A 57,671-nucleotide genomic window follows, 5' to 3' on the forward strand; every position below is an offset into this window, starting at 1 on the left:
CTCTTCCGGCCCAACGACCAGCAAATCGATTTTTTGGTCCTGGAGAGCCTGTACAATGGCTTCCGTATCGTTAAAGGAAATCGGCAGATTCGTTGCAATCAGGGCAGTTCCGGCGTTACCGGGGGCAACAAACAGCTTGTGACATAGCGGACTCTGTGCTATTTTCCAGGCAAATGCATGTTCCCTTCCGCCCGAACCAAGAATTAGTATGTTCATTATGAGTTAAGAATCAAGAGTTAAGAGTTAACAAGTAAGAGTCATTTCGTCAGCAACCCTTACTTTTTGACTCTCAACTCTTCACTTAATTAGCTACTTCTGATAAAAACTTAATCCGCATTAACCGCACTTCTTCTTCTGAGAAATCTTCGCCCGCAAACTCCCGCATGGCAACGCCGATGTTGTCGGTTTCGGCCCGCATGAAGTAATCGTAAATGTCCGCCTGCCGATCGCTGTCCATGATCTGGTTGATGTAATAATCGAGGTTCAGGCGCGTGCCGGAATAACAGATGTGCTCAATTTCCTCGATTAGATCTTCCATCGTCAACCCTTTTGCCTCCGAAATTTCCTCCAGATCCACCTTCCGGTCAATTTGCTGGATGATGAAAATCTTGACCTTCGATTTGTTGACCATCGATTTCACCACCACGTCTTTGGCGGTCTCGATGTCGTTTTCTTCGACGTATTTGGCGATAAGGTCGATAAACGGTTTGCCAAACTTAACGACTTTTCCCATACCAACCCCGTTGATCTGGGCCATTTCTTCCCGGGTTGTCGGGTAGGTGGTGGCCATTTCTTCGATGGACGGGTCCTGGAAAATAACGTACGGAGGCAGGTTTTTCTCCTTGGCAATCTTTTTACGCAGGGCTTTCAGCAGACCCAACAGGGCTTCGTCATAAGCGCCCCCGGATGAGGTCGTGGTTTCTTTGTCCTCGTCTTCGGCTTTTTCCTCGTCAACCTCGTAGTTGTGATCTTTCGACAAGGTAACCGGATACGGATCTTCGATGTAGTTCTGCCCCTTCTGCGAGAGTTTCAGAACGCCGTAATTATCGACGTCCTTATCCAGAAAACCGTAGATTGTGATCTGCCGGATCAGTGAGCACCAGAAATCAACGCTTTCGTTAAACTCTTTTCCTTTCCCGTAAACCGGCAAGTTGTGGTGCTCGTAACTGGTGACGTACTGATTTTCGGTTGCCGTCAGAACATCCGACAGGTGGGCGGTGTCGAACCGCTGATCGGTTTGCAGCACGGCCTGAAGCGCCAGCACAATTTCATCCTGCGCCTTGAACTTGTCCGTTGACTTCGTGCAATTGTCGCAGAATCCGCAGTCTTTTTCCTGATACTCACCAAAGTAGCTCAGCAGTTGCCGCCGGCGGCAAACGCCCAGGTTGGCATACGACACCATTTCCATCAGCAGATGTTTGGCGTTGTCGCGCTCGGTAACGGATTTGTCCTTGTTGAATTTTTCCAGCTTGACAATATCGTCGTAGCTGTAAAACATCAGGCAGTTTCCTTCCAGCCCGTCGCGGCCCGCCCGGCCGGTTTCCTGGTAATAACCTTCCAGTGATTTGGGGGCGTCGTAGTGAATCACAAACCGCACGTCCGGCTTATCGATCCCCATCCCAAAGGCGATGGTTGCTACGACCACATCCACGTCTTCGTTCAAAAACGCGTCCTGATTAGCCATGCGTGTCTGCGCATCCAGTCCGGCGTGGTACGGCAACGCCTTGATATCGTTAACATTCAGTAACTCCGAGATTTCTTCAACCGTCTTGCGGCTTAGGCAATAGATGATTCCCGACTTTCCCTTGTTGTTTTTGACGTACCGAATCAGCTGCTTTTTAGCATCCGTCTTCGGGCGGATTTCGTAGTATAAGTTCTTTCGATTGAATGACGTTTTGTAGATGTGAGCATCCTCCATTTGCAGGTTTTTCTGGATGTCCTGCTGTACTTTAGGAGTGGCGGTGGCCGTTAAGGCAATAACCGGCAGATTACCGATGTTGTCAATAATACCCCGGATTTTGCGGTATTCAGGGCGGAAATCGTGCCCCCATTCCGAAATACAGTGCGCTTCGTCGATGGCGACAAACGAAATATTGGCTTTCTTGAGAAAATCCAGGTTTTCTTCCTTCGTCAGCGATTCGGGGGCAATGTAAAGCAGTTTGAGTGTACCGTTCAGGGTATCTTTTTTGACCTTGTTCATCTCCGCCTTGCTCAGCGTCGAGTTCAGAAACTGGGCATTGATACCAAAAGCGTTCATCTGATCGACCTGGTTTTTCATCAGGGCAATCAGGGGCGAAATAACAATGGCCGTTCCTTCCGAAGCAATGGCCGGAAGTTGGTAACACAGGGACTTGCCAGCTCCCGTGGGCATAATTACAAATGAATTAATACCCGCCAGAATATTGTGGATAATGGCTTCCTGGTCGCCCCGGAATTGACTGAATCCAAATATCTCTTTGAGTTTTTCTTTTAGAGATACCTGTACTGATGGGTCTAGCTGCGTCGTCATCTCAAAACTGCGGAAGGTTACTGTACACGTTATTTGATTGTATCTTTGCCTTTATAAAATTAGTTAAAAACCGATTGACAAAAGCACATTGAAATTAGTAAAAAAAAATATTCAGTCTACGGCTCGGGCAGTTTTGCTTGCAGAATCGGAAGCGATCCGGCAAACCATTGACTGTATCGATGAACAATTTGAACAAATTGTCGACACCATTCTGCAAACCACCGGACGGGTCATTGTTACCGGTATTGGAAAGAGTGCAATAATCGGGCAGAAAATTGTCGCCACCCTCAATTCAACTGGCACTCCCGCCATTTTTATGCATGCCGCCGACGCCATTCACGGTGATCTGGGCATGATTCAGGTCAGCGACGTGGTCGTCTGCATTTCAAAAAGCGGGAATACACCCGAAATTAAAGTGCTCGTGCCCCTCCTGAAGCGTACCGGCGTCAAACTCATTGCAATGGCTTCCCAAACCAACTCGTACCTGTGCCAGCAGGCCGATTTTGTTTTGAAAGCGTATGCCGCCACCGAAGCCGACCCGCTCAACCTGGTTCCTACTACCAGCACTACCGTTGCCCTGGCCCTCGGCGATGCGCTGGCGGTTAGCCTGCTCAACGCCCGGGGATTTACCAGTCAGGATTTTGCCCGATTTCACCCCGGTGGTTCACTGGGTAAGAAGTTGTACCTAAAAGTTAGTGATATTTATCCACATCACGAAATTCCAACGGTTTCTCCTCAGGCCACCATGCGCGAAGTCATTCTGGAAATGACGTCCAAACGGCTGGGCGCTACGGCGGTTGCCGATGAAAATGGCCAGCTCACGGGCATTATTACGGACGGCGATTTACGGCGGATGCTCAACCGGTTTGACACCCTGCAACTCGAACGGCTCTGTGCGTCGGACATCATGACCCCCTCGCCCCTGTGCATTCATCCCGATGACTATGCCACTCACGCCCTCGAAATCATGCAGAACCGTAGCATCACCCAACTAATCGTTGCGGTCGAGAACCAGATCAAAGGTTTTATTCACCTGCACGATCTGCTGAAAGAAGGATTGGTGTAGGGTGATGAATTATGAATGAAGGATTAAGAATTGGAAAGAAAGCGTCAGCCAACTTTTAACTCTTCACTTTTAACTCTTTAGCGCAGGCGGTTCGATTCCTGAACCAGTTTCTCGTCCCGGCGGATGAAGCGGTTGGCCAGCATATTGCAAATCAGGGCGGCAACGATGGCATAAAAACCAATTCCAAAGTTGCCCTGATCGTCCGGATTGAAAAAATCTTTGCCTTTGTAGAGCGTCAGATATAGGACAAAACCCATGATAGCCGTTAGGAGAATGGCATTAATGGCGCACAGGCCCATTTGCAACAGCCGGTTTCGGTACTTGAAAATGGTGAACAATGCGATGATTGCCACGGCGACCGCCATAATTGCGAGGTAATAAACCGGCGTAATTTGCGAGGAGATTCCTTTGGTATAAACCAGTTGCAAAGCCGTCAGACGAGCCGTTTCGGCGGAACTCAGGCCGGTTTTATCCCAGATCGGGAAACCGAGCAACACGCCCATGGACACGGCAATCAGGAACAGGAATATGGTTTGAATGCGTTGAAGCATAATATGAAATTTTTGAGTTTGCGAAGATACAATGGGGAATATTGAAAAGAAAACAGAATCACGCGTGGTTTTGACCGCCGACGGTTCTAGTTCGGTTTATAATTCTGAATTTGACCAGCATTATCACTCCATTTTTGGCGCTTTGCAGGAATCGCAACGGGTTTTTATCCAGTTGGGCCTGGAAGCCGCTCTGGAGCGTTTCACCGAAATCAGCGTTTTTGAGATGGGTTTTGGTACGGGCCTGAATGCCTTGCTGACGATGCTGGAAGCCGTAAAAAGTGAGCGAGCGGTTAAATATACAGCCGTGGAAGCCTTCCCGATTCCGTTGGAAGAAGCCCGTCAGCTCAATTTTGATGAACTATTGGCAAGTCATTACCTGAATGCCCTGCACGAAGCGCCCTGGAACCGGCCCTTGGCCATTACGCCGTTCTTTCAGCTTCTAAAGTGCGAAGGTCGTTTGCAGGATTTTCGGACGGAAGAGCGGTTCAATCTGGTTTATTATGACGCATTTGCACCGGAAGCGCAACCGGAACTCTGGACACCGGAAATTTTTGAGCACCTCGCCACGCTGATGCACCCAGGCGGTTTGCTTACCACCTACTGCTCCAAGGGCTACGTCAAGCGGAACCTGCAAGCCGCCGGTTTTTTGGTAGAAAAACACCCCGGCCCAGCCCGAAAACGGGAGGTTTTGCGGGCCGTCAGGCAGTGACCGGGGGTTGCAATTGAGTTATGGCAACAACGAGGTAATCAGCACGGCTACCTTTTCCAGGTGCTGCCCATCCACTTCGCTAAAATCATTCAGTTGGTCGCTGTCGACGTCCAGTACCATAGCTACCTCGCCGTTTCGGTCAAAAACGGGAACGACGACTTCCGACTTCGACAGGGAACTACAGGCAATGTGACCGGGAAACTGCTCGACATCCGGCACCAAAATGGTTTCTTTTCGGGCGTAACTGGCTCCGCAGACTCCTTTCCCAAAATTGATGCGGGTGCAGGCAATGGGTCCCTGAAACGGCCCCAACACCAGTTGCTCGTCTTTTCGGAGGTAAAACCCGACCCAGAAAAAGCCAAAGGCTTCTTTCAGTGCCGCCGAAATGTTGGCCAGATTAGCCGTCAGATCCGGCTCACCGTCGGTCAGCGCCTGAAGCTGCGGCAACAAACTTTCGTAGATTTCCCGCCGGTTGGCCGTCTCGGGAAGAATCAGCGTTTCAGCCATGGATTCAGGCTACTGTTGTTTTAAAATACCGTTTCAGCCACGAATCTTCGGCTTTGATCCGCCAGTTGCTGGCCAGCTCGGCTTTGGTAGCCACAAGGTTATTGAAAACCGTCGTTTCCGGCGTAATACGGCCTTCCGTTACGGCGGCTTTGATCTGCGGCAACGCTACGGTTTCAATCGCCCCGTCGGCGGTTACAAAAGCCGCCGAACGATCAAAGAAGTCGGTTTTCAGCGCAAGTCCGATTTCCCGCACCCAGCGCACCGACGCATCGATGGAGCAGCCGCTCGGCAGGTGATGCCCTTCATCGACACCGACCACCAAAAACCGGTTGTGCAGCAACTGCACCGAACCCAGCAACGGTGTTCCGTGGGCAGCCCAGTTATCAACGGCGGGCTGCAATTCGTTTTCAATGGCCGACACTTCAGCGTCGGTCAGCGGGCGGGCCGACTGGTAAATCCAGACGCGCGCCGTATCGGGGAGTTGATTAAATGACGTCCACATACACTTTCATTGACTTAAACGAAAAAAGCCTGATCGCCTTCTCTTCCGTCTTCTGCTTCTACAAACTCTGCGTTTTGGCAACGAGTTCCGCCAGGTCGTAGACTTTGACCGAATCTTCCCGGTCTTTGTTTTTAATCCCGTCGATCATCATGGTCATGCAAAACGGACAGGCCACGGCAATGGTGTCGGCACCGGTAGCAAGCGCTTCTTCGGTTCGTTCGACGTTGACATCCTTCCGGCCCGGTTCCGGTTCTTTGAAATACTGCCCTCCCCCGGCTCCGCAGCAGAGCCCTTTGGTCCGGGAGCGTTTCATCTCAACCAGATCGGCGTCCAGTGCCTGCAGCACCTCGCGCGGTGCTTCGTAAATTTTGTTGGCGCGCCCCAAATAACACGAATCGTGGTACGTAATCCGGCGCCCCTTGAAGTCCCCCCCCCCTTTCAGGGTCACTTTTCCTTCGTTGATCAGTTGTTGCAGAAACTGCGAATGGTGCAGTACTTCGTAGGTACCGCCCAGCTCCGGATATTCGTTTTTGAGCGTATTAAAACAGTGCGGACAAGCCGTTACGATCTTTTTGATGCCGTATCCGTCCAGCACCTGAATGTTCGCCATCGCCTGCATCTGAAACAGGAATTCGTTTCCGGCCCGGCGGGCCGGGTCGCCCGTACAGGTTTCCTCCGTTCCCAGAACGGCGAATTTGATGCCGACGTGGTTTAATATTTTAACAAAAGCAATGGTTACTTTTTTATAGCGATCATCGAACGAGCCGGCGCAGCCCACCCAGAAGAGCACCTCCGGGACTTCGCCGTTAGCGGCCAGTTCGGCCATCGTCGGCACACGGTAATTCGTTTCGGTATTCATCGTTGGTTAGCGGGTTGATGGATATTCTACCGGCGAGTTGATGGCCTGATAGTGACCATGCGCGATGATTCGGTAGAGATGAACCATAAAGTACATCAAACAGCCCAGGATTGCTAGCTCCATCCCGTATTCAATCAAGTTTTCGCGGGAGAGCAAATCCCTCCACCGGATAAAAAGCGGATTGTGGATCCGCCACCAGTAAGAAGGCTGGATCACCACCAGCGCGTTGAACAGGATCAACAGGGCGAGCAATCGACGGTTCCGGAAATCCATGACGTTGATCAACATGGGCATCAGAAAGATAAACGCGTAATTGCTGAAGGAGTTTTTGTGGATAAACATCATAAAGCAAAAACACAGCGTCCACAGAATTGGCAGGGCTTTGGCGTAGTTCATACGCTGCTTCAGGATAATGGCCCCTAGCGACGTGACGAGCACCGTCAGCGCGACACCAACCCAGAGCAGGGCGCGCGAGTAAGGCCGGAAATCGCCGATGAGCGGGCTCAGAACCGTCCAGAGATTGGGAGCAAAAGGCAATTCCGCAATGGACATCGGCGCCGTAAATTTCGTTCCGACCAGAGCCACCAGCCCGCCCAGCGCCGGCAGTCCCGTTACGGCCAGGCCAAGCACGTAGCGCAGCGGTTTTTGCACCAGAAAAAACAACGGGAGCAGCAGCAGAACAGGCAACGCTTTGGTGACCATCAGCGCCACCGCCATCACCACCCCAATCCAGAGGCTGTCCTGCGTGCGTTGCCAGACGAGGGCGGAAAGCGCCCCAAAAAACCACATCCAGATGTCCTCCTGTCCGCCCAGCACGCACAAAACCATCGGGCCGACCAGCGTGAGGTAGATTAGCATTCGCGGAAAAATATCACGGTATTCCGCCTGATAAACCCGCCAGGTCAGCCAGAGCGTCGCTCCTTCGACCAGAATCATCAGGAAAATAATGGCGTTCGGACTGTTCCAGAACGGCAGAAAAATCGCCGTGATGTACGGAAAGAGCGGGCTATAGGGCGTCCAGAAGTCCCGGTAGACCACCTCTCCGCGCAGGGCGTGCACGGCGGCATCGTAGAAAACCGGCACATCGGACCCCGATTCCTGCTTCAGCCCGACGTAGACGATCAGAAACGGCACGACCCGCAGCAGGATGAAGAACATCAGCATAACCGGCCCCTGCTGGCGAAAACTCAACTGGCTCAACAAATGCCGGAAACGAACCAGCGCTAGGGTGACCAACGAGCCAAAAAACGCAATCGCTATCTTGAAAAGGACTACTGACATATCAATAGGGAAACGCCCACCAGGCTCATTAATTTTCCCCCAATTCAGGTTGGAGCGGATACCAGCGTAAAAGTAGGCAGTTTTTCCGTACGATGCGGGCGCGGGCCAAAATTCCGGCGCGGGCCAGCAGGCTATTGATTCACCTGCTCAGCCCAGTTGAAGCGGTCGCCGGGCGAAAATTTCCACGGAGCCATGTTGTTTTCGACGTTGCTGAACATGGCATTCCAGGAAGCCGGGGCCTGAGCCTCTTCCATGATTTTATACCGCCGGAGCTGCACGATAATTTCCAGCGGGTTGATGTTGACGGGGCACTCCTGCACACACGCCTGGCAGGTGGTACAGGCGTTGATTTCCTCGGCGGTGATGTAGTCACCCAGCAGGGTCTTGCCGTCGTCAAAGTCCGGGCCGTTTGTTTGCCAGCCCCGCTGGATGTCTTCAAGCCGGTCGCGGGTGTCCATCATGATTTTCCGCGGAGAAAGTTTTTTGCCGGTTATGTTGGCCGGGCAAGCCGCCGTACAGCGTCCGCATTCGGTACAGCTATAGGCGTCCATCAGGTTTTTCCAGGTCAGGTCCCGTACATCTTTGGCCCCGAAGCGACCCGGCTCGGCCGGAGTTTCGGCCGGATCCGCCTGCGCAACGCCCAGCATCAGCTGCACTTCTTTCGTAATTTCCGGCATGTTTTTCATCTCGCCTTTGGGAGCCAGATTCGAAAAATACGTATTGGGGAATGCCAGAACGATGTGCAGGTGCTTCGAATAGGTCAGGTAAACGGCAAAGAACAGAATACCCAGAATGTGGAACCACCAGGTCAGCCGCTCTCCGATCACCAGCGCCGTATCGCTCCAGCCCGTAAACAACGGTGTCAAAAACTGGCTGATTACAAACGGCTTCAAGCCCGACAATTCGCCGTAATGGCCAACAGCCCGTTGTCGCAGGACGGTATCCGATGCGTTCCAGCACAGAAAAGCCGTCATCAGCAGAATTTCAAAGACCAGGATCAGCGTGGCATCGGTGCGGGGCCAACGCCCCATTTCGCGGTGGCGCTCCGGCTGAAAACGCGCCACTTTCGTTCCGTACCGTCGGATCAGAAACACCACACAAACCACCCAGACACCCAACGCCAGGATTTCAAACGTGTTGATGAGGAACGGATAGACCCCGCCGAGGTAGGGCGCAAACAGCCGGTGGGTGCCCAGAATACCGTCCAGTATAATTTCCAGCACCTCAATGTTGACGATGATAAAGCCGACATAAATCACGAAGTGCATCAGCCCGACGGTTACGTTGGTCATCATTTTTTTCTGCCCGAACGCCACACGAAGCATGATGTTCAGCCGCTCGCCGGGCCGGTCGGTGCGGTCTTCCGCTTTTCCCAGCTGGATGGCGCGCCGGATTAGGTTGATGCGTCGCGTCAGGAACCAGGCCGCTGCTGCCAGGGCCGCCAGAAATAAAATTTGTTGAAGAATTGACATAGTATTTGGTGTAATAAAAAAAACTACTACCTTTGCACCCACAAAAAACACCACTTGTGCTATTCGGTGATGTAGCTCAGTTGGTAGAGCAAAGGACTGAAAATCCTTGTGTCGGCGGTTCGATTCCGTCCATCACCACTAAAAACGAAGCAGTTACGACAAAATGTTGTAACTGCTTTTTTATTTTGGTACAACATGGCGACGGATCGGTTTGTTAGCGAAAAGGGGCGGCAATTAAAATCAGACGGCCGTCCGGTGCAAATAATGTTTCAAAAGTTTTTCCGAAACTAGTCGACTTAAACGCAGCATCGAAGAACCGATTTTGTCAGAAACAGCCGCTAAAAAGTCAGTTGCCATCAAACAAAAAAGCGGGAGCCGCTTCTGAAACCGCCCCCGCTTCCAACACTCTAATTCGTTATTGCTTCGTGTAGTACGGGTCCAGGAACAGATACCGCGCCCGGTCCTTTTCGGTTTCCAGCCGCGTGTTAACATCAATCTGCATGTACTGCACGCTGTTGCCGCTGTTGATGGCGGGCCAGTTGGGCAACCCAGCCCCGTTCGGATTCGCGGTTTTGACGAAATTCGCAAAAAAGTTCTGCATCACCTCCGAGACCTTGTGGTCCTCGGGCGTCCAGGCATAAACCTTATTCTTTGAAAGATTGCCCATGGCGTACTCAATTTCTGCCGAGTGCACCGCGCCCCGGGCGGGTGGAATTTTTACCGCATTGGCATCCGTTGATTTCACTACCCCACCGGCCAGACCGGGTGCGGCATTGCCCATCTCAGGCACCATCGCCGGACGCGGACGCGAATAATAATACCGGTAGACGGGTTTCCCGCCCCCCGTTTTGCTCTGCAAATCCGCCCATTTCCAGGTACTGTAGGCCAGAAAACGATCACCGGCCAGAGCCGTCGCCGACTCCAGCACCTGCTCCTCCGTTGAACCCGGATACAACTTCAGCACCTCCTCCGCCCGGTCGCCGTAGAGTTTCCGGACCGCGTTGGCGTAGTTTTCCGGCGTGGGTTTCTCCTGGCCCAGAATGGCGCGCGCATTCATTTCTTCCGAATTCCAGCCGACCAGCAGCGGTACGTGGGCCTGTTCTCCCGCCGTATAAATGTCGAGCGGTGCCTTCGGGAAAAAATACCCGTCTACGGTTGCGCTAAACCGGGGCGCACCGGGTTTGCCGGTGGCTTCGAGTAGCTGTTCGGCCGGTATGGCCCGTAAATCCGCCAGCGAATTGCCCCCAACGGCTTTGGCAAACGCCAGACCGCTCTCTTCGCCCGCCGTCAACGGCACCGGTGGCAGCCCACCCAGCAGCGAACCGCTTTCACCAATCGCCCCGGCAATCAACCCTTTCGACACGGGCGACGCCATCAGACCACTCACCGCAATCGAACCCGCCGACTCCCCGGCAATGGTAACCCGTTTGGGATCACCGCCAAAAGCCGCAATGTTTTGCTGAACCCAGCGCAGCGCAGCCGCCATGTCGAGGTACGCATAATTGCCCGACGAACGGTGGGGCGACTCTTTCGTCAACTCCGGATGAGCCATAAAACCAAACACCCCAAGCCGGTAGTTGACCGTCAGGGCTACCATGCCCTTGGTTGCCATGCTTTCGCCGTCGTAACGGCCTTCCGAACCGTCACCGGCCATAAATCCACCGCCGTAGAAATACACCAGAACCGGTAGTTTCTCCTTTCCCGACTTCGCGGGCGTCCAGACGTTCAGGTAAAGGCAATCTTCACTCATGCCGTCCGAGCGGAAACCCATGTCGCCAAAAATGGGCCGCTGCATCGCCCGGGGACCGAATTTGACCGTTTTCCGAACGCCCTGCCAGTTTTTGACGGGCTGGGGTTCTTTCCACCGCAACTCGCCCATCGGCGGCTGCGCAAACGGAATCCCTTTGAAAGCGCGGATTCCGCTGGATTCGGTGACGCCCTCCACCATACCGTTGGCGGTTTTCACCTGCGGAGCCGCCGTGGACTTACTCGATTGCGCATCCACCAGACGAGCGACTAAAAGAGCGGATACTGTCAGGATTAAAAGGTTTTTCATGGGTTTCTATTTCATCTGTCTTGATAAAACGATTGGAACAAGTAGTAAAGCGGACCGTTCCCTGAGTTAGTCGAACAAACCGCGTTAGGGAGCAATAATAATTATTAAAACTGAGAATTAATGCTTCAAAGTTGGGTAAGCCCAACCAAAAGAATCCAACTAAATCCCTGATGTTCCCAATTCGACTCGAACTAACGACCCCCGACGACGACCGGCCCGTGTTCGTCTCCGGTAGCTTTTGCCAGTGGCAGCCGGATGCCGAACAATTTAAGTTGCACAAAACGGCGCCCGGGCAGTATTCCATTGAGCTTCCGGGCGAATTAGCGGTTGAAGAACCGCCCGAATACAAATACACGCGGGGCGGCTGGGATTCGGTCGAGTTGAGTGCGGCCGGAGAAAGTGTACCCAACCGAGTGTTTCAGTCGCCGTCCGGCGTTCAGCAGGATTCCGTTCCGCACTGGCGGTGGAACGGCTTGCCCTTCAACCCGGATTTTCTGCCCAGAACGGATCTGGTGAGCCATGCCTTCAGCTTGCCCCAATTGGATACGACCCGTCGGGTTCAGGTGCTGCTGCCGTACGACTACGAGGCTACCCAAAACCGCTATCCGGTTTTATACCTGAACGACGGGCAAAATCTATTTGGCGAAGGATCGCCGTTTGGCAACTGGAATATCGACCAGAAACTGGCGGTGCTGGCCCACCGGCAGCACCACCGCATTCTTGTTGTTTCCATTGACCACGGCGAAGAAGAGCGCATTGCCGAATACCTGCCGTATAATTCCGAACTGGCTCAGGGACGGGGCCGCGCGTACCTCGACTTTGTTGTTCACACCTTGAAACCGCATATTGACGCCACTTACCGCACCCGGCCCGAGCGCACCGCCACCGGCATGGGGGGTAGTTCGATGGGCGGTTTGATCAGCGTGTATGCCGGTTTGCTCCACCCGACGGTGTTTGGACAGCTTATGGTATTTTCGCCCGCGCTCTGGACCACGCCGAAAGTCTACGCCGATAGTCTGCGGTTTTACGCCCCGGAGCCGACGCGCGTGTACCTGTACGGCGGAGAACAGGAGTCGCGGTTTATGGTCCCGGCGATGGAGCGCCTGCAAAAATCGCTGCTGCGGAGAAAGGGGCACGAAACGCTGGAAATTGAACTTTCTATCGACCCGGACGGTGAACACAATGAAAGCCGCTGGAGCCGGGAATTTCCGAGGGCGGTGGAGTGGTTGTTTTTCTGATTGTTACCTTTGCGGTATTCGCCTTTACTTATGACCATTCAACTGACTTCCAGCCCATCCTCAACGGCCCATACGCTGGTCATTCCCGTTCAGCAGACGGACGAGCTGGCCCATAGGCTTCAGACGCTGGCCGACCGTTTCCAACTGAACGCAGCGGTCCTGCAGCACGATTTCAAAGCCGAATTCAAAGAAGCTCTTTCCCTCTATCAACCCGACGGAAAAAAAATTTACCTGCTCGGCCTGGGAAAACAGCCGACGGCCATCGTCTGGCTGCGGGCTTTTCGGGATCTTTTTTTCCGGCAAAAGACCCGGCTGACCCAGACCGTCGCCGTTGATTTGAGCGGCTTCGAGCCAGAAACGATCGAAGCTGTTTTGCTGGGAATCCGCTGGGGGGGCTATAACCTGAAACTACACGTCACGGACCAAGCCGAACCAACGGATTTTTATGCTGAAGAAGGCCGCCTGACCATTCAGGTAACCGACCACCAGCAACTCGCTTCCGAGCAGGCCCTTCGTCGCGCCGAAGCCCTTGCCGACACGCACCGGCAGATGCTGGACCTGATGAATTCGCCGTCCAACTACAAAACTCCGCAGACGCTGGCCGACTGGGCGATGGCTTCCGGGCAACGGCACGGTTATTCGGTAACGGTTTTCGATAAAGCCGAAATGGAAGAGCGGGGGCTTCAGGCTCTCTTGAGTGTCAACCAGGGCAGCGCCCACCCGCCGGTTTTTATCATCGCCGAATACAAACCGACCGATCAGCCCGGTGCCAAAAAGGTGGGGATCGTCGGCAAGGGCATTACGTTCGACACGGGTGGCATTTCCATCAAACCGTCGACCAACATGCACCTCATGAAAAGCGATATGGGCGGGGCGGCTGCGGTATTGGGCACAATGGAGGTGGCCGCGAAACTTCAGTTGCCGGTTCACCTCATCGGTATTGTGCCTTCCACGGAGAATATGGTGGACGGGCAGGCAACCAAACCCGGCGACGTGATTGGCTCCTACCTCGGCAAAACCATTGAAGTAATTGATACCGACGCGGAAGGCCGCATCATCCTGGCCGATGGTCTGGGTTACATGGTGCGTAACTTCCAGCCCGACGTGCTGATCGATCTGGCCACCCTGACCGGCAGCGTCATTGCAACGCTGGGATACCATGCCGCCGGGTTGTTCAGCAACAACGATGAGCTGACGGCCCAACTGCTCCAATCGGCCCGCCAGACCGGGGAGCAACTGTGGCCGCTGCCGCTTTGGGATGAATACAAAGAAGACATTAAATCGGATGTGGCCGATCTGAAAAATTTCAGCGGCAAACCGGTGGCCGGGGCAATCAGTGCCGCCAAGTTCCTGGAAGTCTTTACGGAATCGCATCCGGCCTGGGCGCATATGGACATTGCCGGAATGGCTTTTGCCGATACGGAGTTTGGGACCCAGAAAAACGCAACGGGTTTTGGCATCCGGCTTTTGATTGATTTCCTGCAGCATCTAAACGGATAAAGAGGATCAAGCGCGGTTAAAGGGTCCAGGTCAAAACTCACCCTACTGCCAAAACAATTCAATCATAAAACCATTTTAACGATCAAAACCATTTACGTCATAAATCATGTCCCAACTGTCCTTTCTCTGCATCTCGACGTACTTCAAGGGGGAAGCCTTTCTGAAAGCCTGCAAGGAAGCGGGAAATACCGTCTATCTGCTGACGTACGAGAAACTGGCCGACCAGCCCTGGCCCCGGGAAGCCGTTGACGAGTTTTTCTACCTGCCGTCGCAGGATAACTCGTCGCAGAATCTGGACATCCTGATCACCGGCCTGGCGCACACGATGCGCTCCCGGAAAATTGACCGGGTGGTGGCATTGGATGATTTTGATGTGGAGAAAGCGGCCCTGGTGCGCGAAACGTTCCGGATTCCCGGCATGGGTCAAACCACGGCCCGCTTTTTTCGCGACAAACTGGCGATGCGGATGCGGGCGGCTGCCGACGGTATCCGGGTTCCGGCCTTCAGCAGTTTGTTTCACGACGAAACCGTTACCGAATTTCTGCGCAGCACCGAAGCGCCCTGGCTCATCAAACCCCGCTCCGAAGCTTCGGCCACCGGCATCAAGAAGGTCCATTCGCTGGACGAAGCCTGGCAGGTCATTCATTCACTGGGCGACCGTCGGCACCAGTTTCTGATCGAACAGTTTAAGCCGGGACGGGTTTTTCACGTCGATTCGCTCTCTCAGGACGGCACGATTCTGTTCACCCGCGCGAGCCAGTACCTGGCCACTCCGATGGATGTGGCCCACGGCGGGGGCGTTTTCCGGACGGCGGTTTTACCGTTTGATTCCGACGAAGCCCGGCGCTTGCATGACCTGAACGAAGCCGTTCTGAACGCGTTCCGGATGCAGTCCAGTGCCTCCCATTCCGAGTTTATCCTGGGCGACCACGATGGGGAGTTTTATTTTCTGGAAACCTCTTCGCGCGTGGGTGGGGCCAACATTGCCGAGTTGGTTGAAGCCTCATCGGGGATCAATCTCTGGCGGGAATGGGCCAGGCTCGAAAGCGCGATTGCCCGCAATGAACCGTACCAGTTGCCGGCGGTACAGAACCAGTACGCCGGTCTGATCATCTCCCTCGCCCGCCAGCAGTGGCCGAACACCGACGGTTTCACGGATAAAGAAATTGTCTGGCGCATGAACAGGGAATACCACGTCGGCTTCATCGTCAAAGCGCCCGAACGCGAACGGGTTTTGCAACTGCTCGATGCTTACATGGAGCGAATTTACCAGGAATACCACGCGTCTGCACCCGTTCCAGACCGACCCACCAACTAACCCGCCCCGTTAGGCACCCTTCTTTCGTACTAATCTCCCACGGATGTTCAAACCATGTGGGCCAGCCTTACGCGCTTTACTCTTACGAGAAAATTTAAACCAGACACGGATTTATTTGGTTATACAAATAACGATTTTAAAGATTACAAAACCGCCTGGATACATCTGGAGTACACCCGTGTTCCATGGTTCCCGTTTGCGCTGCAGAATCTGTGGAGTTCCTAACCACGTTATTTCCATTATTTACTTGAGAACTATGATAGCCTTATCTGCATCAGACCATGAAACGTCTTCTTTCCCATTGTCTCACGCTCTGTTTAGCTTTCAAGAGCATTGTCATTAGCGCCCAGCCTTTCTGCGCCACTCCTCCCGCTTCAGGCGAACAAATTCACCGGCTAAAGTCGATCCTGACGCAGCATCAGGCGATGGCAAAACAGAAGCGGGTCGCCACCGGAACCCTTACTTACATCCCGCTGAAGGCCTATTTTGTGCGGAACAGCGACGGAACGGGGGGCGCTCAAATCAGCAACCTTCTGACAGCACTGGCGGGAATGAACACCCAGTTTTTACCCGCCGGAATTCAGTTTTACCTGGTTGGATCGGGGCCTAATTTCATTAATAATTCTTCAGCCTACAACCTGGAATGGTCAGCCAACCAGTCGTTTATCGCAGCGAATCGGGATCCGGCAGCCGCCAACTTATTCGTCGTCAACTCGCTCACCATCAACGGTATCAACTACGGCGGGTTTGGTGGAGACAATGTAATCCTGACGATTTCGAGTCTGACTCCGGCGTTGCTTACGCACGAGTTCGGCCACCATTTTAGTCTGCTTCATACCTTTGGCAACGGACAGGAGCTGGTTTCGGGCGCAAACTGCGCGACTGCCGCAGACCTGATCTGTGACACCCCCGCCGATCCCTGGGACCTGCCCGGTGGGGGCAATACCGACGACGGGAGCTGCACGTACAAAGGCGGGCTAGCCGATGCGGAGGGACGGCCTTACCGCCCTATGGTGGACAATGTGATGTCGGGCTGGCAATGCTCGCGTACGCCCGCGGCCCGGTTTACGGCTGGTCAGCAGCAGGTTATGGCCGCCAGCCTGGCCTACTGGCTTCAGAACCCCACGCCCACCCGAAATTACACCCGTGCACCGAGTACCGTTGCGGCTCCTACGCTGCTTTCCGTCACCAAAATCAGCGGAAGAGCGCAGATTACCTGGCGGGACAACTCCACCAATGAGGCCGGTTTTCTAATCGAACGCGCAGTAGGAAACCCCGAAAATTTCAGCGCCATCGGTGGTGTATCTCCCAATGTCACCACGTTCACCGACGCCGGTATTGCCTCTTCGACAGCCTATCATTACCGCATCCGACCCGCCAACACTTCAACCGGCTCGCTCAGCAACACGGTGGCTTTCAATGCCGGTTTGCTATACTGCATTCCCCGCTATTTTTCGCCTTACCCCAACTCGCCCGCCAACGGCAATGTCGGCATTGACGATGTAATTCTGCAAACCGCACCCAATACCGTATTATTGAGCAATGTGGGTTCCGGTTTTTCCACGGGTTCTTACGCCGATTTTTCAGCGTCCCTCTCTCCAGCTACACTTACTGCTGGTCAAAGCTATTCACTGACGCTCAAAGGGAAATTTGAGTTACTCAACCAGGCAAATGCCGCCGTCTGGATTGATTATAACCGCGATGGTAGTTTTGGAGCTAATGAACGCGTGCTCGCGCCCGTCCAGAAACTGGTATCCGGAACCAGCCTGAACGCATCCTTTACCGTCCCGGCCAGCGCCTTGTCCGGACCAACGTATATGCGCGTCCGTATCGCCAGCCTGGTCCCGCCGGATCCTACCGAAGTAAATGACCCGTGCAGCCTGTTGTACGGCAAAGGGGAAGCGGAAGATTATGCGGTACTGCTTCAGTCGGCAACACCGCCCGCCATCAGCATCGGCGTGGTTACCACAGTTTGCGCGGGGGCGCAAATCAGCGTTCCGTTTTCAACGACGGGCTCTTTTCCGGCGGGCAACACCTTTAAAGTTCAACTGTCTAATGCCACCGGCAGCAATTTTATCGATATTCCCACGAGTGGTACGGCCAGCCCGCTCAAGGCTACCATTCCCGCTACCACCCCGGTTGGTGCGGGGTACCGCGTCCGGATCGTGGCTTCCAGTCCGGCCATAACCAGCCAGGTTAGTACGGCTTTTGCCATTCAGCCACCCGCCACCGCCAGCCTGACCGGAAGTACAACCATCAACAGTGGTGAGAGCGTACCGCTGGCAATATCCCTGGGTGGTACCAGTCCGTGGAGTCTGACGATCAGCGCCAGCACCGGGCAGACCTATCCATTTGCGATGTCTGTTTCGCCGTTTAATCTTTACGTGGCGCCCCAGCAGACCACAACTTACCAGATTGAGCAGGTACGCAATAGTTGCGGAACCGGCTCCCGTTCCGGCTCGGCAACGATCACCGTCCGGGGACCCTGTACTCTGCCCACGGCCACATTAACGGGCAGCACAACCCTTGCGAACGGCCAGCAGGCAACGCTTCAGGTCAATTTTACGGGCACGCCCCCCTACAACTTTACGCTATCGAACGGACAAACCTTCACGAATCTGACGCAAAACCCGTTTCGCTTCATGGTCAATCCGACCCAGACTACCACGTACACCGTCGCCAGCGTTGGCAATGCGTGCGGAACCGGAACAACCACCGGCTCGGCTACGGTTTCGCTGGAAGCTGGCGCGGGGTGCCCGGGTTTGACGGCCAGCCTGACCGGAAACGCAACGATCACGGCCGGGCAAAGCACTCCGTTGGATATTTCGCTGACCGGTACCGGACCGTGGAGCCTGACCATCAGCGCCAGCACGGGCGAGAACTTCAGCTTCACCATGCCCATTAGCCGTTTCTATCTCTATGTTGCCCCAAATCAAACTACCACCTATCGGATTTCCCAGGTGCGGGCAGCCTGCGGCCCCGGAACCACCGCGGGCAGCGCCGTAGTGACCGTCCGAACGCCCAGCGGCCGCGTATACGGGCCGTTTCCCCCGGCTTTTTTTGTATCGGAAGTACGCTTATCCGAAGCGCCGGATCTCTTGACCCGGTTGACGGCAGATGGGCTGATGCAGGAAAAAAGTTTGCGGGTTTCGCCTAATCCGACCACGGGGGCAATAACCGTCGATTACCGGCTCCGCCATGATGATGGCCCCGTGACCATCCGGCTTGTCAATCCGTCGGGCGTGGTGGTTAAAACGTTACTGGACAGTGCCGCGTCAACGGCGGGGGCGTATAGCGTTTCGCTCAGTCTGGCCGGATTGGAACCCGGTTCGTACATCCTTTTGCTGAACCAGAACGGCACGCCGGAATGGCAGCGAATTCTGCTTATTCGGTAAGGGCGTCATCCTGTATCTGAATACCAATCGACTGCATCAGCTGGCTGGCGTTGAAGCTCCGGCAAACACCGGCCTGCAACTGGTAGTCAAAATGCAGTTTCCCGTCGACCACGTCGGAGCGGAAGCTGTAGTTATGGACAAACGGATGCGTTGCGGCCAGATCGCCCAGTTCGACGTCGTGGGTCGAAACAAAACCGGACGCCGTGGTTTCGTGGAGTTGCAAAATCAGCGCCCGTGCCCCCCGGTGACGGTCGGCCGAGTTGGTGCCTTTCAGGATTTCGTCCAGAAAATACAGGACGGGCCAGTTAGAAGCTTGCCGGGTGCGGTCGATGAGCGTTTTCAGGCGCTTGAGTTCGGCGTAAAATGAAGAAGTATTTTCTTCCAGAGAGTCCTGCGTTCGCATACTGGTGAAGACCTGCACCGGCGAGCAAACTAGCCGCTCAGCCGCTACCACCGCCCCCGCCAGGGCCAGCACAACGTTGGTTCCAACGGTCCGCAGAAAGGTGCTCTTGCCCGACATGTTGGACCCGGTGATCAGAATGGTTTGCCCGTTACCGTTAATCTTCAGCGAGTTTGCCACGCTACGGTCGGTTTTCAGCATGGGGTGCCGAACCTGCTGCGCACCCAGTTCCAGCGTTTCCTCGTTAAATTCGGGAACAACGTATTCCGGGTGGGCGTAGGCCAGCCCCGCCAGGCTGTTGAGCGCTTCAACCTCAGCCAGTGCATCCAGCCAGTCGGCCAGGTGCGGACCGTAGACGCGCTTCCAGCGGTCGAGGGCCTGCAGGTGATGAATGTCCCAGAGGGTAGCAATACCGATCAGCAGAAAGAAATACGGGTTCCGGCGGAAGTTCAGGTTCTCAATCAACTGGCTTAGCTTTCCAATGGCGTCGGCGGCCGACCGGTTTTCCAGGTTTGTCACGGTTTGTAACCGGTGCAAAATAGCCGACTGAAAGCGCGGATTTTCAAGGTGTTTTAACAGGTCGCGATAGGTTTTCAGTGCCTGCGACATGGCAAAGGTCTTTTCGCTGGCATTTTTGGCCCGCTCGGCCACCTGCCCCAGCAGCAAACCGTGCACCAGCAAGGAAGCCGTTACCGCCCAGCCCGGCACCGTACCTGCCATCCATAAACCCACCAGAACTAGCGTAATGGCCGGAAACACCCAGCGGGCAATGGCCAGATAGCCCGGCAATGGCTCATCGGGTTTGGTCGCCCAACTTTTTAGTTCTTCGGGAAAATCGCCCACGGTAGGGTTGAGGTAAGCCAAAGCCGACAGTTCCTGCCGCCAGTCAAGCAACGGTTTTAGCTCGGCAACGGCATCCTGCCGAAGCAGTACCTCGCTAACCGGTACGGGCGACAGCAGATAAGCCGCCAGTTTGCGGCTTCCCTCGTAGGTGTGCGTCCGGTTGAGCAGTCGAAAAAGCGAATGGTTGCCAAACACGTCCAGATCGCCCGCGTACGGATGGTTGGCGTCGGCAAAACCGGCCCCGGTTTCCGGCCGCAGAAACTTGCGCTCCAGTCGGTTGGTTTCGTCACGGTTGATGAAAGCCAGCCAGCGGGCGCGGTCCCGTCGGCGCTGCACGATTTGGTGGCGTTTCAGCAGCACCAGAAATCCTACAATTGCCAGCAAACCCACAGCAATTGCCGCGAGGTCCTGCCCCCCATCGATTAGAAAATAAAGCAGAAAAGCCGAGCCAACAAACCAGACGACCCGAACGATGGCCAACCGGTTATACGCAGCCCGGGCTTTTAATTCTTCCTGCAAAAACTGGGTTTCGCGTTCCGCAAAAATCGACTGGGGCATCAGAGCGCGGTGTTTTTATTGCAAAGCGAACACACGCCCTGAATGAGTAGATTGGTTTCTTTACGACTGTATCCGGAAGGCAGACTGACAGCCGGAATCAGGGTGTTTTCCAGGCAGGTCGTCTGACCACACTCTTCACATTTGAAATGCACGTGATCGTGATGATGGTGATCCTGAGCGCAGGCTTCGCGGCAAAGCGCGTACTTCAAACCGCCTTCATCGTCGAGAACTTTGTGCAGAATGCCCTTGTCGACAAACGTTTTGAGGGTCCGGTAGATGGTCACCCGGTCAAAATCCGCTTTCAGGCTCTCCTCAATATCGTGGTGGGCCAGGGCGTAGTTGGCCGCAAAAAAGGTATCCAATACGCCTTCCCGACAACTCGTATGCCGCAGATGGAAATCATCCAGCGTCTGTTTTATGGCAGCGTTCATAAGCGTAAAAGCCATTCCGGCGTTTTAACTATCCGTTGTTTCAAATTGTAATTTAACCAAATTGGCATACAAGCCGTCTTCCAGCGTGCTCAGTTCCTCGTGCGTGCCGGTTTCGCTGATCTGGCCTTCGCGAATGACGTAAATCGTATCCACTTTCCGGATGGTAGCCAGGCGGTGCGCAATAATAATGGTTGTGCGGTTCTGCATCAACTCGTCCAGCGCTTCCTGCACCAGCCGTTCCGACTCGGCATCCAGGGAACTGGTGGCTTCGTCGAGAACCAGAATGGCCGGGTTTTTCAGAATGGCGCGGGCAATGGCAATCCGTTGCCGCTGACCACCCGACAGTTTCACCCCCCGTTCGCCCACAATCGTCAGAAACTTATCCGGAAAGGATTCGATAAACTCCAGGGCGTTGGCCTTACGGGCGGCTTCCAGCACTTCGGCTTCGGTGGCACCCGGTTTACCGTAGGCAATGTTTTCAAAAATCGTCCCGCCAAACAGGATAACTTCCTGCGGAACAACGGCAATATTTTGTCGTAACTGCCGGACGTCGATGTCCTGAATGGGCTGCCCGTCGACGGTGATCGAGCCACCGTTGATGGAGTAATACCGCAGCAGCAACTGCACAATCGTCGATTTTCCGGCACCGCTCTGCCCCACCAGCGCAATTTTATGCCCCGACGGTACCTGGAGTGAAACGCCTTTCAGCACCTCCACATCGGGCCGCGACGGATAGGAAAAATGGATGTTTTCGAAACGAATATCACCGTGGAGTGGAGCAATTCGTGCAGGCTGATCGTGTTCGGGAATCTCCAGTTCGGAGGGTTCTTCCAGAATGTCCAGAATCCGCTCCGAGGCACCGATGGTCCGTTGAATCTGGGCGTACAAATCCCCTAAACCACCCACGGCCCCACCGATGTACATGGTGTAAATCACAAACGTCACCAGCTGCGCAAAGGTCAGCTCACCCGCCAGCATCAGCCGCGCACCGTACCAGACCACCCCGACGATTCCGCCAAAAAGCGCAAAGACGATGAAGGAAACAAACCCACCCCGGAAGTTAGCCACCCGCAGGGAGTTCTGCACCACCTTATCCAGCGCCGTCGAATACCGCCGAACCTCGTAAGGTTCATTTGTAAACGCTTTCACAACATTGACCGATTGCAGGGTTTCTTCCACCACGACGTTGGCCTGGGCCAGTTCGTCCTGGGCCTTCCGCGAAAGCTTCCGGATGAATTTTCCGAAGAAAATGGCCGCTAAAATCACCACCGGCACCGTCGCCAGCATGAAGCCCGTCAGTTTCAGCGAAGTAAACGAGATCAGGACAACCCCGGCAAAAAGCGTGATGATCTGGCGAAGAAACTCGGCCAGCGTGGTCGATAGCACATCCTGCAACTGGGTTACGTCCGACGAAATGCGGCTGGTCAGTTCACCCACGCGCCGTTGTTCGAAAAAGAAAACCGGCAGGGTAATGATTTTCTTGTACACCGCCCGCCGAACGTCGGCCATCGCCCGCTCGCTGACCTGCGCAAACAGGTACACACGCGCAAACGAAAACGCCGACTGCACCACCAGCAGACCAAACAGCAGCAGGGTCAACTGGTTCAGCGATCCGGCTGCCAGATTGTTTTCCACCACTTTCAGGATATCGCCCAGCAGTTTCGGAAACACCAGTGTGGTGGCCGACGACAGCAGCAGAAACACCAGGCCGACGATGAAATACCCCCGGTACGGTTTAATGAACCGGAACAGCCGCAGCGATTTTTGCAGGGCATCCCGGGTCACTTTTACTTTTTTATCTTCTTCGTTCTCTTCCGAACTCCTTCCTCGCTTTGCCATTCTCTTTTTCGGTTAGCTCGCCAACCTTATTTACTATCAAACACTATTCTTCGTCTTTAAATCCTTTGTAACCCGACTGCTCAAAAATCTGCGGAGCGTTGGGATTATCCATCAGCTCTTTAATGGCGGGCTCTTTTTCATCAAAATACTTTCCGACAATCCGCCAGCCCAGCCAGCGGCCAATGGCCCCCGGACTTCTGTTGCTGATTTCGGCCGTAAAAGGCCGCTCGGCCAGGTACCGGTTTTTGACCGCCGGATTGACCTCAAACAGCAGCTTGGCATCAATAAAATACGCCCAGATGTCCGACTGCACGTTGTACGTTTGCGTCAGTTGCTGTTCGGTATACCCAATAATCAGACTGTCTGGTGTTTGAGGCATCATAGCCTTCGTAAAAACGTAGCCTTTCCCGTAATAAATCATATCGGCCAGCAATGTCTGGTCCTGCGGATTCGACTTATTGAACCGTTCGGACTGCGCGTATACGACCGTCGGAGCAATGAATGGTTTCTGGTATCGACGCAAAATGTAGGCTGGCAGCCCCAACGGGCGGTATTTGACGCGGGGGCCCGCGAAATAATCCAATCCAATAACGATGAGGGTATCGCTCAGGACCAAATCCTGTCCCATAAAACCGGAAATCATCGTGGCAACCCTCGGTGGCTTGTAATCCGGGAAGTTTTCTTTGATCCGGTTGAAGGCTTTCGACAGTTCATCCTGGATATCGCCCATCGTTCCGAACTCCGCATTCACCTGCTGATACAATACGCCAAGCTCCTTATCGTTAACTCGTTTAAGCAATTCATTCACCAATACCGTATCCTGGTCAAAGCGGGTTGTTCCAAAATAGAGCCGGGCTATGTCTTTGTGCTTGGCCAGCCACTGGCGAACGTCTTCCGGCTTTCGGGCGCTAAATAGCTCCTGCTCCGGCCGTTCGATGGTTACCAATTCCTCCGTCTTGGAACAGGCATTGAAAATGAGTATACTTACTAAATAAAAAACAACAGACCAGATCTTCATTTTTGCTAATGGGCGCTCTCTTGGAAACATACAAATTTATGAAAAAGTTGGGTTCATATTGGCTTTCCGGTCAGATGATTGCAGCCGTGGCCCTGCTTTTAGGATTGGCCTGGAACGCCCAGGGCCAGGGACGGGTAACGGTTCAGGAACGTAATAAATCAAAGCAAACCACCGACGACGACGGATGGGGCCAGCCTTCGCCCCGTAAAAAAAGCCGCCAGACCGACAACCGGCAGCGGTCCCGCCGGGCAACGGAGCGGGTGTTTGAGCGGATTCAGGGCGAAGAAATTGATTACGCCCCCCCGCAAAAGCTGATCGAAATGAGTTTCCGGGTAGCCCCGTCGGTAACGTTCAACACGGCGGAAGGCTTTAATTCCTACGCCGGTTTCCGGCGAAACGGAGCCGCCATGCGCATGAGCCTCGGCCCCAGCATCGACTATTTCTTTTTCAAAGACCGGTATTCATTCAGCTCCGGACTGTGGTACACCATCCACCGGTCGGGCTATCAGATTCCGGGTCAGTTTGGCCAGCCCATCTGGGACCCGGGTGCCAAACTTCAGCAGTCGTCCTACAATTTGCAGTATCTGCAGATTCCGGCATCGGTGAAAATGTACGCCAACAACCTCTTTCCAAACGCCCGGTTTTACATCCAGACCGGTGGGCTGATCAACATTAAACTGGCCGAAAAACCGCTTGATTCGGCCCATAACGCCCTGTTTCAGTACGCAGAAGATGGCGGCAACTACAGTCGGCAGTACAGCCGGGCCAGCCTGAGCCTGCTGCTCGGCACGGGTATTCAATACCGCCTGAACCAGAGCCAAGCGCTGATCATGGGTGTTAGCTACCAACGGGGCCTGACCGACGTGGCCCGGGCCCGCGATCTGGTTTCGAAAAATCACGTGATTTCGCTGGATCTGGGGCTGAAGTTTTAACGACAAGACCGGTTTCTGGCCAAAAACCATTAAACTGCGCGCTCATTGGCTTAACCTGAGCGCCATGCGGTACCTACCCCCTGCCTTCTTTCTCGTTCTGTTGCTTTTCAGCAGCCTCCGGGCCTTTTCGCAAACGGATGGCCAGCCTCTGTTTACGTTCGGCGTAATGACGGATGTGCAATACTGTGACTGCGACAACGCCGGAACCCGGCATTACCGCTCCTCGCTGCGCAAGCTGGGCGAAGCCGTGCAAACCTTCAATCAGGAAAAGGTGGCGTTTGTAACCCACCTGGGTGACTTCATTGACCGCGATTTCCGGAGCTACGACACCCTGAACACGATTGTCAAGCCCTTGAACGCCCCGATCCGGCATGTGCTGGGCAATCATGATTTTTCGGTTCGTCAGGAAGAAATTGCCAGGGTACCGGCGACCCTCCAGTTGAAAGCACGGTATTATTCCTTTGCCCGGGCCAGCTGGCGGTTTATCGTCCTGGACGGCAACGACCTCAGTGTGTATGGAAACGTAACGACCAGCAAGGCCCACAAACAGGCCACCCGAACCCTCGAAAGCCTGAAAGCGCAGCAGGCCCCCAACGCCCAGCCCTGGAACGGCGGATTGGGTGATAAACAACTCAAATGGCTGGAGGGCGAATTAAAATCGGCGGTCAGGAAAAGTGAAAAAGTGGTCGTTTTCTGCCATTTTCCGCTGGTCCCCGCCAACGACCAGCACAACCTGTGGAATCATCAGGCGGTGAAAGCCCTGCTGGAAAGCGTTCCGAACGTCCGGGCGTATTTCAACGGACATGCGCACCAGAGCAGCTACCATACCGACAAGGGCATTCATTACATTACGTTCCGGGGCATGGTTGAGCAGGAAGAAAACGGTTTTGCCCTTGTTGAGGTGTACAACGACCATTTAAAAATAGACGGGTACGGTGCCGAACCCGACCGGATTTTAAAGTAGACCGTTCTGAACACCCGGCCTCGCTCAGTGCATATACCCCAAATCCTTCAAATTTTGCTCCGGCGAGTCCAGCAAGATTGTTCGACCGCCCGCGTTGAGGTAGAAAACCGCATCGCTCAGATCGAGAACCTGACGGTATAAATGATCAGACAAAAGAATGCCCTTCTGCGCAGACTCCTGCCGGATGGTTTGCAGAACCTGCTCGATTTGAAGCGGCATCAGGTGTGAAAACGGTTCGTCCAGCAGCACAAATGCCGCATCGGATTTCAGCACCAGCAAAATCTCGGTCAGTCGCTTCTCCCCGCCCGACAATCGGCCAATTTTCTGATGCCTGAAGCTGTAAATCGTTGGGTACTCGTCGGCTAGTTCGTCTACAGAAATCCCGTACCACGCAAAAGCAGCCCGCACCGTTAAATCCGGTGGCACAAACGGATGCTGGGGCAAATACCGAATCAAACCGGGTTGTTGGTACGCCTTTTCTACGTAGTGCCCGTCGGCCCGCACCGATTGAGTTTCAGTCGGCATTAGTCCCATAATGCTTTTTAACAACGCGGACTTCCCGCACCCGTTCCGGCCCAGCAATCCGGTTATCCGGCCAACCTGCAACCGGACATAAACGCTCTGCAGGATTTTGCGCCCGCCAAATTGCAGCCAGATACCGTCGGCTTCCAGAACAGTCGGTGGTGGAGTCATAATACAAGCAGCAGGTGACGGATGCCGAAAATCAGGAGGAGAGCGATCAGCGAATCGAGTACAAAAGCCCCGCCAAACAGGGCGGCTTCCGATAAGCCCAAATTGTGGTAAAACCAGAACTGCGCCCGGTAATTCCGGCGAATCAGGTACCAGACAGCACCTTCCGAAAGCAGTTTAAACCACCAAAAATACACGAAGAACAGCGGGAAATAGCAGACCATCTTATTCAGGCTCACACCAATTAATCCCAGCGTGACGGCGTTGCTGAACAGCCAGAAGGTCCGGTAGAAAAGAACGATTGCCCGTAGTTTCAGGTAACGCATAAGCGGCCATTTCCGGTCAAAATAAGTCGATCCGGCCGGAAACAGAAACGGTTAACAAACTTTAACAACCCGTGAAATGACCGCTCGCGAAATCGCCGGCAAAAGAGCTGACGGCTGTCTGTTTTTTGCAAGACAAATGTCTTATTTTGCCGTAAACCTCCTTTCCCATGAAGCCGTCCGCCCGATTGCTTGCGTTGCCTGTTTTTGAACTCATTTTTGCGTGCGCGTTTGTCCTGTGCGCATTATTTTCGCACGCCCAGACCAGCGTTCCCGAAACGCGTTACGACCGACGGGAGGTTCTCATAACCATGCGCGACGGCGTCCGGCTGAATACCGTTATTTTTACGCCCAAGACCGCCGGCAAACCGCTCCCGTTTTTGTTTCGGCGAACTCCCTACGGCGTTAGCAAGGCTCCCTTTCCCGATCAGTCCTCCTACACCCAGTTTATGGCCGACGAGGGATACATCTTCGTGGCGCAGGACATCCGCGGGCGTTACAAGTCGGAGGGGACGTTTGAAATGCAGCGGTTTTCGCGCAATCCGGCGGACCCCAAGGCCATCGACGAAAGCACAGATACGTACGATACAATTGAATGGCTCCTGAAAACCATTCCTAACAACAACGGGAACGTGGGCATGTACGGCACGTCCTACGATGCCTGGACGAGCGTGATGGGGGCCCTGGATCCGCATCCGGCCCTGAAAGCCATTTCGGAACATGCCACCCCCGCCGATATGTGGATTGGGGACGATTTTCACCACCAGGGTGCTTTCCGGCTGAGCTACGGCTTTGAGTACGCATTTATGGAAGAAGCCGCCAAAACCGATACGCTGTTTCCCTTCAGCACTTACGATACTTACGATTGGTATTTGAAACTCGGTTCGCTGGCCAATGTCAATAAAAAACATTTTCTGGGCAAACTACCGGCCTGGAACGACTTCGCCAAACACCCCAATTACGATCAGTTCTGGCAGAAACAGGCCCTCGCGGCCCGGCTCGGCCGACCCAAAGTGGCGATTCAGCATGTGGCGGGCTGGTGGGATCAGGAGGATTTTTACGGACCGATCAAAGCGTACCAAATCTGGGAGAAAGGCGACGCTAAACAGCAGAACCACCTGATCGTTGGTCCCTGGAACCACGGCGGCTGGGCGCGGGGTGACGGTCGGAAGCTGGGCAACATCAGTTTTGACACCACTACGTCCCTCACCTTCCGGCAGTCTATGCTGGCACCCTGGTTTGCGTACCACCTGAAAGGGAAAGGCGACGGTAAGTTTGCGGAAGTGACCACCTTTCAGACCGGTACGAACCGGTGGAAAACCTATTCGCAATGGCCGCCCACCAGTGCCGTTAAGCGAAATCTGTATTTCAGGGCCAACGGACGGCTTTCCTTTGACAAACCGACCGACGCATCGGGCGCCGACCGTTACGTGTCGGATCCGGCTCATCCGGTTCCTTACCGCCCCCGGCCCATTGAAGAAACCTACGGTCCGGGATCGCGCTGGTACACCTGGCTGACGGAAGATCAGCGGTTTGTGCACAACCGACCGGATGTGCTGACGTGGGAAACCGAGCCACTGACGGAAGAGGTGACGGTGACCGGTACCTTGCTGGCCAGGCTGTTTGCGGCCACAACCGGCAGTGATGCCGACTGGGTGGTTAAGTTGATTGACGTATATCCGGAACGCTACCCGAAAGAACCGCACATGGCGGGGTATCAGTTTATGGTGGCCAATGATGTGCTGAGGGGGCGGTTTCACCGGAGCTTCGAGAAGCCGCAGCCTTTACAACCCAACAAAACTGAACGATTTACCATTGATCTGCACTCCCTCGACCACGTGTTCCGAAAAGGCCACCGGATTATGGTGCAGGTGCAGAGTACCTGGTTTCCGATCATTGACCGCAACCCGCAACGCTACGTTCCGAACATTTTTGAAGCAGCCGACGCCGATTTTCAGAAAGCCACCCACACCATCTTTCGGTCAGCGGCCCATCCATCACATCTGGAATTAAATATCGTAGATTAACCATACTTTTTGTAAATTTGGTACAACTATCCCCCAGAACTCATGAAACATGTTTTATGCGTCCTATTCCTGCTGATCACAGCCTTTTCGGCATCGGCCCAGACGATCTACAAAGATTATGAGGTGGATTCGGCGGCCCGGCCTGTTGGCGGCTTGCCCTTGCTGGAAAAATTTATTGCGGCCAACCGGCGAATGCCCTACGCGGCCGAAGTGGAACGCACAAAAGGAATTGTCATTGTCTCGGCGGTGGTTGAACCCAACGGCACGGTTTCGGAGGTCAAGACGATCCGCAGCCTCCGGCCCGACTGCGACCGCGAAGCCGTTCGGGTAGTGGGTGCATTCCACGCCTGGAAACCAGCCCTGAAAGACGGCCAACCCGTACGGCAATCCTTTACTTACCCCATCCGGTTTGCTCCAACGCTCAATCAGCAAAGCGAGCCGGGGGCCATTACAACCTATTTCTCCAAAGAAGGCAACCAGATTGGAGAAGAAGCGCAGGCTGCCTTCAAACTGACCACTCCGGTCGATACCGCCGGACTGCCCAATGGCAACCCCGTTCTTTCGAAACGCGAAGGATCGAAATGGCAGAGGGCCGTTGAAAACAAGTTTGAGAAAAAGCCGTTCGTGCACTCCAATACCGACGATCCATCACTGCAGGATTCGCTCCAGGGATATCAACTGGTCATCAAAGACCCAATTTTTCAGTCCTGGAACGGCGTTATTTATTCGCTGTATCCAGACGGAACGCTGATGGCTCGCCAACATTTCGTAGACGGCAAAGAAGTTGGCGAGTCGGTCTATTATTATAAAAACGGTTTGGTCAAGCGGCTAGAAGAACGGTTGCAGGAGGGAAAAACCCAGGAATGGGCGTGGTACCCGAACGGCCAGATGCAACAGATCTTGGTGCGAACAACCACCGTCGCCAAACCTGAAGAAATGGAGTTGCTCGCTCAATGGGATGCCAAAGGCAATCCGTTGGTCAAGAACGGAAACGGTACGGCCCGTTTCCGGTCGAAACACAATCATCAGTGGGTTACGGAAACCGGAACCATCAAAGAGGGTCGCAAAGAAGGCATTTGGTATGGACGGCTTGATAACGGTTCGTTATCCTACCGGGAAACCTACCAGCAAGGCGAGTGCTCATCCGGCGTGGCTTATTACGATACCGATTCGGTAACTTACAAAAATGCCTGGCAAAACCCCGAGTTCAAAGGAGGAATGCAGGGGCTGGGCAACTTCCTGTCCACGAACATTCATTACCCGGAGGAAGCCGCCCGGGCCAACATCGAGGGAAAGGTTTTTGTCAGCTTCGTGGTCTGCGAAGACGGTTCGCTCTGTGATTACGAAGTGCTCCGAAGCGTTCACCCCGTCGTGGACAGGGAAGCGCTCCGGGTCGTGAAGGCATCCAACGGGAAGTGGAAACCGGGCTCGATCAGAGGCCGCAAGGTACGGGTCAAATACAATCTCCCCCTTAATTTCCAACTCCAGTAAGACGAACGGCGGAGGCTATCAATCCGGCACCCCCAGAAAGCTCAGCGCTCCTTCGTGGATCATCACCCGAATGTCGCGGGGCTTTTTGGATTTAATCAACTGATCATCCAGGTGCATTTCGACTCCGTCCCACTTCAGCCGAATGGTACGGCCTTTCAGGGCGGTTCCCCAGTAATCGCCCTCGATCCCGTTGAGCCGGTTCTGTACATACGTTACCAACCCCATTCGCTGGCTTTCCGAAACCAGCACCACTTCAAATTGACTATCGCCCGGATCAGCAGCCGGGGCCAGCACCAGATTCGGACCGATGGAGCGCGTATTCATCACCTCCACCAGCAGGTAGTTACCCGAATAATCGATACCGTCCACGTTGATTCGACAAGGACGAGCCTCGTAGGATTGCACAATATCGGCCAGTACATCCAGCGCCACGTTCATTTTTTCTTCCGGCGTATCCGTCGATTTTTCCTGCTGATCTTTCATTTTTCTCATGAGCGCAGGAAAAACCCCATAACCCATACTTTCCAGGAAAAACTGCCGTTTGGGCAACCCCTCCACCAGTCCCACGTCAAACCGTTTCCGCCGATCCGCTTTCCAGCTCTCCACAATAGGCTCCGGACGGTCGGTAGGAATGTTCAGCGCTCCGGCGATGTTGTTGGCTGTTCCGCTTGGCAGCAAGGCAATCGGATACGGCTTTTCAATCAGTTTACGATTCAACAAGTGTTTGGCGACTCGGCGAACCGTACCGTCTCCGCCGGCCACCACCAGAAAATCAACATCGGACTTCAATTCCTTCCAGTCACCCTTTTTGGTTGAAGCATAGCGGCAGTCAAAACCCTCCGATTTAATGAGGTCCACCAGTTCTTTTTTAGAATGGTCTTCGTCGCCAGCACCGGGGTTATGCAAGAGTTGGGCAATCTTCATAGCGTTCAAGATAGTGATCTTATAAACATCATCGGGGGTTTTTCTGTTGGAATACTAAGACAAAAACGCCCATACCATGAGAATTTTAATCACCAACGATGACGGTATTTACAGTCCGGGTATTGCGGCCCTGGCCCGAATTGCTTCCCGGTTTGGCGAAGTTCGCGTGGTCGCGCCCGATGTGGAGCAGTCGTCTATGGGGCACGCCGTAACCCATTCACGACCGCTTTCCTACCGCACATCCCCGATCAAGTTTGAAGGAATTGAGGCTTATCGTGTCAACGGTACCCCCGCTGACTGCGTTGCTCTGGGAAGTCATATCGGCGGGCAGACCGACGTTGTGTTGTCAGGAATAAACATGGGACCTAACCTGGGAAATTCCATGTGGCACTCCGGAACGCTGGCGGCCGCCAAGCAGGCCGTTCTCCTCGGTATCAAAGGAATTGCTTTTAGCACGCCCGTGGGCAAAACCGAGCCGGATTTTGACGCCCTGCAGCCGTATGTCGAAAAAACCCTGGAATTGTTGCTGAAAGACCCGGAACTGGCGCTCTACAACGTCAATCTTCCTCCCAATCCAACCGACATCCGGTGGACCCGCCAATCGGTTCGGCTGTACGATGGAACGGTTATCCCCGGTATGGACCCGCTGGGCCGGAAGCATTACTGGTTTACCGTCACTCCGCTGGAACCGGCGGAAGAAGGGACGGATCGCTGGGCGGTAGAGAATGGCTTTGTGTCAATTACCCCCTTGCGGCTGGATTTGACCGACGAAACGGCCCTTCAGAAAGCGCTCGAACAACAACCGATTACACCATAAGTCATTAAAAAAGCTCCCGGCGAAACCGGGAGCTTTTTTAATTAATCGTTTCAAATCCGCAATACGGAACCAGTACCGGCGGAATCCGGATTCCCTCCGGCGTCTGGTTGTTTTCCAGGATGGCCGCTAAAATCCGGGGCAAGGCGAGCGCCGAACCGTTCAGGGTGTGCAGCAACTGCGTCTTACCTTCTACCCGGTAACGCAGCTTTAGCCGGTTGGCTTGGTAGGTTTCAAAGTTGGAAACCGAGCTTACTTCCAGCCACCGTTGCTGAGCCGCCGACCAAACCTCCATGTCGTAGGTCAAGGCCGACGTAAAACCCATGTCACCCCCGCAAAGCCGGAGCACCCGGTAGGGTAATTCCAGCTTCTGGAGCAGCGACTGCACGTGCTGGCTCATTTCTTCCAGCGCCTGATACGATTCTTCCGGTTTGCGAATCTGAACAATCTCCACTTTATCAAACTGGTGCAGCCGGTTCAGACCCCGGACGTGTGCGCCCCACGAACCGGCCTCGCGCCGAAAACAGGGCGTATGACCCACGTTTTTGATCGGCAGCTGATCGTCCGACACAATGACGTCACGGTAGAGGTTGGTAATGGGTACTTCGGCCGTCGGGATCAGATAAAGTTTGTCTTCCGTGGCGAAGTACATCTGGCCTTCTTTATCGGGCAACTGACCCGTCCCGAAACCCGAGTCTTCGTTGATCAGGATGGGCGGTTGGATCTCGAAATAACCGGCTTTGAGGGCTTCGTCGAGGAAAAAATTGATCATCGCCCGCTGAATCCGTGCTCCTTTTCCCCGGTAGACCGGAAAACCGGCTCCGGTAATTTTGTTACCCAGGTCAAAGTCGATAATGCCGTATTTTTTAATCAACTCCCAGTGCGGTAGTGCGCTTTCCGGTAACGTTGGAATCTGGCCATTTTGCAGTACAACTTCGTTATCATCCGCACTACGGCCTTCCGGAACGCTGCTGTGGGGCAGGTTAGGCAGGGTTACCAGCACATCCTGCAACTGCTGCTCAGCGACTTTCAGACTTTCTTCCAGCTCCCGCGAACGCGTTTTCAATTCGGCCGTTTCGGCTTTAGCGGCTTCCGCTTCGGTTTTCTGACCAGCTTTCATGAAAGCGCCGATTTCCTTGGCTTTGGCGTTGGAACGCGCCAGCACATCGTCCAGCTCTTTCTGCGTGTCGCGCCGTTGCTGATCCAGCGCCAGCACCTGCTCAACGACGGCTTCGGCATTGGCAAAACGTTTCTTTTTCAGACCCGCCAGGGTGGTTTCTTTGTTTTCGCGGATGAAGGGAAGTAAAAGCATGATTAGTCAGGTAATAGCGGCTCCAGAGCCGCTATAAAGGTTTCGTTTTCAGATTCCGGACGATTATGAGGCCGTCCGGAACGTTTCTTTTTAGGCTTCAACCAGGTTGAACAGCCCCTCGTTCAGGGCGTTCAAGGCTTCGGCCTTATAGCGACCGTGCATCAGCAGCGAAATATTGTGCTCGGTGCCGCCGTAGGAGATCATCCGGATTGGGATGCCTTCCAGCGCTTTCAGCACTTTCAGGGCGATGCCGGCATGGTCGGCGCTGAAGTTTCCAACGATGCAGACGATGGTCTGATCGTAATCCGGCTCCTCCAGATCGCAGAATGTGCGCAGTTCGGCCATCAGCTCGGTCAGGTTGTCGGTTTTGTCAATGGTCACCGATACCGATACTTCCGACGTTGCAATTAAGTCAACCGGCGTTTTGTATTTCTCAAACACCTCAAAAATCCGGCGTAGAAAGCCGTAAGCGTTCAGCATCCGCAGCGAGTGGATGTACAAGGCCGTGATTCCGTCTTTAGCGGCAACGGCTTTGAACACCTGATCAGACGTTTTGCTGGCAATGAGCGTTCCCTCCGCCTGCGGGTCCATCGTATTTTTCAGCCGCACCGGCACTCCAAACATCTTCGCCGGGGTGATGGTCGACGGGTGCAGGATTTTAGCCCCGAAGTACGCTAACTCAGCCGCTTCTTCAAACGTCAGCGCCCGGATCGGAAAAGTCTTCTTCACAATCCGCGGATCATTGTTGTGCATACCGTCGATGTCAGTCCAGATCTGGATTTCGTCGGCCCGGATAGCCCCGCCAATCAGGGAAGCCGTGTAGTCCGAACCACCCCGCTTCAGGTTATCAACTTCTCCGCGCGGATTCCGGCAGATAAACCCTTGCGTAACGATAATTTTTCGGGTTCCATGCGTCCGCAGCAGTTCCCGCAGTTTCCGCTCCGTGTAATCGAGTTCGGGTTCTCCGTCGGCATCTACGCGCATGAATTCCAGCGCGGGCAGCAGAATGGCGTCTTCTTCGGCCTCTTCCAGATACGCCTGGAACATTTGCGTACTCAGCAACTCTCCTTCAGCAACCAGCTCCTTCTCCTGTTTCAACGTAAACGGCCGGATGCGGGTCAGCGATCGGATAAACGAAAACTCATTTTCAACAATCTTTTGGCCTTTCGTCAACCCGTCGGAGGTCTTGTAAAGCTCCCGTACAAACGTATCGTAATGCGCTTTCAGGTGCTCGATCTTCTCGGTGGCCTCATCTGGCTGATCCGATTTCAGGGAATCAGCAATGGACAGCAACGCGTTGGTTGTACCGGACAGCGCCGACAGGACGACGATTTTCTGCTGATCGTCGGAGGTAATCAGGTTGCGAATTGAGTGCATCCGTTCGGGCTTGCCGACGGACGTTCCGCCAAATTTCCAGACTTGCATGGTTTAGAATAAGTGAATGAATGATGTAATGCCTGGCTGAATGGCCCCACAGCTAGCGAGCAACTGGCGGACCTATTCACCCTTTCATTACCCAATCATTCGAAATTAGATTTTAGGTGAATAACTATAAACTTGCTGCTGTAAGCCTAACATTTTGATAGCGGTCATGGCGGCTTCGTCGCCTTTGTTGCCGTGAATGCCGCCGGCACGGTCGATGGCCTGTTGCTGGTTGTTCGGCGTCAAAACCCCAAAGATGACGGGTTTACCGGTCTGGAGCCCTACATTCGTCAGACCCTGTGCAACGGCGTGATTGATATAATCGTTGTGTTTGGTTTCGCCCTGAATTACACAACCAAGCGCAATCACGGCGTCGATATCGTCACGCTGGGCAAACCAGTTTGCCCCCAGACTCAGTTCGAAACTCCCCGGAACATTCCCACGGACGATGTTGTTGGCCACAGCTCCGTATTGCAGCAGGGTTTGGTAGGCGCCTTCAAACAAGGCTTCGGTCACTTCGGCATTCCATTCGGCCACCACGATGGCAAACCGTCGTTTGCTGATATCAGGCAGGTTGTCCGTCGAAAAAACACTCAAATTTTTTAACTCAGTGGCCATCTGAACGCGGGTTACAGTGATTAACTGGATGAACTAGGATGAAAGCCCCGGATTCCTGCGTGGTTGGTTCAGCTCGAGGAGCTTTCAGCTTGACTTACCACGGAATCCGAGTCCAAAAAAAAGGACAAAACCTCGGTCGGCTTTGTCCTTTCGCAATGGGTTTGATCAACGCTGCTTACGACTCACCGACCGTGCTTTCCAACACAGATTTATACTTCTTGGCGTTAGCCGACTCAGCGGACGTCGGGTATTTGTCGATGATCTGGTTGTATGTATCAATTGCTTCCTGATTTTGCTTGTTCTGCTCATAGGCAACTGCCAGCTTCATCAGGTAAGCAGGAGTAAAGTATGGATTCGGCTTGTAGTCAGCCGCTTTTTTGTAGTAGTCAATGGCGTCGCTGTAGGCTTTCTTTTCCATGTAGGCGTCGCCAATCAATGAGTAAGTCCGGCCTTGCACCAGCAGATCAGAGGATTTGAAACCCTGCAGTTTTTCGATGGCATCATCGTACTTACCCTGCTTCAACAAGGCGACACCCGCGTAAAAACTGGCGAGGTTACCCGCCGGAGCTGCGCTGTATTCTTCCGAAATAGCCACCAGACCTTCGTTGGCGCCGTTACCGTTCAGGGCTTTTTTCAGGGAGTCAGCCTCCCATTCATAAACAGAAGGAAACATCGCTGTTTGCGCTTCTTCATCCTGGCTACCAACCCAATACCGGTATCCGACAAAGCCAACAACGACCAGCACAATAGCGCCCAACAAACCCAGAACCAGATTCCGGTTTTTCTCAAAAAACAACTCCGCTTTCCCCAACGATCCTGACAACATAGCGGGATCCTCCAGAAACTCCAGTTTGGAGCTAGTTTGTGTCTTACTCATTTATGAATATCCAAAATTTTGGACTGCAAATTTAGGAAAATTCCGGATAATAGAAAGAAAAAACCCGGACAAAGTTTTGATAATAAAGGTGAAAAGAAAAAAAGCAGGGAAGAAAATCGTAAGGAATAAGCCGACAGCCGTTTCCCTTCCTTTTTCCTTCCCTGCTTTTTTCTAATTAGCTAAGTATTACTCCGTGATAAACGGATAATCTTTCTGCATGTAGACGTCTTTAAAGGCTTCCTCCGGCGCCGGATAGGGCGACTCTTCGGCAAACTTCACCGACTCTTCTACGATACCTTTGATTTTTTGATCGATTGCCGCCAGATCATCTTCCGTAGCAATTTGCTGTTCCAGGATCCGCGTCCGAACTATTTCAATCGGGTCACGTTGTTTGTACTGCTCCAGTTCGTCTTTCGTCCGGTATTTCTGCGGATCAGACATGGAATGCCCCCGGTACCGGTATGTCCGGAATTCCAGGAACGTCGGTCCGTCGCCGTTTCGGGCGCGTTCGGCAGCCCGGCTAACGGCTTCGTGCACGGCCTCTACGTCCATCGCATCGATGGGCTCCGACGGCATGTCGTAGGCTTCCGCCAGTGTGTAAAGATCGGTTACGTTCGACGTGCGGGCCACGGACGTTCCCATCGCATAACCGTTATTTTCCACCACGAAGATAACCGGCAGTTTCCAGGTCATGGCCATGTTCAGCGTTTCGTGAAAGGCCCCCTGCCGCACGGCACCGTCTCCCATGAAACACATGCACAGGTTTGTGGTCTTGTTGTATTTCTCGGCAAACGCAATACCGGCTCCCAGCGGGATCTGAGCCCCCACGATACCGTGGCCGCCCATGAAGTTCACCGACTTGTCGAAGATGTGCATCGAACCGCCTTTGCCTTTCGATGACCCCGTTTGTTTGCCAAATAATTCAGCCATGATGGCTTTCGGATCAGAACCCAGCGCCAGCGGAATCCCGTGGTCGCGGTAGGCTGTAATCCATTTATCATCTTTGGTCAGTGCCGAATACGACCCTGACGAGCAAGCCTCCTGTCCGATGTAGAGGTGACAGAAACCCCGGATTTTTTGCTGTCCATAAAGCTGACCAGCTTTTTCTTCAAACTTGCGTTGCAGCATCATCGACTCGTACCAGTACAGGTAACGTTCTTTGGGATGCGTGGTTTTTGCCGCGGCTGGCGAAGCGTCGCCCGGCTTAGATTTTTCCTTTACACTGGCCATATGGTTCGTTGGGCGTAAAAAAAGGATAACCGAATGAAAACGGACCTTATTTGTGATACAGGCAACCGGTCCTTACGTAACAAACGTCCTGTATCTTTGTTGCTTAAAACACGTGGCCATTTTACCACGATGCCGCGAAAATACGCAATTCCTGCTAACAACCATACCGATGTATTTGGAAAAACTCAACCTGACTAACTTCAAAAACTACGAGGAAGGGAGTTTTACATTCAGTGAACAGATTAATTGCATCGTTGGACCCAACGGCAGCGGCAAGACCAACCTGCTGGACGCCGTATATTTCTTATCCTTAAGCAAGAGCGCGTTTCATAACCAGGATGCCCTGAGCATTCATCATCAGAGCGATTACTTTATCATCGACGGCGTTTTCCGGCTGGACGACAAACCCGTTCAGATTACGTGTAGCTTGCAGCGGGGCCAGCGGAAAGTGTTGTTGTCGGACAAAAAACCGTACGATCGCATCAGCGAACACATCGGACGGTTTCCGGTGGTAATGCTGGCCCCCAACGACACGGATCTCGTGCGGGAACATAGCGAAGAACGGCGGCATTTTTTCGACGGGGTTCTGTCGCAACTCGACCCGGATTACCTGCGCGATTACCTGTTTTACCACCAGATCCTGAAGCAGCGCAACGGTACCTTGAAACTGTTTGCCGAGCGGAATTACCTCGACGAAGAACTGCTCGAAACCTACAACGAACCCCTGCTGCAACTGGCCGGGCGCATCTACCAGCGCCGGAAGCAGTTCATCACCGATTTTCTGCCGATTGTTCAGAAGCATTACGCTTACCTGAGCGATGCCCGCGAAGCCGTTGACATTATCTACGAGTCGGAAGTGGGCAATGAAGAATTCCCGAAGGATTTCCGCCGGAACCGTCAGCGCGATATTCAACTGCAACGGACCAACAAAGGCGTCCACAAAGATGATTTTGTGTTTGAAGCCAACGGGGTGGCGCTGAAAAAATTCGGTTCGCAGGGCCAGCAAAAAACGTTTGTGATTGCCCTGAAACTGGCGCAGTTTGAGCAGCTACAGGCCGAGAAGGGCGTCAAACCGATGCTGTTGCTGGACGATATTTTCGACAAACTCGACGACCGCCGGATCGACAAACTGATCACCCTGATGGAACACCATACTTTCGGCCAGATTTTCATCACCGATGCCCGGCCCGAACGGACGCGGGAACTGCTGGCCGCCGTTAAAGCCGATGTGGCGTATTTTCAGACGGAGCGGTGAGCGTCACCCCGCCCAGTTTTCCCGGTCCAGGCTCCGGTATTGAATGGCTTCGGCCAAATGCTCAATTTCAATGCTGTCGCTACCCGCCAGATCCCCAATCGTGCGCGACACTTTCAGAATCCGGTCGTAAGCACGGGCCGATAAACCCAGCCGTTCCATGGCGGTTTTCAGCAGCGTTAGTCCGGCATTGCTGATCACACAAATCTCCTTGACCATCTGCGCCGGCATCATGGCGTTGGAATAAATGCCCGGCTGGTTCTCAAACCGTCTCGTCTGAATTTGCCGCGCCCCGACCACCCGCTCCCGGATGGCATCGCTGCTTTCCGAAGGCCGGTTGGCGGTCATCTGATCAAACGAAACCGGCGTTACTTCCACGTGCAGATCGATGCGGTCCAGCAGTGGGCCGCTGATCTTATTCAAATACCGTTGTACCACGCCCGGTCCGCACACGCATTCCTTTTCGGGATGGTTGTAGTAACCGCACGGACAGGGGTTCATGCTGGCAATCAGCATAAAATTCGCCGGAAATTCCACCGCCCACCTGGCCCGCGAAATGCTTACTTTCCGTTCTTCCAGCGGTTGCCGCATTACCTCCAAAGCCGTGCGTTTAAATTCCGGCAACTCGTCCAGAAACAGCACCCCGTTGTGGGAGAGTGAGATTTCGCCGGGTTGCGGAAAACTGCCCCCACCGACCAGGGCCGCGTCGCTGATGGTATGGTGCGGAGACCGAAACGGCCGGGTAGCAATCAACGTCGCCCGGCTACCCAACTTTCCGGCAACGGAATGAATCTTAGTCGTTTCCAGGGCTTCGTGCAAGGTCAACGGCGGCAAAATACTGGGTAACCGCTTGGCCAGCATGGTTTTTCCGGCGCCCGGCGGCCCGATCATGATCACGTTATGTCCCCCGGCGGCTGCAATCTCCATCGCCCGTTTAATATTTTCCTGTCCCTGAACGTGGGCAAAATCAGCGTCGTAGGCGTTTTGCGTATTGGCAAACAACTCACGGGTATCAATCACCAGCGGTTCTATGGTCTTCTTTCCTTCAAAATATTCGACGGCGTCCAGCATGGTTTCAACCCCGATGACATCCAGGTTGTTGACAATGGCGGCCTCCGGTGCGTTCTCGGCGGGCAGCACAAACCCTTTGTACCCCCGTTTACGGGCTTCAATGGCAATTGGCAACACACCTTTGATGGGACGCAGCCGCCCGTCGAGCGACAGTTCGCCCATGATGACATACTCTTCCAGCTTTCGTTCGGGGGTGATCTGCTCCGACGCCTGTAGGACGCAGAGGCCAATCGGGAGGTCATACGAGGAGCCTTCTTTGCGGATGTCGGCCGGGGCCAGGTTGACCACCACTTTTTGCCGGGGCATCCGGTAGCCAAAATATTTCAGGGATGATTCAACGCGTTGTTCACTTTCTTTAACGGCGCTGTCGGGCAAGCCAACCAGATGGAAATGTAAGCCTTGCGCAACGGCAACTTCAATGGTAATGATGGTCGCGCTGACACCGTGTACGGCGCTTCCAAAAGTTTTGGCCAGCATGAAAAGCAGGATTCTGTTTTCTTTGTTAGACGTCTAGCCGACGGAAAAGCCACACGGATACCGGGACTTTCTTTTGCTTGGCCGCGTTGATGAATTAGAATTTTCGCTGGTCAGTTTGTAAACTCTGAAAACGCAGCAAACTTTAACGCAAAATTGAAACGAAGTCATTTAACTATATTAAAATGGTCGCTCAACACGATTACGCCCATCAGCTTCTGGCTGTTTTTCGGAGAGAATTCAATCGGGAACCGGAGTTACTGGTCCGTGGCCCCGGCCGGATCAACCTGCTGGGTGAACATACAGATTACAACGGGGGCCTGGTACTGCCCGCCAGCATCGATAAAGAAATCATTTTCGCCATCGCCCGCAGGGAAGATCAGACCTGCCGCATTGTGGCCGAAAATGTAGATCAATCTTTTACGTTCCGGCTGGATGAAATTGAACATTCATCACTTGGCTGGCCGAATTACCTGATGGGTGTGGTCGATCAGTTGCAAAAAGCGCGGCTCCGGCCCGGCGGCTTCGAACTGGTTTTTGGTGGCAACATCCCCGCCGGGGCGGGTTTGTCGTCGTCGGCGGCCCTGGAATGCGGACTGGCGTTTGCGCTGAACAAGCTGTTTGACCTGGGCCTGTCAACCCTCGATATGGTGAAGCTGGGCCAGCGGGCCGAAAACCAGTTCGTTGGCGTCAATTGCGGCATCATGGACCAGTTTGCCTCCATGTTCGGGCGCGACCAAGCGGTGATTCAGCTGGACTGTAAATCGCTGCACCACGAATATTTCCCGTTCCAGACGACGGACTACGTCCTCATTCTGTGCGATACGGGCGTTAAACATTCGCTCGGCGACTCGGAATACAACACCCGCCGGAATGAATGCGAAACGGGCGTTGGTATCTTACAGCAGTACAACCCCGCCATCCGGCTGCTGCGCGATGCCTCTACGGAACTAGTGGAAGCCCACCGCAACGAAATGCCGGGAAAAGTGTACCAGCGCTGCCGGTATGTGACGCAGGAAATTCAGCGGGTTCGGGAAGCCTGCGAGCTTTTATTGCAGAACGACCTGACGGCTTTTGGTCAGAAAATGTACGAAACCCACGACGGTTTGCAGCACGATTACGAAGTTAGCTGCCCGGAACTGGATTTTCTGGTGGATCAGACGCGGCAGGACGATGCGGTGCTGGGTGCCCGGATGATGGGGGGTGGTTTTGGTGGCTGCACCATCAACATTGTTAAACAAAAAGCCGCTGATGCGTTCGTGGAACGGATGCGTGCGGCTTATCAGCAAGCGTTTAACCTTGAACTCAAATGCTATCCGGTACGGATTATGGATGGAACGTCGGAGCTTTCATTTTAAGAGTTATTCCACAGAGTTGATCAGCGAAAAACGTTGATTAACTCTGTGTTGCGATCATTATTCTTTCCAGCGCCACTCGTTGGCAATCTGCAAGGGCGTTCGCAGGCCCTGGGCAATCAGAAACTCCCGCGTTTTGGCGTCGTCCATGCGTTTGGTCGGAATCTCGTCGGCATTGGCCAGCGCGTAGAGCAACATGGCCGAGTAACGAACGGTATTTTTCATCTGGTCTTTGTTCACCAGGGTCATGTTGTCGCAGTTGGCGTGGTAACAATCCAGCACGTTGCGTTCCAGGTGCCCACTCATGCCCACCACCGGCACCCCTTCCAGCATAAACGGCTGATGATCGCTGTGCAAACCCGCCTGGTTTGAAATCGTGTTCTGGAAAGCCGGTTCGACGTGCTTGATGGTTTCGCCGATTTCGGTCAGGAACGGCATCATCTCACTCCGGCCAAACGCGTTCAGACCGCTGGGGTCGTTGGTCATGTCCAGGTTCAGGATGTACCGCACGTTATCGAGCTGGCCGGTCTTTTTCAGATCGTCCACCAGGCTACGTGACCCGAGCAGCCCCTGCTCCTCCCCCATAAACATCACAAATTCAATGGTGCGCTTGGGCTTTATTTTCAGGGCTTTAAATGTCCGGGCAATGTCCAGCACCGAGAACGAACCAATCCCGTTGTCGATGGCCCCGGTCGCCAGATCCCAGGAGTCGAGGTGCCCGCCGATGATAATTTTTTCTTCCGGATATTTGGTGCCTTTCAGCGTGGCAACGACGTTTCGCGCCCGGATTTTTTTGCTCACGTTGGTCATGTCGATGAGCGCGTGCAGGTTCTTTTCGGCCTGCATCCACTGCCGGATTTCCTGTCCGCTCTCCGACGAAATGCAAACCGACGGAATCGGAATTAACTTGCCCGTTACGGAAGCCGTGCCCGTCAGCAGCACGTTGCCCCGCACCAGATTGACCATAATAACCCCGCTCGCGCCGTGCTGCAGGGCCAGGGCGGTTTTTTCGGAACGGTGCAGGTTACGGGCCCCTTTCGTTGGGGCTGCCAGCCCAATGTTGACCAGCGCAATTTTACCTTTCAGCTTATCTTTTACGGCCGCAAAATCACCTTCCAGCCCATTGCCAACGTCTACGATCTCGCCCTGCACGTGCGCTTCGACGGGCGAATGCGCCAGAGCCACCACTTCAACATCCCGGAAATTATCGCTTTTGTTGGGAACCACCGCCAGCGTCACGGTATCGCGCATCCAGGATTCGACTTCGAAAGGCGCGTACTGCGTATCCGAATAGCCATACTGCTTCAGTAAGTTATACGAGTATTCTTCCGCCCGGCTTCCGTTGGCGCTGCCGGTCAGCCGGTGCCCGATTTTACGCGTAGCGTCGGTCAAGGTTTCGTAGGCCCGGCTATTTTCTAGTACTTCCTGATTGATTTTCGAAAACACCTTTTCCAGCGACGGGCGACTCGGTTCACCATCAATTCGGACGTCGGCTTTTCGCAGGGTGTGGGCACTCAATAAATAAATACCGCCCGAAAGCAGTAAATAAACGTAAACTTTTTTGCGCATGATAGAGCTGACCGTATAATACGTCAAAATAACAAAAAAGCGGCTGAATGCGATTGTAAAGACCTAAAAAACTTTCAGTTTCTTTGCCGAATCAAAACGGCTCAACGAATCCTGAAAAAAAGGTGTTAATTGGGTTCAGTATTTAGTCACCATTGCTTTTATGACAAACGCGCAGACGACAGCGGTTCCGCCCATAGCAGCCGTTAAACCAACCGAATTGACCACCCACGGGCACACCCGCATCGATAATTACTACTGGCTCAACGAACGGGAAAACCCGGAAGTGATCAATTATCTGAAAGCCGAAAACGAGTATCTGGAGACGGTTTTGGCCCCCGTCAGCGAATTCCGGGAGAAGCTGTTCGACGAAATGAAGAGCCGCATCAAACAGCAGGACGAGTCGGTTCCGTACCAGGAAGGCAATTATTTTTACTACACCCGCTACCTGGAAGGGGGAGAATATCCGGTGCATTGCCGCAAACGCGGTTCGCTGGAAGCCGAGGAAGAGATTATGCTGGATGTCAACGAATTGGCTAAAGCGTATTCGTACTACGACCTTGCCGGGCTGGAAGTTTCTGATAACGAGGAACTGGTAGCTTATGGCGAAGATACCGTCAGCCGGCGGATGTATACGCTGCGCGTTAAAAACCTGAAAACCGGTGAAATCTACCCCGACGCCATTCCAGACACCGAGGGGGGCAGTTACGCCTGGGCGGCTGATAACCAGACGCTTTTCTACATCCGGAAAGACGCGCAGACGCTGCTGGGCTATCAGGTATACCGCCATACGCTGGGAACCGATCCCGAACAGGACGTTCTGCTGTACGAAGAAAAAGACAACCAGTTTTACCTGGGTCTGGGCCGGATGAAATCCAAGAAATACATCGCCGTGGTGTCTGATCACAATGGGGTAGCAACGGAATTCCGACTCCTGGAGGCCTCCAACCCGGCGGGTGATTTCAAGGTTTTTCTGCCCCGCGAAAAAGGCCACGAATACGACGTTCAGCACCTGGAAACGACTTTCTACGTCCGGACGAACTGGAAAGCCGACAATTTCCGGCTCATGGAGGTAAAGGAAAACAAAACTAAAGACCGTTCGGCCTGGAAAGAGGTGATTCCGCACCGGCATCATGTGTATCTGGAACAGCTCGACGCGTTTAAAAGCCACCTGGTGCTGGGCGAACGCCGGGACGGTTTGATGCACCTGCGCGTGATCGACCAGAAAAAAAAGCAGGATCATTACCTCGAATTTGATGATCCGGCCTACGTCGCTGGCATTGGCTACAACCCGGATTTCAACACCAACATCCTGCGGTTTACCTATTCCTCGCTGACTACGCCCAGTTCAACCTTCGATTACAACATGGATACGAAGGAAAAAACGCTGATGAAGCAGCAGGAAGTCATCGGCGATTTCGACCCGAACAACTACACCTCAGAGCGGTTTATCGTCAAGTCCCGCGACGGTGCGAAGGTGCCGGTTTCGTTGGTTTACCGCAAAGGTACGCCCAAAGACGGCTCGGCCCCGTTGCTGCAATACGCCTACGGGTCGTACGGTTACTCCATCGATCCGAATTTCAGCTCCACGCGCCTGAGCCTGCTCGACCGCGGCTTTATGTTCGCCATCGCCCACATCCGGGGAGGGCAGGAAATGGGCCGCAAGTGGTACGACAACGGTAAGATGTTTAAGAAGAAAAACACGTTTAACGACTTCGTGGACGTGTCGGAGTACTTGATTCAGAACCAGTACACCCAGACCGACCGCCTGTTTGCGATGGGCGGCAGCGCGGGCGGCTTGCTCATGGGCGCGGTGGTGAATCAGAAGCCGGAACTTTACCGGGGCGTGGTGGCAGCGGTGCCGTTTGTGGATGTGGTGACAACCATGCTCGACGAAAGCATCCCGCTAACAACGGGTGAGTTTGAAGAATGGGGCAATCCGAAAATCAAGAAATATTACGATTACATGCTGTCGTACTCGCCCTACGACAACGTGAAGGAGCAGGCTTATCCCAACATGCTGGTGATGACCGGCTTACACGACTCGCAGGTGCAATATTGGGAACCCGCCAAATGGGTTGCAAAACTCCGGACGATGAAAACCGATGACAATGTCCTGCTGTTGCAGACGAATCTGGAAACCGGGCACGGCGGAGCGTCGGGGCGGTTTGAAGCCCTGAAGGACATCGCGCTGGAATACGCCTTTATCCTGAACCTGGTCGGGATTCGGCAGTAAGTTTGCCTAACTTCTCCCGGCTGTGTACTTTGCAACTTATTTTCAATCTGAACCCCGCGTAGAATGTATCTTCTTGGATTTGATGTCGGCAGTTCGTCCGTAAAAGCCAGTTTGCTGGAAGTCGAAACCGGTTTGGTGGTGGCTTCCGCGTTTTTCCCCGAGTCAGAAATGCCGATTGACGCCCCTCAGCCGGGTTTTGCCGAACAGCACCCCGACGCCTGGTGGACCAACGCCTGTCTGGCATCCAAAACCGTTCTGTCGAAAGCTGCTGTCAAACCGGAAGATGTGAAGGCCATCGGTATTTCGTACCAGATGCACGGTTTAGTGGTCGTGGATAAAGACCTGCAGGTGCTGCGCCCGTCGATCATCTGGTGCGACAGCCGGGCGGTTCCGTACGGCGAAAAAGCGTTTGAAATCGTGGGGCGGACGAAAAGCCTGCAGCACCTGCTCAACTCACCGGGTAATTTCACGGCGGCCAAACTGGCCTGGGTGAAGGAAAACGAACCGGCGGTATACGACAAAATCCACAAGTTCATGCTGCCGGGCGATTACCTGGCCACGCGCATGACCGGCGAAATCGTTACGACCCCGTCGGGCCTGTCGGAAGGCATTCTCTGGGATTTTCAGGATGGAAAACCAGCGGATTTCATGCTCGATTATTTCGGCTTCGATCCGTCGCTGGTTGCCAACATTAAACCGACCTTCTCGGTGCAGGGCGAGTTGACCTCCAAAGCTGCCAGTGAACTCGGCCTGGCAGCCGGAACGCCCATTTCCTACCGCGCGGGCGATCAACCCAACAACGCCTTTTCGCTGAACGTTCTGGAACCCAACGAAATTGCCGCCACCGCCGGAACGTCGGGCGTGGTTTACGGGGTCAGCGATCAGGCCAAATACGATCCGCAATCGCGCGTCAATACGTTTCTGCACGTCAGCCACACGCCAGAGGCCCCGCGCTACGGTGTTCTGCTCTGCGTCAACGGTACCGGTATTCTGAACAGCTGGCTGCGGAATCACCTGCTGCGGGGCACGGTCAGCTACGCCGACATGAACGACCTGGCCGCTCATGCGCCCGTCGGAGCCGACGGGCTGGTGTGTCTGCCCTTCGGCAACGGAGCCGAACGCGTATTGGAAAATCAGGACCCCGGCGCTTCCTTCCACGGGTTGCAACTGACGCGCCACGGCCTGCCCCACTGGATTCGGGCCGCGCAGGAGGGCATCGTTTTTGCCTTTTACTACGGTATTCAGGTAATGGAGCAGGTCGGTGTAGGTTTGAAAACCATCCGGGCCGGTGAAGCCAATATGTTTCTCAGCCCACTGTTCCGCGATACGCTGGCCAACCTGACCGGCGCTGAAATCCAGCTTTTCAACACCGACGGAGCGCAGGGAGCCGCCCGGGGAGCCGGATTGGGAGCCGGTATTTACAAAAACCGTCAGGAAGCCTTCACGGGCCTGAAAGTCACCCGGACCATCGAACCCGACATGCGGGCGCAGGAAGCCTACCGCGACGCCTACGAAAAGTGGCGGAGCAAACTGGTCGGGTAAAATCTTACACTAACTCGCTCTGTTCCCGGACAATCAGTTCGGGTTCGAGCGTTATTTTCTGTAAGTTTTCCGGATCGATTTTTCCGTTGATCACCTTCAGCAGAATGTCGGCGGCCATGAAACCAATCTGGTAAGGATGCTGCTCAACCGACGCCAGGGGCGGATGTTCCAGGTAGGTGTTGAGGGGCAGATTGGCAAAGCTGACAAACGCAACATCCCGGTTAACGACCAGACCATGGTTCCGGCAAACCCGCATGGCATCCAGCGCCACGTAGTCATTAAAGGCCAGCACGGCATCGGGCCGGGAGTCCGACGACAGCAGCTGCGTCATTTTCAACACCGTTTCCGGAGTCGTCAGGTCGATGCGTTTGATCAGGCAATTTTCAACCGGTAACTCTTCTTCTACCAGCGCTTTGATGTATCCTCGATACCGTTCTTCGCTGGCGATCAGGGCGTGCGGACCGTTCAGAAGCGCGATCCGCCGGTGCCCCCGCCGGGCTAGCCATTTGGTAGCTTCGTAAGCGCCTTTTTCCATGTTGCATTCCACCTGATGCGCGGCAATGTGGGGCGGAATCCGGTCGAAAAGCACCAGCGGAATCTGCCGGTCCAGCAGTTCCTGAATGTGGTGAATCTGCTGCGTTTCTTTGGCCACCGACAGCAACACCCCGTCGACCCGGTTGGAAGCCAGCATGGTCAGAATCTGCTTCTCGCGGTCAAACCGGTCATGCGATTGGTAGAGCGCCACCGTCATGTGGTGTTCAAACGCCAGCTCTTCCACCCCGTTAATCACTTCCGAGAAAAAATTCTCCCGGATTTCCGGCAAGACCATGCCAATGACGCCCGTCCTCCCCCGTTGCAGGTTCCGGGCCGTGGTGCTGGGCAGGTATTTCAACTGGTCGGCCAGCGCGTGAACCGCATCGCGGGTGTGCAGGCTGATGCGCGGGTGGTTTTGTAAAGCCCGGGATACGGTGGACGGCGACACATTCAATTGCCGGGCAATCTCCTTGATGGTAATAACATCCTTCATCGCGTGTCGTGTTCAGCCTTACAATTTACTTTATTTAGTAGTAATCGCAAAATTATCTTCGGTTTTGTACAAACGTTTGCACAAGGTTAAACAAACGTTTGCGCAGCTCAAAACTGCTAAAATTAAAAGGCAAAAGCATCGGTTTTGATTGACCGGGCGTCTGTTATTTCCCAATTTTCAGCACTAAACCCTAACCCATTAACACTCCGCTTCCACGCTTCTAATCCAAGATAACCGTTATTATGCCCATCTCCTCACGCCGTGATTTTCTGCGCACCGCTGCTCTCAGCTCAGCGGCCGCTCCTTTTATTCCTTCTTTGTTTGAAACGGCCACGGCAGCCCCCAAGCCAGCACCCTTGTCGCAGGTCAGGCTGGCTTTTATTGGTGTCGGCTCGCGGGGCCGCAGCCACGTCCGGCAGGCGCTTTTCCGCGATGATGTTCTCATCACCGCCATCTGTGATCCAGACCCCGATGCCATCAGCCGCACCAACGGTATGATTGAAAAGGCGGGCAAGAAAGCGCCCGCAACGTACACCAAAGGCGGTGAGGATTTTTTAAACATGCTTAAGCGCGATGACATCGACGGTGTTGTCATTGCTACGCCCTGGGAATGGCACGTTCCGATGGCCGTTGCCACCATGAAAGCCGGGAAATACGCGGGCGTCGAGGTATCGGCCACGGTGACGCTCAAAGAGTCCTGGGATCTGGTCAACACGTTCGAGAAAACGGGGTCGCACTGCATGATTCTGGAGAACGTCTGCTACCGGCGCGACGTGCTGGCCGTGCTGAACATGATTCGGCAGGGCATGTTTGGCGAGATGCTCTACGCCCACTGCGGCTACCAGCACGATTTGCGTAACATCAAGTTCAACGACGGCAAATCCATCAGCGGTGTTGGCGCGGAATTTGGCGAGAAAGGGTATTCGGAAGCGCGTTGGCGCACCCAGCACTCGGTCGACCGCAACGGTGATTTGTATCCGACGCACGGGCTGGGGCCCGTCGCCCACTGGCTGAACATCAACCGGGGCAACCGGTTTACGCACCTGACCTCCATGGCAACCCAATCGCGCGGGCTGCACAAATACGTCGTCGATAAAGGCGGAAAGGACCACCCCAACGCCAAGGTTAATTTCAAACTGGGCGATGTGGTGACGACAATGGTGCAGTGCGCCAACGGCGAGAACATTGTCATCATGCACGACACCAACTCCCCCCGCCCCTACTCGCTGGGCTTCCGGGCGCAGGGCACGCAGGGCATCTGGATGGACGACGGCAAAACGATTTACCTGGAAGGCACCAGCCCCAAACCCCACGAGTGGGAGTCGTTTGATTCATACCAGGAGAAATACGACCACCCGCTCTGGAAACAGCACGGTAAAACGGCCCAAAGCGGAGGCCACGGCGGCATTGACTTCTTCGTGATGCGGGCTTTCATCGAGTCCATCAAGGCCCAAACGGCTCCCCCGATCGACGTGTATGATGCCGCCGTCTGGAGTGCCATTAGCCCGCTGTCGGAACAGTCCATTGCGCAAGGCAGCAAACCGATTGAAATTCCGGATTTTACGCGCGGTAAGTGGAAAACCAACCGCCCGATTTTCGGACTGAACGAAATTTATTAAAATGCCCCAGGGTCGAACGCATCATACGTTCGACCCAACCCAATGCCCTATTCCTAAACCCTTCACCTGTTCTTACTATCCCCCACTTTTAACTAACCTGGAAACTTCATGAAACAGTTCTCCGTAAGCTTACTGCTGTGGCTGTCGGTAACCGTTTGCGTTTACGCACAGTCCACCCTGCGTGGAACGGTTCGCGACGACGCCGGGCAACCGTTACCGGGCGCTACCATCATCGTCCGCGGCACCACCCAGGGAACGACCACCGACGACCAGGGCGCTTTCTCCGTCCGCGCCAATTCATCAGATGTGCTGGAAATCAGCTCCATTGGTTACCAGGGAACCACCGTAACCGTCGGCAACCGCACGTCCGTGGAGGTTTCGCTCAAAAAAGCCGACACCATGCTCGATGAGGTGGTGGTGATGGGGTACACCACCACAAGCCAGCGCAACCTGGCGGGTTCGGCGCAGGTTGTAACGGCCAAAGAACTCAAGGACGTAACGGCCAACAACGTCAGCCAGATGTTGCAGGGCAAAGCTGCCGGGGTGTTTGTCGGTAACAGTTCCGGCGACCCGCGTACACCGCCCAAGGTGCTTGTTCGGGGTATCGGGACGCTCACGGCCAGTTCCAACCCGCTCTATGTGGTCGACGGTGTCATTGGCGGGATTCCCAACCCCAGTGACATTGAATCCATGACCGTCCTGAAAGATGCGTCGGCTACGGCGTTGTACGGCGCGCGGGCTTCCAACGGGGTCATTGTCATCACAACCCGCCGGGGCGCGGCCGGAAAAACCCGGCTAACCGCCCGCTTCAACCAGGGCGTCGGCAGCCTGAATCTGGGCAATTTCCGGTTGCTGAACGGTCTGGAGTTGTACGACCTGCAAAGAAAAGTCTACCAGCGCGATCAGCCCAACGGCAATGTCAACAGCTATCTGCCAACGCCGGAAGCAAACGCGAACACCAACTGGTTTGATCAGACTTTTCGCACCGCCAGCAACACCCTGGCCGAGCTGAGTGCGTCGGGGGGCAGCGAGAAAACGCGCTTTTACATGAGCGGTAACTACTACAAAGAACAGGGTATTTTGCAGGGAACTGGCCTGGACCGGTTTGGTGGCCGCTTGAATTTCAGTCACGAAATCAGCGATAAATTCCGGGTTACCGTTAACGGAGCGGGGCTGTATACACGCGGTTACGACGACAGCAACGGTGCTTTATATCAGGCTTATACTAATCTGCCCTACGACGACCCTTACTACAACGGTCAACCCTACAATCCGGTATCAGCAGCCAAGAAATGGTACGGCCGGGATAATCAAAACTTCATTTACACCCGTCAATTTAACACATTCCGGGAAAATACCCTGTCGGGCGATCTGCTCTTCAAGGCCGAATATGACCTTCTACCCTGGCTGACCCTGACGACAACAAACCGGGCGCAAACCAGCTATTACGGCAGCCAGAGCAACCAGGATATGCGCGGCCCAAACGCGTTGGATGTACAAGGGCGGCTTATCAACAACGACAACCGCGATTATACTCTGCTAACCTCCAACCTATTGCGTTTCCGGCATAGCTTCAGCGGTGGGCACAGCCTCGATGGTTTGGCCGGTTACGAATACCAGAACTATTATTATGAATCGCTGGGAGCAACGGGCAAAGGGATTTTTTCCGGTCTGGAAATTATTGATGCGACCTCTCAACCCGAAAGCATCAGCGGTACCAAGCGGGACAACGCCTTTTCGTCGTATCTGTTTCAGGCCAACTACGGCTATCAGGACAAATACCTGATTACGACCTCTTTCCGCCGGGACGGTTCCTCAAAATTTGGCCGGAATAAGAAATACGGAAACTTTTATGCGGTGGGTCTGACGTGGAATGCCACAAACGAAGCTTTCCTGCGCAGCAATCCGCTCCTGACAAATCTTAAGTTCCGGCTCAGCTACGGAACAACCGGGAACGCCGACGGTATTGATGACTATGCCGCTCAGGGTCTCTACAGCCTGACGGGTCAATACGCCGGGATTCCTTCCGCTTTCCCAACCCGCATCGAAAACCCGAACCTGTCATGGGAGGTGTCGAACAACGCTAACTTCGGGATCGACGCCACGCTGTGGGGACGGCTTTCGCTGACCGTCGATCTCTACAACCGCCTGACCAACAACCTGCTTTTCAACCGTCCGCTCCAGGCCACCAGCGGGTATGCGTTCATCACCGAAAACGTGGGCGCGGTTCGCAATAAAGGACTGGAAGTGGTTTTATCAGCCGACATTCTGCAAAAAACTGCCCTGAAATGGCGCATGGACCTCAACGCGGGGCTGAACCGCAACCGGGTAACGGCCCTCTATGGCGACCGGACGTTCATCGCCAACGGTCAACGGCCTTACGCCCTGGATCAACCGCTCAACAGCTGGTACCTGCGCCGGTGGAGGGGCGTCGATCCGCAGACTGGCAACCCGCTCTTTGAGAAAGTCAACCCGGATGGTTCCAGCACCACAACGAGCAACTACAACGACGCAACTCTGCAGTTTATCGGCAGCAACGCCAATCCTAAACTGTTCGGCGGCTTTCGCCAGGTGCTGACCTGGAAAGGGCTGGAACTGAACGCGTTCTTCACCTACAGCACCGGGGCCATTCTGTACAACGGCGACCGGGCCCTGTTTGACAGCGACGGTGCTTATGACCGCTTCAACATGATGGCCCTGCAGGATGGCTGGAGCCGTTGGGAAAACCCGGGCGACATCGCCACGCACCCGAAATACGTGATTGGTGGCAACAACAACGCCCAGCGCCCGTCGTCCCGCTACCTGGAAAGCGGCAATTACCTCCGGCTGCGGAATATCAGCCTGACTTACGACCTGCCCGCGGCCCTGGTGAGCCGAGTCAAACTGGACGGGGTTCGGCTGTCGGTTTCGGCGGATAACGTCTTCACGATCACGAAGTTTTCCGGTATTGACCCAGATGTAACCGAAACTGGCGAAGTAGGAACGAAATACCCCTTCAGCCGCAAGCTCATCTTTGGTCTTCAGTTTAACTTTTAATCATCAGCACCCATGAAAATCTCATTTTCCCGCTTTCTCCTGCTGGGTTGTGTGGTGATGACCACCTCCTGCGAAATTGATACCACCCCGTACAACGGCCTTTCTGAATCCACTATTTTGCAGGATGCGCAGGGCCTGCGGGCCGCCACCGACGGGAATTACACGTTCCTGAAAGACGCCGAATACACCCGTAACGTCTTTATCATGCACGAGTACCCGGGCGACAATCTAACCGTCAGCGGAACCACCGGGGACGCCCTGTTTCTGACCTACACCTACCGGCACACCACCGATCAGGCCAACGCACTCCAGCTTTACCGCAAAGCTTACCAGATCATCGTGGGTTGTAACAAGGTAATTGGTGCTATCAAGGAAGGCACTTCAAAGGAAATGGACCAAATTCTGGGCGAGAATCTCTTTCTGCGCGCCATGGTTCACTTCGATCTCGTGCGGATTTTTGGGCGGCCGTACACCCAAAGCCCCGAAGCAAACCTGGGTGTGATCATCAAAACCGATACTCAACCCGACGATAATGCCGCCCGCGCGACGGTCAAACAGGTCTACGACTTTGTGGTGAGTGAGTTGCAGAAATCGGCTAAGCTGATGACCATTCCGCGCACCAGCAGTTACGCCAGTGCCGCAGCCGCCAACGGCCTCTTGTCGCGGGTGTATCTCTACATGAACGACAACACGAACGCCCTTAAACACGCGGATCTAGTGCTGGCAGACAGTCGGTTCACATTAGCGACGCCCGACCAAGTGCCCAACTTTTATACGCAGGAAAACGAGCAGAACAAGGAAGTGGTTCTGGCCATCAAACACACGCTGAAGGACGACCGGGCATGGGGTTCGCTGGGTTCCATGCTCTACACCTCACCGGGCGGTGTCGGCTGGGGCGAGGTTTACGCTTCGCAGGAATACCAGGATTTAATCAACAAGTACCCAAACGATAAGCGACGCTCCTTTATGGTGCGCAAACTGACCGCTCAGGGCACCCAGGAGCAGCGAAACGGCATTGACAAAGTGTACGTCACGAAGTTTTCGAACCAGGGCGGAGTAGCTACGCTTAGCTCACCGATCGTCCTGCGGCTGTCCGAAATTTACCTGAACCGGGCCGAAGCCTACGCCAAAACCGGCCAGGCCGACAAAGCCATCGCCGACGTCAACCGCATCCGCCAGCGCGCGGGCCTGACCGGCCCAGAACTCTTCTCCACAACCGATCTGAAAGGGTTACCAACGGTTTTAGACGTAGTTTTGCAGGAACGGCGGCTCGAACTGGCGTTTGAAGGTCACCGCCCCTACGATCTGTACCGCAACGGGCGGAGTCTGGTCAGGAATTACCCCGGTTTTCACAATACCGCAACGGGCCAGCAAACCATTCCTGCCGACGACAAGCAGGTGGTTCACCTGATTCCGGAAGCGGAGATCGTGCTGAACCCCAACCTGAAACAGAATCCGTTGTAACAAGCTTCGAATGACTCTCCTAACCCAAATCCTTTTTTTAATCAGTTTCCAAGTACTATTTCCGGCAAGCGATTCGCACGGCGCGAATCGCTTGCCGGTTCCCCTGGGCGGCAACGCCTGGGTATCGAATACCAGCGACCCCGCTACAAAAATCACCACCGACGGCCTGACCGGCTGGACCCAGCCCCAAACCATTGTTTCCACCTACATCCGATTTGCCCGCCCCGGCACCCTGAAGCTATCGGCAACCCTGAGCGTTCCGGAAGGCCAGAGTACAATTCGGGTAAGTCTGCCGGGAAAATCCGTTGAATTTTCAGCCAGCGGCAGTGCCGAGAAGGAACAGTATTTGGGCGAATGGAAAATTGAAAAACCGGGTTACGTGAAGATAGATATGCAGGGACTAACCAAATCAGGCGCTTCGTTCGGCCACCTGCGGGAGCTGGGCATCAGCGGGGATGTGGTTGATGAAAAAACGGTTTTTGTGCGCAGCAACGAAGGATCTTTCTTTTACTGGGGCCGACGCGGACCGTCGGTTCACCTGAAATACGCCACCCCGGAGCAGTTTGACGCCGAGTGGTTTTACAACGAAATCACCGTTCCGGAAGGCAGTGACGTGGTGGGTTCTTACTTCATGGCCAACGGTTTTGCCGAAGGGTATTTTGGCATTCAGGTCAATTCGCCCACCGAGCGCCGGGTGCTGTTCTCGGTCTGGAGTCCGTATAAAACCGATAACCCGAAAGAGATTCCGGACGATCAGAAAATCCGGCTGGAGAAGAAAGGCCCGGGCGTCACGACCAACGACTTTGGCAACGAAGGCTCCGGCGGTCAAAGCTACCTGCGTTACGACTGGAAAGCGGGCCGGACCTACCGGTTTCTGCTCCGGGCGCATCCCACTGAGGCCAATTACACCACCTACACGGCTTATTTTGCGGACGCCCAGGATGGCAACTGGCAGTTGATCGCCAGCTTCAGACGACCCAAAACCGCCACCTACCTGAAATCCCTCCACTCTTTTCTCGAAAATTTTATTCCAAACACTGGTAATCTACCCCGGCAGGTCGCTTTTGGTAATCAATGGGTTCGGAGCAAAGAGGGCGTCTGGCAGGAATTAGTGAGCGCCCGATTTACCGGCGATGCCACCGCCCGGGCCGGTTTTCGGCAGGATTACGCGGGCGGTTTGTTACCCACCAACGGTTTTTTTCTCAAAAATTGCGGTTTTTTCGACGATTCCATTCCACTCAATACCGAATACACCCGAAAACCGCTGAAGAAAACGCCAGCCATTCATTTTTCCCAATTACCGTAGCCACTAATCGCACAATGTCTTTGCTTTTATCCATCTCCACGCCCGGCCGCATTTGTTTGTTTGGAGAGCATCAGGATTACCTGGGTTTGCCCGTCATTGCCGCTGCCATTTCCCGGCGCATCCAGATAACCGCCGGGCCTGCTTCCCGGCCCGAAGTCCATCTGGCCCTGCCCGACATTCATTCGGAAGAACAGTTTTCGCTGGCCAAACTGCCGCTCACCTACCAGCACGACCGGGATTATTTCCGGAGCGCCATCAACATCCTGTTGCGGGAGGGCTTCCAATTCTCCAGCGGTATTGAGGGTGAAGTCCGGGGTAACATTCCCATCAACTCCGGTACTTCCAGTTCGTCGGCCCTACTGATTACCTGGCTGGCTGTTCTGACGCAACTGGCCGACAATCCGCAGACGCTACCGCCCAAACGCCTGGCCGAGCTGGCTTACACCGCCGAAGTGCTGGAATTTGGCGAACCCGGCGGTATGATGGACCATTACTCGACCGCAGTGGGCGGTATTATTTACCTGGAGTCAGTTCCTGCTATTCATCTGGAATCGTTTCAGCCTGAATTGGGCACGTTCGTTCTGGGGGATTCACTGCAACCCAAAGACACCATTGGCGTGTTGAAGCACGTCAAATTTGGTATGCTGGCCGCTATGGAGAAAATCCGTCAGTATGATCCCACGTTTTCGCTGCCCGATTGTCCTCAGGAAAAAGCCGATGAATACCGGCATTTGCTGACTCCGGATGAAATGATTCTGCTCCAGGGGAACCTCTCCGACCGGGACGTGTTGCGGGAAGCGCTGGTCATGTTCCGGTCGGGGACCGTCAATCACCGGCAGCTCGGTGCGTTGCTCACCACCCACCAGACCAGTCTGCGGGATGCCAAGCGCGTTTCGACGCCCAAAATTGACCGCATGATCGAGGAAGCCATTAAAGCCGGAGCGTACGGAGGGAAAATCAACGGTTCGGGCGGGGGCGGCTGCATGTTTGCTTACGCCCCGGAAAACCCCGAAGCCGTGGCCGACGCCATCGAACGGGCGGGCGGCAAACCGTACATCATCAGGGTTGATCAGGGCGTTGCGGTTCTGCCCAACACCGTTTCGGTTGACGAGTAAAATCGGTAGATTCGTTCCGATTTCGCGACCAGCCCCGACCCCATGAACGCTTTCCGTCCCAAAAAATACGCCGTATCCCTTTTCAGCCTGTCGGCAGTTTTGCTGACAGGCTGGTTTTTGTCCAGTTATACTTTCCAGATCCCGAACCGCCCCAATGCCGCGCGGCCCAACATCATTTACATTTACGCCGATGACCTGGGGTACGCCGAACTGGGCTGTTATGGACAACAGAAGATCCGCACTCCGCACCTCGACCAGCTGGCGCGGGAAGGCATGCGGTTTACGCAGCACTACACCAGTATGCCGGTTTGCGCTCCGGCCCGCTGTATGCTCCTGACCGGCAAACACGGAGGCCATTCTTACATTCGCGGGAATTACGAAATGGGCGGTTTTGCCGACTCGCTGGAAGGGGGTCAGATGCCGCTCTACCCAGGAGCGTTCACGATTGGAAGAATGCTTCAGCAGTCGGGTTACCGGACCGCCTGCATTGGCAAATGGGGCCTCGGCATGGCCAACACCACCGGCAACCCCAACGAGCAGGGATTCGATTACTTCTACGGCTATCTGGATCAGAAACAGGCCCATAACTTTTACCCGACGCACCTCTGGGAAAACGGCAAACCCGACCCGCTGAACAACCCGGTTATTGACGTCCACCGCCGGTTAACGCCCGAGACGGCCACGCCCGAAGCCTTCGCCTACTACCGGGGAAAAGAATACGCCATCGACAAAATGGCCCAGAAGGCCCAGGCGTTTGTGCGCGAGAACAAAAACCGCCCGTTTTTTCTGTATCTGCCGTTTACCGTGCCGCACGTCTCGCTCCAGGCACCCGAAGCCGCCGTTCGGGAATACGTCGGGCAGTTTGACGACAAAGCTTATTTAGGTCAACAGGGGTACGCGTCAACGCCCTATCCGCGGGCTACGTATGCCGC

At 54.4% G+C, this 57,671-nt stretch carries 45 protein-coding genes and 1 tRNA gene (2 of these 46 cut by a window edge); 22 read left to right on the forward strand and 24 right to left on the reverse strand.

Annotated elements, in window-relative coordinates; genetic code table 11:
- Nucleotides 1-216, reverse strand: partial view of a phosphoribosylamine--glycine ligase gene (purD, locus tag OQ371_RS06525; RefSeq protein WP_265992987.1) — the start only. The gene continues 1,074 nt to the left of window position 1, outside the view; only the first 216 of its 1,290 coding nucleotides appear in the window; the start codon lies at nt 214-216; its stop codon lies off the left edge, out of view.
- 85 nt (nt 217-301) lie between these two features.
- Nucleotides 302-2,509 (reverse strand): DNA helicase RecQ, encoded by a 2,208-nt coding sequence (gene recQ / locus OQ371_RS06530; protein ID WP_265992988.1) that lies wholly within the window; start codon nt 2,507-2,509, stop codon nt 302-304.
- A 133-nt stretch (nt 2,510-2,642) separates the two neighbouring features.
- Here recQ and OQ371_RS06535 point away from each other — a divergent pair, with 133 nt between their 5' ends.
- A complete protein-coding gene (locus OQ371_RS06535) occupies nt 2,643-3,575 on the forward strand; it encodes a KpsF/GutQ family sugar-phosphate isomerase (RefSeq protein WP_374761437.1) in 933 nt (310 codons plus the stop codon).
- Nucleotides 3,576-3,652: 77 nt separating this feature from the next.
- Here the strand turns inward: OQ371_RS06535 and OQ371_RS06540 are convergent, their stop codons facing one another.
- Nucleotides 3,653-4,126: a DUF4293 domain-containing protein gene (locus tag OQ371_RS06540; RefSeq protein WP_265992990.1), complete on the reverse strand. Its 474-nt coding sequence runs from the start codon at nt 4,124-4,126 to the stop codon at nt 3,653-3,655.
- 31 nt (nt 4,127-4,157) lie between these two features.
- Here OQ371_RS06540 and mnmC2 point away from each other — a divergent pair, with 31 nt between their 5' ends.
- Nucleotides 4,158-4,835 (forward strand): tRNA (5-methylaminomethyl-2-thiouridine)(34)-methyltransferase MnmC2, encoded by a 678-nt coding sequence (gene mnmC2 / locus OQ371_RS06545; RefSeq protein ID WP_265992991.1) that lies wholly within the window; start codon nt 4,158-4,160, stop codon nt 4,833-4,835.
- 18 nt (nt 4,836-4,853) lie between these two features.
- Here mnmC2 and msrC read toward each other — a convergent pair whose 3' ends face one another.
- The 5 genes from msrC to OQ371_RS06570 all read right to left on the reverse strand — a co-directional run bounded on the left by msrC (nt 4,854) and on the right by OQ371_RS06570 (nt 9,456).
- On the reverse strand, nt 4,854-5,342 hold the full coding sequence (msrC, locus tag OQ371_RS06550) for a free L-methionine (R)-S-oxide reductase MsrC (RefSeq protein ID WP_265992992.1): 489 nt from the start codon (nt 5,340-5,342) through the stop codon (nt 4,854-4,856).
- A 4-nt stretch (nt 5,343-5,346) separates the two neighbouring features.
- The gene (locus OQ371_RS06555) at nt 5,347-5,844 is read right to left on the reverse strand and encodes a hypothetical protein (RefSeq protein ID WP_265992993.1); all 498 of its coding nucleotides are present in this window, start codon (nt 5,842-5,844) and stop codon (nt 5,347-5,349) included.
- Between the two features lie 58 nt (nt 5,845-5,902).
- The gene (locus OQ371_RS06560) at nt 5,903-6,703 is read right to left on the reverse strand and encodes a (Fe-S)-binding protein (protein ID WP_265992994.1); all 801 of its coding nucleotides are present in this window, start codon (nt 6,701-6,703) and stop codon (nt 5,903-5,905) included.
- Between the two features lie 6 nt (nt 6,704-6,709).
- Nucleotides 6,710-7,984, reverse strand: a complete 1,275-nt coding sequence (locus OQ371_RS06565) for a hypothetical protein (RefSeq protein WP_265992995.1) — start codon at nt 7,982-7,984, stop codon at nt 6,710-6,712.
- A gap of 131 nt (nt 7,985-8,115) precedes the next feature.
- Nucleotides 8,116-9,456, reverse strand: a complete 1,341-nt coding sequence (locus tag OQ371_RS06570; RefSeq protein WP_265992996.1) for a 4Fe-4S dicluster domain-containing protein — start codon at nt 9,454-9,456, stop codon at nt 8,116-8,118.
- Nucleotides 9,457-9,521: 65 nt separating this feature from the next.
- On the opposite strand from OQ371_RS06570, the gene OQ371_RS06575 reads away from it, so the two are divergent.
- A tRNA-Phe gene (locus OQ371_RS06575) sits at nt 9,522-9,594 on the forward strand.
- A gap of 277 nt (nt 9,595-9,871) precedes the next feature.
- Here the strand turns inward: OQ371_RS06575 and OQ371_RS06580 are convergent.
- Nucleotides 9,872-11,512, reverse strand: a complete 1,641-nt coding sequence (locus OQ371_RS06580; protein ID WP_265992997.1) for a carboxylesterase/lipase family protein — start codon at nt 11,510-11,512, stop codon at nt 9,872-9,874.
- A 170-nt stretch (nt 11,513-11,682) separates the two neighbouring features.
- Between OQ371_RS06580 and OQ371_RS06585 the strand changes: the two genes are divergently transcribed.
- The 4 genes from OQ371_RS06585 (at nt 11,683) to OQ371_RS06600 (ending at nt 18,963) form a co-directional block, all read left to right on the forward strand.
- Nucleotides 11,683-12,750, forward strand: coding sequence for an alpha/beta hydrolase (locus tag OQ371_RS06585; RefSeq protein WP_265992998.1), 1,068 nt, complete (start codon nt 11,683-11,685; stop codon nt 12,748-12,750).
- A gap of 30 nt (nt 12,751-12,780) precedes the next feature.
- Nucleotides 12,781-14,250 (forward strand): leucyl aminopeptidase family protein, encoded by a 1,470-nt coding sequence (locus OQ371_RS06590; protein ID WP_265992999.1) that lies wholly within the window; start codon nt 12,781-12,783, stop codon nt 14,248-14,250.
- Nucleotides 14,251-14,356: 106 nt separating this feature from the next.
- On the forward strand, nt 14,357-15,568 hold the full coding sequence (locus OQ371_RS06595) for an ATP-grasp domain-containing protein (protein WP_265993000.1): 1,212 nt from the start codon (nt 14,357-14,359) through the stop codon (nt 15,566-15,568).
- A gap of 281 nt (nt 15,569-15,849) precedes the next feature.
- Complete coding sequence (locus tag OQ371_RS06600) at nt 15,850-18,963, forward strand: GEVED domain-containing protein (RefSeq protein WP_265993001.1); 3,114 nt, start codon at nt 15,850-15,852, stop codon at nt 18,961-18,963.
- Here OQ371_RS06600 and OQ371_RS06605 read toward each other — a convergent pair.
- The 4 genes from OQ371_RS06605 to gldB are packed head-to-tail and all read right to left on the reverse strand — an operon-like array spanning nt 18,953 to nt 24,052.
- Nucleotides 18,953-20,764: a MutS-related protein gene (locus OQ371_RS06605; protein WP_265993002.1), complete on the reverse strand. Its 1,812-nt coding sequence runs from the start codon at nt 20,762-20,764 to the stop codon at nt 18,953-18,955. The genes OQ371_RS06600 and OQ371_RS06605 overlap by 11 nt on opposite strands.
- On the reverse strand, nt 20,764-21,195 hold the full coding sequence (locus tag OQ371_RS06610; protein ID WP_265993003.1) for a Fur family transcriptional regulator: 432 nt from the start codon (nt 21,193-21,195) through the stop codon (nt 20,764-20,766). Before OQ371_RS06610 ends, OQ371_RS06605 begins: the two co-directional genes overlap by 1 nt.
- Nucleotides 21,196-21,219: 24 nt before the next feature.
- Nucleotides 21,220-23,034 (reverse strand): ABC transporter ATP-binding protein, encoded by a 1,815-nt coding sequence (locus OQ371_RS06615; protein WP_265993004.1) that lies wholly within the window; start codon nt 23,032-23,034, stop codon nt 21,220-21,222.
- Nucleotides 23,035-23,077: 43 nt separating this feature from the next.
- The gene (gldB, locus tag OQ371_RS06620; protein WP_265993005.1) at nt 23,078-24,052 is read right to left on the reverse strand and encodes a gliding motility lipoprotein GldB; all 975 of its coding nucleotides are present in this window, start codon (nt 24,050-24,052) and stop codon (nt 23,078-23,080) included.
- 38 nt (nt 24,053-24,090) lie between these two features.
- On the opposite strand from gldB, the gene OQ371_RS06625 reads away from it, so the two are divergent.
- Nucleotides 24,091-24,984, forward strand: coding sequence for an outer membrane beta-barrel protein (locus tag OQ371_RS06625; protein ID WP_265993006.1), 894 nt, complete (start codon nt 24,091-24,093; stop codon nt 24,982-24,984).
- A 64-nt stretch (nt 24,985-25,048) separates the two neighbouring features.
- A complete protein-coding gene (locus OQ371_RS06630; protein WP_265993007.1) occupies nt 25,049-25,948 on the forward strand; it encodes a metallophosphoesterase in 900 nt (299 codons plus the stop codon).
- Between the two features lie 24 nt (nt 25,949-25,972).
- On the opposite strand, the gene OQ371_RS06635 is transcribed toward OQ371_RS06630, so the two are convergent.
- Both OQ371_RS06635 and OQ371_RS06640 read right to left on the reverse strand, forming a co-directional pair.
- Entirely contained in the window at nt 25,973-26,641 is a 669-nt protein-coding gene (locus OQ371_RS06635) for an ATP-binding cassette domain-containing protein (protein ID WP_265993008.1), read from the reverse strand.
- Nucleotides 26,638-26,964, reverse strand: coding sequence for a hypothetical protein (locus tag OQ371_RS06640; RefSeq protein WP_265993009.1), 327 nt, complete (start codon nt 26,962-26,964; stop codon nt 26,638-26,640). Before OQ371_RS06640 ends, OQ371_RS06635 begins: the two co-directional genes overlap by 4 nt.
- 167 nt (nt 26,965-27,131) lie before the next feature.
- Here OQ371_RS06640 and OQ371_RS06645 point away from each other — a divergent pair, with 167 nt between their 5' ends.
- Entirely contained in the window at nt 27,132-28,988 is a 1,857-nt protein-coding gene (locus OQ371_RS06645) for a CocE/NonD family hydrolase (protein ID WP_265993010.1), read from the forward strand.
- 42 nt (nt 28,989-29,030) lie between these two features.
- Nucleotides 29,031-30,479, forward strand: a complete 1,449-nt coding sequence (locus OQ371_RS06650; RefSeq protein WP_265993011.1) for a TonB family protein — start codon at nt 29,031-29,033, stop codon at nt 30,477-30,479.
- A gap of 18 nt (nt 30,480-30,497) precedes the next feature.
- Here OQ371_RS06650 and OQ371_RS06655 read toward each other — a convergent pair whose 3' ends face one another.
- On the reverse strand, nt 30,498-31,403 hold the full coding sequence (locus OQ371_RS06655) for a diacylglycerol/lipid kinase family protein (protein ID WP_265993012.1): 906 nt from the start codon (nt 31,401-31,403) through the stop codon (nt 30,498-30,500).
- A gap of 76 nt (nt 31,404-31,479) precedes the next feature.
- Here OQ371_RS06655 and surE point away from each other — a divergent pair, with 76 nt between their 5' ends.
- The gene (gene surE / locus OQ371_RS06660; RefSeq protein WP_265993013.1) at nt 31,480-32,220 is read left to right on the forward strand and encodes a 5'/3'-nucleotidase SurE; all 741 of its coding nucleotides are present in this window, start codon (nt 31,480-31,482) and stop codon (nt 32,218-32,220) included.
- 37 nt (nt 32,221-32,257) lie between these two features.
- Here the strand turns inward: surE and serS are convergent, their stop codons facing one another.
- The 5 genes from serS to pdhA form a co-directional block, all read right to left on the reverse strand.
- Entirely contained in the window at nt 32,258-33,529 is a 1,272-nt protein-coding gene (gene serS / locus OQ371_RS06665) for a serine--tRNA ligase (RefSeq protein WP_265993014.1), read from the reverse strand.
- A gap of 90 nt (nt 33,530-33,619) precedes the next feature.
- A complete protein-coding gene (locus tag OQ371_RS06670; RefSeq protein WP_265993015.1) occupies nt 33,620-34,954 on the reverse strand; it encodes an aspartate kinase in 1,335 nt (444 codons plus the stop codon).
- Between the two features lie 105 nt (nt 34,955-35,059).
- Complete coding sequence (ribH, locus tag OQ371_RS06675; RefSeq protein ID WP_265993016.1) at nt 35,060-35,569, reverse strand: 6,7-dimethyl-8-ribityllumazine synthase; 510 nt, start codon at nt 35,567-35,569, stop codon at nt 35,060-35,062.
- A gap of 175 nt (nt 35,570-35,744) precedes the next feature.
- Nucleotides 35,745-36,446, reverse strand: a complete 702-nt coding sequence (locus OQ371_RS06680; RefSeq protein WP_265993017.1) for a tetratricopeptide repeat protein — start codon at nt 36,444-36,446, stop codon at nt 35,745-35,747.
- 186 nt (nt 36,447-36,632) lie between these two features.
- Nucleotides 36,633-37,676 carry a pyruvate dehydrogenase (acetyl-transferring) E1 component subunit alpha gene (gene pdhA, locus OQ371_RS06685; protein ID WP_265993018.1) on the reverse strand — a complete coding sequence of 348 codons (1,044 nt, stop codon included), beginning with the start codon at nt 37,674-37,676 and terminating at the stop codon, nt 36,633-36,635.
- Between the two features lie 169 nt (nt 37,677-37,845).
- Here pdhA and recF point away from each other — a divergent pair, with 169 nt between their 5' ends.
- Entirely contained in the window at nt 37,846-38,931 is a 1,086-nt protein-coding gene (recF, locus tag OQ371_RS06690) for a DNA replication/repair protein RecF (protein WP_265993019.1), read from the forward strand.
- Nucleotides 38,932-38,934: 3 nt separating this feature from the next.
- Here the strand turns inward: recF and OQ371_RS06695 are convergent, their stop codons facing one another.
- Nucleotides 38,935-40,476 carry a YifB family Mg chelatase-like AAA ATPase gene (locus tag OQ371_RS06695; protein WP_265993020.1) on the reverse strand — a complete coding sequence of 514 codons (1,542 nt, stop codon included), beginning with the start codon at nt 40,474-40,476 and terminating at the stop codon, nt 38,935-38,937.
- 182 nt (nt 40,477-40,658) lie between these two features.
- On the opposite strand from OQ371_RS06695, the gene galK reads away from it, so the two are divergent.
- Nucleotides 40,659-41,831: a galactokinase gene (galK, locus tag OQ371_RS06700; protein ID WP_265993021.1), complete on the forward strand. Its 1,173-nt coding sequence runs from the start codon at nt 40,659-40,661 to the stop codon at nt 41,829-41,831.
- 57 nt (nt 41,832-41,888) lie between these two features.
- On the opposite strand, the gene OQ371_RS06705 is transcribed toward galK, so the two are convergent.
- A complete protein-coding gene (locus tag OQ371_RS06705; protein ID WP_265993022.1) occupies nt 41,889-43,397 on the reverse strand; it encodes a M20/M25/M40 family metallo-hydrolase in 1,509 nt (502 codons plus the stop codon).
- A 160-nt stretch (nt 43,398-43,557) separates the two neighbouring features.
- Here OQ371_RS06705 and OQ371_RS06710 point away from each other — a divergent pair, with 160 nt between their 5' ends.
- Both OQ371_RS06710 and OQ371_RS06715 read left to right on the forward strand, forming a co-directional pair.
- Entirely contained in the window at nt 43,558-45,630 is a 2,073-nt protein-coding gene (locus tag OQ371_RS06710) for a S9 family peptidase (protein WP_265993023.1), read from the forward strand.
- Between the two features lie 63 nt (nt 45,631-45,693).
- Entirely contained in the window at nt 45,694-47,172 is a 1,479-nt protein-coding gene (locus tag OQ371_RS06715; protein WP_265993024.1) for a xylulokinase, read from the forward strand.
- 4 nt (nt 47,173-47,176) lie between these two features.
- On the opposite strand, the gene OQ371_RS06720 is transcribed toward OQ371_RS06715, so the two are convergent.
- The gene (locus OQ371_RS06720) at nt 47,177-48,199 is read right to left on the reverse strand and encodes a LacI family DNA-binding transcriptional regulator (protein WP_265993025.1); all 1,023 of its coding nucleotides are present in this window, start codon (nt 48,197-48,199) and stop codon (nt 47,177-47,179) included.
- Between the two features lie 242 nt (nt 48,200-48,441).
- On the opposite strand from OQ371_RS06720, the gene OQ371_RS06725 reads away from it, so the two are divergent.
- From OQ371_RS06725 to OQ371_RS06750, 6 genes are all read left to right on the forward strand, one after another.
- Nucleotides 48,442-49,818: a Gfo/Idh/MocA family protein gene (locus OQ371_RS06725; protein ID WP_265993026.1), complete on the forward strand. Its 1,377-nt coding sequence runs from the start codon at nt 48,442-48,444 to the stop codon at nt 49,816-49,818.
- A 108-nt stretch (nt 49,819-49,926) separates the two neighbouring features.
- Nucleotides 49,927-52,854 carry a SusC/RagA family TonB-linked outer membrane protein gene (locus tag OQ371_RS06730; protein WP_265993027.1) on the forward strand — a complete coding sequence of 976 codons (2,928 nt, stop codon included), beginning with the start codon at nt 49,927-49,929 and terminating at the stop codon, nt 52,852-52,854.
- Nucleotides 52,855-52,866: 12 nt separating this feature from the next.
- A complete protein-coding gene (locus tag OQ371_RS06735) occupies nt 52,867-54,318 on the forward strand; it encodes a RagB/SusD family nutrient uptake outer membrane protein (protein WP_265993028.1) in 1,452 nt (483 codons plus the stop codon).
- Nucleotides 54,319-54,409: 91 nt separating this feature from the next.
- Nucleotides 54,410-55,624: a DUF3472 domain-containing protein gene (locus OQ371_RS06740; RefSeq protein WP_265993029.1), complete on the forward strand. Its 1,215-nt coding sequence runs from the start codon at nt 54,410-54,412 to the stop codon at nt 55,622-55,624.
- 14 nt (nt 55,625-55,638) lie between these two features.
- Nucleotides 55,639-56,739 (forward strand): GHMP family kinase ATP-binding protein, encoded by a 1,101-nt coding sequence (locus OQ371_RS06745; RefSeq protein ID WP_265993030.1) that lies wholly within the window; start codon nt 55,639-55,641, stop codon nt 56,737-56,739.
- 42 nt (nt 56,740-56,781) lie between these two features.
- Nucleotides 56,782-57,671 carry the 5' portion of an arylsulfatase gene (locus OQ371_RS06750; RefSeq protein WP_265993031.1) on the forward strand. The gene runs 655 nt beyond the window's last position, so the window shows 890 of its 1,545 coding nt (coding positions 1-890); it begins with the start codon at nt 56,782-56,784; its stop codon lies off the right edge, out of view.

This window comes from Larkinella insperata (assembly GCF_026248825.1).
Classification (GTDB): Bacteria; Bacteroidota; Bacteroidia; order Cytophagales; family Spirosomataceae; genus Larkinella; species Larkinella insperata.

What these genes read in the sequence shown, in the direction of transcription:
- OQ371_RS06725 (WP_265993026.1), top strand. Translation starts at nt 48,442, where the DNA reads ATGCCCATCTCCTCACGCCGTGATTTTCTGCGCACCGCTGCTCTCAGC.
- OQ371_RS06615 (WP_265993004.1), bottom strand. Translation starts at nt 23,034, where the DNA reads ATGGCAAAGCGAGGAAGGAGTTCGGAAGAGAACGAAGAAGATAAAAAA.
- galK (WP_265993021.1), top strand. Translation starts at nt 40,659, where the DNA reads ATGGTCGCTCAACACGATTACGCCCATCAGCTTCTGGCTGTTTTTCGG.
- OQ371_RS06560 (WP_265992994.1), bottom strand. Translation starts at nt 6,703, where the DNA reads ATGAATACCGAAACGAATTACCGTGTGCCGACGATGGCCGAACTGGCC.
- OQ371_RS06580 (WP_265992997.1), bottom strand. Translation starts at nt 11,512, where the DNA reads ATGAAAAACCTTTTAATCCTGACAGTATCCGCTCTTTTAGTCGCTCGT.
- ribH (WP_265993016.1), bottom strand. Translation starts at nt 35,569, where the DNA reads ATGGCCACTGAGTTAAAAAATTTGAGTGTTTTTTCGACGGACAACCTG.
- OQ371_RS06625 (WP_265993006.1), top strand. Translation starts at nt 24,091, where the DNA reads ATGAAAAAGTTGGGTTCATATTGGCTTTCCGGTCAGATGATTGCAGCC.
- OQ371_RS06555 (WP_265992993.1), bottom strand. Translation starts at nt 5,844, where the DNA reads ATGTGGACGTCATTTAATCAACTCCCCGATACGGCGCGCGTCTGGATT.
- serS (WP_265993014.1), bottom strand. Translation starts at nt 33,529, where the DNA reads ATGCTTTTACTTCCCTTCATCCGCGAAAACAAAGAAACCACCCTGGCG.
- OQ371_RS06720 (WP_265993025.1), bottom strand. Translation starts at nt 48,199, where the DNA reads ATGAAGGATGTTATTACCATCAAGGAGATTGCCCGGCAATTGAATGTG.
- OQ371_RS06745 (WP_265993030.1), top strand. Translation starts at nt 55,639, where the DNA reads ATGTCTTTGCTTTTATCCATCTCCACGCCCGGCCGCATTTGTTTGTTT.
- OQ371_RS06670 (WP_265993015.1), bottom strand. Translation starts at nt 34,954, where the DNA reads ATGCAAGTCTGGAAATTTGGCGGAACGTCCGTCGGCAAGCCCGAACGG.
- msrC (WP_265992992.1), bottom strand. Translation starts at nt 5,342, where the DNA reads ATGGCTGAAACGCTGATTCTTCCCGAGACGGCCAACCGGCGGGAAATC.
- OQ371_RS06645 (WP_265993010.1), top strand. Translation starts at nt 27,132, where the DNA reads ATGAAGCCGTCCGCCCGATTGCTTGCGTTGCCTGTTTTTGAACTCATT.
- OQ371_RS06570 (WP_265992996.1), bottom strand. Translation starts at nt 9,456, where the DNA reads ATGTCAATTCTTCAACAAATTTTATTTCTGGCGGCCCTGGCAGCAGCG.
- surE (WP_265993013.1), top strand. Translation starts at nt 31,480, where the DNA reads ATGAGAATTTTAATCACCAACGATGACGGTATTTACAGTCCGGGTATT.
- OQ371_RS06565 (WP_265992995.1), bottom strand. Translation starts at nt 7,984, where the DNA reads ATGTCAGTAGTCCTTTTCAAGATAGCGATTGCGTTTTTTGGCTCGTTG.
- OQ371_RS06540 (WP_265992990.1), bottom strand. Translation starts at nt 4,126, where the DNA reads ATGCTTCAACGCATTCAAACCATATTCCTGTTCCTGATTGCCGTGTCC.
- OQ371_RS06610 (WP_265993003.1), bottom strand. Translation starts at nt 21,195, where the DNA reads ATGAACGCTGCCATAAAACAGACGCTGGATGATTTCCATCTGCGGCAT.
- OQ371_RS06600 (WP_265993001.1), top strand. Translation starts at nt 15,850, where the DNA reads ATGAAACGTCTTCTTTCCCATTGTCTCACGCTCTGTTTAGCTTTCAAG.
- OQ371_RS06635 (WP_265993008.1), bottom strand. Translation starts at nt 26,641, where the DNA reads ATGACTCCACCACCGACTGTTCTGGAAGCCGACGGTATCTGGCTGCAA.
- OQ371_RS06640 (WP_265993009.1), bottom strand. Translation starts at nt 26,964, where the DNA reads ATGCGTTACCTGAAACTACGGGCAATCGTTCTTTTCTACCGGACCTTC.
- OQ371_RS06590 (WP_265992999.1), top strand. Translation starts at nt 12,781, where the DNA reads ATGACCATTCAACTGACTTCCAGCCCATCCTCAACGGCCCATACGCTG.
- OQ371_RS06680 (WP_265993017.1), bottom strand. Translation starts at nt 36,446, where the DNA reads ATGAGTAAGACACAAACTAGCTCCAAACTGGAGTTTCTGGAGGATCCC.
- OQ371_RS06605 (WP_265993002.1), bottom strand. Translation starts at nt 20,764, where the DNA reads ATGCCCCAGTCGATTTTTGCGGAACGCGAAACCCAGTTTTTGCAGGAA.
- mnmC2 (WP_265992991.1), top strand. Translation starts at nt 4,158, where the DNA reads ATGGGGAATATTGAAAAGAAAACAGAATCACGCGTGGTTTTGACCGCC.
- OQ371_RS06655 (WP_265993012.1), bottom strand. Translation starts at nt 31,403, where the DNA reads ATGAAGATTGCCCAACTCTTGCATAACCCCGGTGCTGGCGACGAAGAC.
- OQ371_RS06705 (WP_265993022.1), bottom strand. Translation starts at nt 43,397, where the DNA reads ATGCGCAAAAAAGTTTACGTTTATTTACTGCTTTCGGGCGGTATTTAT.
- gldB (WP_265993005.1), bottom strand. Translation starts at nt 24,052, where the DNA reads ATGAAGATCTGGTCTGTTGTTTTTTATTTAGTAAGTATACTCATTTTC.
- OQ371_RS06650 (WP_265993011.1), top strand. Translation starts at nt 29,031, where the DNA reads ATGAAACATGTTTTATGCGTCCTATTCCTGCTGATCACAGCCTTTTCG.
- OQ371_RS06595 (WP_265993000.1), top strand. Translation starts at nt 14,357, where the DNA reads ATGTCCCAACTGTCCTTTCTCTGCATCTCGACGTACTTCAAGGGGGAA.
- OQ371_RS06695 (WP_265993020.1), bottom strand. Translation starts at nt 40,476, where the DNA reads ATGCTGGCCAAAACTTTTGGAAGCGCCGTACACGGTGTCAGCGCGACC.
- recQ (WP_265992988.1), bottom strand. Translation starts at nt 2,509, where the DNA reads ATGACGACGCAGCTAGACCCATCAGTACAGGTATCTCTAAAAGAAAAA.
- recF (WP_265993019.1), top strand. Translation starts at nt 37,846, where the DNA reads ATGTATTTGGAAAAACTCAACCTGACTAACTTCAAAAACTACGAGGAA.
- OQ371_RS06710 (WP_265993023.1), top strand. Translation starts at nt 43,558, where the DNA reads ATGACAAACGCGCAGACGACAGCGGTTCCGCCCATAGCAGCCGTTAAA.
- pdhA (WP_265993018.1), bottom strand. Translation starts at nt 37,676, where the DNA reads ATGGCCAGTGTAAAGGAAAAATCTAAGCCGGGCGACGCTTCGCCAGCC.
- OQ371_RS06585 (WP_265992998.1), top strand. Translation starts at nt 11,683, where the DNA reads ATGTTCCCAATTCGACTCGAACTAACGACCCCCGACGACGACCGGCCC.
- OQ371_RS06735 (WP_265993028.1), top strand. Translation starts at nt 52,867, where the DNA reads ATGAAAATCTCATTTTCCCGCTTTCTCCTGCTGGGTTGTGTGGTGATG.
- OQ371_RS06630 (WP_265993007.1), top strand. Translation starts at nt 25,049, where the DNA reads ATGCGGTACCTACCCCCTGCCTTCTTTCTCGTTCTGTTGCTTTTCAGC.
- OQ371_RS06730 (WP_265993027.1), top strand. Translation starts at nt 49,927, where the DNA reads ATGAAACAGTTCTCCGTAAGCTTACTGCTGTGGCTGTCGGTAACCGTT.
- OQ371_RS06715 (WP_265993024.1), top strand. Translation starts at nt 45,694, where the DNA reads ATGTATCTTCTTGGATTTGATGTCGGCAGTTCGTCCGTAAAAGCCAGT.